This window comes from Vitiosangium sp. GDMCC 1.1324, from assembly GCF_003044305.1.
Classification (GTDB): domain Bacteria; phylum Myxococcota; class Myxococcia; order Myxococcales; family Myxococcaceae; genus Archangium.
Genome location: NZ_PZOX01000009.1, coordinates 115,344 through 172,454, shown reverse-complemented (window position 1 = coordinate 172,454; position 57,111 = coordinate 115,344). Strand labels below are relative to the sequence as shown.

General features: G+C 67.5%; 48 protein-coding genes and 3 tRNA genes (2 of these 51 running past the window's edge). 15 read left to right on the top strand and 36 right to left on the bottom strand.

Annotated elements, in window-relative coordinates:
* From DAT35_RS26165 to DAT35_RS26155, 3 genes are all read right to left on the bottom strand, one after another.
* Positions 1-1,129: the 5' portion of a chitosanase gene (locus DAT35_RS26165; RefSeq protein ID WP_108069875.1), read on the bottom strand. It extends 200 nt beyond the left edge of the window; 1,129 of the gene's 1,329 nt are visible here — the first part of the coding sequence; the start codon lies at positions 1,127-1,129; its stop codon lies beyond the left edge, outside the window.
* A 197-nt stretch (positions 1,130-1,326) separates the two neighbouring features.
* Positions 1,327-2,130 (bottom strand): hypothetical protein, encoded by an 804-nt coding sequence (locus DAT35_RS26160; RefSeq protein WP_108069874.1) that lies wholly within the window; start codon positions 2,128-2,130, stop codon positions 1,327-1,329.
* A gap of 131 nt (positions 2,131-2,261) precedes the next feature.
* Positions 2,262-2,879 carry a peptidylprolyl isomerase gene (locus DAT35_RS26155; RefSeq protein WP_108069873.1) on the bottom strand — a complete coding sequence of 206 codons (618 nt, stop codon included), beginning with the start codon at positions 2,877-2,879 and terminating at the stop codon, positions 2,262-2,264.
* Between the two features lie 80 nt (positions 2,880-2,959).
* Between DAT35_RS26155 and DAT35_RS60020 the strand changes: the two genes are divergently transcribed.
* Positions 2,960-3,610, top strand: coding sequence for a hypothetical protein (locus DAT35_RS60020; protein WP_199243002.1), 651 nt, complete (start codon positions 2,960-2,962; stop codon positions 3,608-3,610).
* Between the two features lie 6 nt (positions 3,611-3,616).
* On the opposite strand, the gene DAT35_RS26145 is transcribed toward DAT35_RS60020, so the two are convergent.
* Positions 3,617-4,786 carry a carboxypeptidase-like regulatory domain-containing protein gene (locus DAT35_RS26145; RefSeq protein WP_146209887.1) on the bottom strand — a complete coding sequence of 390 codons (1,170 nt, stop codon included), beginning with the start codon at positions 4,784-4,786 and terminating at the stop codon, positions 3,617-3,619.
* Between the two features lie 113 nt (positions 4,787-4,899).
* The gene (locus tag DAT35_RS26140) at positions 4,900-6,744 is read right to left on the bottom strand and encodes a collagen binding domain-containing protein (protein WP_158501879.1); all 1,845 of its coding nucleotides are present in this window, start codon (positions 6,742-6,744) and stop codon (positions 4,900-4,902) included.
* Positions 6,745-7,010: 266 nt separating this feature from the next.
* On the opposite strand from DAT35_RS26140, the gene DAT35_RS26135 reads away from it, so the two are divergent.
* From DAT35_RS26135 to DAT35_RS26125, 4 genes are all read left to right on the top strand, one after another.
* Complete coding sequence (locus DAT35_RS26135; protein ID WP_108069870.1) at positions 7,011-8,090, top strand: prenyltransferase/squalene oxidase repeat-containing protein; 1,080 nt, start codon at positions 7,011-7,013, stop codon at positions 8,088-8,090.
* Positions 8,091-8,358: 268 nt separating this feature from the next.
* Positions 8,359-8,481 carry a hypothetical protein gene (locus tag DAT35_RS61850; protein ID WP_255415207.1) on the top strand — a complete coding sequence of 41 codons (123 nt, stop codon included), beginning with the start codon at positions 8,359-8,361 and terminating at the stop codon, positions 8,479-8,481.
* A gap of 82 nt (positions 8,482-8,563) precedes the next feature.
* Positions 8,564-9,700, top strand: a complete 1,137-nt coding sequence (locus DAT35_RS26130) for a hypothetical protein (RefSeq protein WP_108069869.1) — start codon at positions 8,564-8,566, stop codon at positions 9,698-9,700.
* Positions 9,701-9,829: 129 nt separating this feature from the next.
* Positions 9,830-10,450 (top strand): TIGR02265 family protein, encoded by a 621-nt coding sequence (locus DAT35_RS26125; RefSeq protein ID WP_158501878.1) that lies wholly within the window; start codon positions 9,830-9,832, stop codon positions 10,448-10,450.
* Positions 10,451-10,462: 12 nt separating this feature from the next.
* On the opposite strand, the gene DAT35_RS26120 is transcribed toward DAT35_RS26125, so the two are convergent.
* From DAT35_RS26120 to DAT35_RS26105, 4 genes are all read right to left on the bottom strand, one after another.
* A complete protein-coding gene (locus tag DAT35_RS26120) occupies positions 10,463-12,664 on the bottom strand; it encodes a PhnD/SsuA/transferrin family substrate-binding protein (RefSeq protein WP_233261710.1) in 2,202 nt (733 codons plus the stop codon).
* A 347-nt stretch (positions 12,665-13,011) separates the two neighbouring features.
* Positions 13,012-13,350 (bottom strand): cupin domain-containing protein, encoded by a 339-nt coding sequence (locus tag DAT35_RS26115; protein WP_108069866.1) that lies wholly within the window; start codon positions 13,348-13,350, stop codon positions 13,012-13,014.
* 112 nt (positions 13,351-13,462) lie between these two features.
* On the bottom strand, positions 13,463-13,702 hold the full coding sequence (locus DAT35_RS26110; RefSeq protein ID WP_043407764.1) for an Lrp/AsnC ligand binding domain-containing protein: 240 nt from the start codon (positions 13,700-13,702) through the stop codon (positions 13,463-13,465).
* A gap of 14 nt (positions 13,703-13,716) precedes the next feature.
* On the bottom strand, positions 13,717-14,853 hold the full coding sequence (locus tag DAT35_RS26105) for a fatty acid desaturase (RefSeq protein WP_108069865.1): 1,137 nt from the start codon (positions 14,851-14,853) through the stop codon (positions 13,717-13,719).
* Between the two features lie 253 nt (positions 14,854-15,106).
* Here DAT35_RS26105 and DAT35_RS60015 point away from each other — a divergent pair, with 253 nt between their 5' ends.
* A complete protein-coding gene (locus DAT35_RS60015) occupies positions 15,107-16,003 on the top strand; it encodes a hypothetical protein (protein WP_199243001.1) in 897 nt (298 codons plus the stop codon).
* Between the two features lie 276 nt (positions 16,004-16,279).
* Here the strand turns inward: DAT35_RS60015 and DAT35_RS59130 are convergent, their stop codons facing one another.
* Together DAT35_RS59130 and DAT35_RS26090 are read right to left on the bottom strand one after the other, a co-directional pair.
* Positions 16,280-16,477: a hypothetical protein gene (locus tag DAT35_RS59130; protein ID WP_158501877.1), complete on the bottom strand. Its 198-nt coding sequence runs from the start codon at positions 16,475-16,477 to the stop codon at positions 16,280-16,282.
* 269 nt (positions 16,478-16,746) lie between these two features.
* Positions 16,747-19,416 carry an ATP-binding protein gene (locus tag DAT35_RS26090; protein WP_146209886.1) on the bottom strand — a complete coding sequence of 890 codons (2,670 nt, stop codon included), beginning with the start codon at positions 19,414-19,416 and terminating at the stop codon, positions 16,747-16,749.
* 199 nt (positions 19,417-19,615) lie between these two features.
* Between DAT35_RS26090 and DAT35_RS59125 the strand changes: the two genes are divergently transcribed.
* The 3 genes from DAT35_RS59125 to DAT35_RS26075 all read left to right on the top strand — a co-directional run bounded on the left by DAT35_RS59125 (position 19,616) and on the right by DAT35_RS26075 (position 21,557).
* On the top strand, positions 19,616-19,792 hold the full coding sequence (locus DAT35_RS59125) for a hypothetical protein (protein WP_158501876.1): 177 nt from the start codon (positions 19,616-19,618) through the stop codon (positions 19,790-19,792).
* Between the two features lie 117 nt (positions 19,793-19,909).
* A complete protein-coding gene (locus DAT35_RS26080; protein WP_108069861.1) occupies positions 19,910-20,437 on the top strand; it encodes a hypothetical protein in 528 nt (175 codons plus the stop codon).
* A gap of 211 nt (positions 20,438-20,648) precedes the next feature.
* A complete protein-coding gene (locus tag DAT35_RS26075) occupies positions 20,649-21,557 on the top strand; it encodes a hypothetical protein (protein WP_108069860.1) in 909 nt (302 codons plus the stop codon).
* A 78-nt stretch (positions 21,558-21,635) separates the two neighbouring features.
* Here DAT35_RS26075 and DAT35_RS26070 read toward each other — a convergent pair whose 3' ends face one another.
* The 3 genes from DAT35_RS26070 to DAT35_RS26060 all read right to left on the bottom strand — a co-directional run bounded on the left by DAT35_RS26070 (position 21,636) and on the right by DAT35_RS26060 (position 30,446).
* The gene (locus DAT35_RS26070; protein ID WP_108069859.1) at positions 21,636-27,173 is read right to left on the bottom strand and encodes a DNA repair ATPase; all 5,538 of its coding nucleotides are present in this window, start codon (positions 27,171-27,173) and stop codon (positions 21,636-21,638) included.
* Between the two features lie 125 nt (positions 27,174-27,298).
* Complete coding sequence (locus DAT35_RS26065; protein ID WP_108069858.1) at positions 27,299-29,521, bottom strand: hypothetical protein; 2,223 nt, start codon at positions 29,519-29,521, stop codon at positions 27,299-27,301.
* Positions 29,522-29,627: 106 nt separating this feature from the next.
* The gene (locus DAT35_RS26060) at positions 29,628-30,446 is read right to left on the bottom strand and encodes a hypothetical protein (protein ID WP_108069857.1); all 819 of its coding nucleotides are present in this window, start codon (positions 30,444-30,446) and stop codon (positions 29,628-29,630) included.
* Between the two features lie 330 nt (positions 30,447-30,776).
* Here DAT35_RS26060 and DAT35_RS26055 point away from each other — a divergent pair, with 330 nt between their 5' ends.
* Positions 30,777-31,478, top strand: a complete 702-nt coding sequence (locus tag DAT35_RS26055) for a 2OG-Fe(II) oxygenase (protein ID WP_108070291.1) — start codon at positions 30,777-30,779, stop codon at positions 31,476-31,478.
* Between the two features lie 63 nt (positions 31,479-31,541).
* On the opposite strand, the gene DAT35_RS26050 is transcribed toward DAT35_RS26055, so the two are convergent.
* The 5 genes from DAT35_RS26050 to murJ all read right to left on the bottom strand — a co-directional run bounded on the left by DAT35_RS26050 (position 31,542) and on the right by murJ (position 36,183).
* A tRNA-Met gene (locus tag DAT35_RS26050) sits at positions 31,542-31,615 on the bottom strand.
* Between the two features lie 85 nt (positions 31,616-31,700).
* Positions 31,701-31,774 (bottom strand) — tRNA-Met (locus tag DAT35_RS26045).
* A 74-nt stretch (positions 31,775-31,848) separates the two neighbouring features.
* Positions 31,849-31,922, bottom strand: a tRNA-Met gene (locus DAT35_RS26040).
* A gap of 113 nt (positions 31,923-32,035) precedes the next feature.
* Positions 32,036-34,096 (bottom strand): S1 RNA-binding domain-containing protein, encoded by a 2,061-nt coding sequence (locus tag DAT35_RS26035; protein WP_108069856.1) that lies wholly within the window; start codon positions 34,094-34,096, stop codon positions 32,036-32,038.
* Between the two features lie 350 nt (positions 34,097-34,446).
* Complete coding sequence (gene murJ, locus DAT35_RS26030; RefSeq protein ID WP_199243000.1) at positions 34,447-36,183, bottom strand: murein biosynthesis integral membrane protein MurJ; 1,737 nt, start codon at positions 36,181-36,183, stop codon at positions 34,447-34,449.
* A gap of 70 nt (positions 36,184-36,253) precedes the next feature.
* Here murJ and DAT35_RS26025 point away from each other — a divergent pair, with 70 nt between their 5' ends.
* The 5 genes from DAT35_RS26025 (at position 36,254) to DAT35_RS26005 (ending at position 41,648) form a co-directional block, all read left to right on the top strand.
* A complete protein-coding gene (locus DAT35_RS26025; RefSeq protein ID WP_108070287.1) occupies positions 36,254-36,721 on the top strand; it encodes a ferritin in 468 nt (155 codons plus the stop codon).
* A gap of 25 nt (positions 36,722-36,746) precedes the next feature.
* The gene (locus DAT35_RS26020; RefSeq protein ID WP_108069855.1) at positions 36,747-37,604 is read left to right on the top strand and encodes a family 1 encapsulin nanocompartment shell protein; all 858 of its coding nucleotides are present in this window, start codon (positions 36,747-36,749) and stop codon (positions 37,602-37,604) included.
* Between the two features lie 23 nt (positions 37,605-37,627).
* Positions 37,628-39,043 carry a sigma-54 dependent transcriptional regulator gene (locus tag DAT35_RS26015; RefSeq protein ID WP_108069854.1) on the top strand — a complete coding sequence of 472 codons (1,416 nt, stop codon included), beginning with the start codon at positions 37,628-37,630 and terminating at the stop codon, positions 39,041-39,043.
* A gap of 136 nt (positions 39,044-39,179) precedes the next feature.
* Positions 39,180-40,217, top strand: a complete 1,038-nt coding sequence (locus DAT35_RS26010; protein WP_233261709.1) for a M23 family metallopeptidase — start codon at positions 39,180-39,182, stop codon at positions 40,215-40,217.
* Between the two features lie 147 nt (positions 40,218-40,364).
* Positions 40,365-41,648 (top strand): hypothetical protein, encoded by a 1,284-nt coding sequence (locus DAT35_RS26005; RefSeq protein ID WP_108069852.1) that lies wholly within the window; start codon positions 40,365-40,367, stop codon positions 41,646-41,648.
* A 69-nt stretch (positions 41,649-41,717) separates the two neighbouring features.
* On the opposite strand, the gene rsmI is transcribed toward DAT35_RS26005, so the two are convergent.
* From rsmI to mdh, 17 genes are all read right to left on the bottom strand, one after another.
* Positions 41,718-42,548, bottom strand: coding sequence for a 16S rRNA (cytidine(1402)-2'-O)-methyltransferase (gene rsmI, locus DAT35_RS26000; RefSeq protein ID WP_108069851.1), 831 nt, complete (start codon positions 42,546-42,548; stop codon positions 41,718-41,720).
* A gap of 7 nt (positions 42,549-42,555) precedes the next feature.
* Entirely contained in the window at positions 42,556-42,939 is a 384-nt protein-coding gene (locus tag DAT35_RS25995) for a YraN family protein (RefSeq protein WP_108069850.1), read from the bottom strand.
* Between the two features lie 43 nt (positions 42,940-42,982).
* Positions 42,983-44,971, bottom strand: coding sequence for an ATP-binding protein (locus DAT35_RS25990; RefSeq protein WP_108069849.1), 1,989 nt, complete (start codon positions 44,969-44,971; stop codon positions 42,983-42,985).
* 98 nt (positions 44,972-45,069) lie between these two features.
* The gene (rplS, locus tag DAT35_RS25985) at positions 45,070-45,474 is read right to left on the bottom strand and encodes a 50S ribosomal protein L19 (protein ID WP_108069848.1); all 405 of its coding nucleotides are present in this window, start codon (positions 45,472-45,474) and stop codon (positions 45,070-45,072) included.
* A gap of 132 nt (positions 45,475-45,606) precedes the next feature.
* Positions 45,607-46,338: a tRNA (guanosine(37)-N1)-methyltransferase TrmD gene (gene trmD, locus DAT35_RS25980; RefSeq protein ID WP_108069847.1), complete on the bottom strand. Its 732-nt coding sequence runs from the start codon at positions 46,336-46,338 to the stop codon at positions 45,607-45,609.
* Positions 46,338-46,886: a ribosome maturation factor RimM gene (gene rimM, locus DAT35_RS25975; RefSeq protein ID WP_108069846.1), complete on the bottom strand. Its 549-nt coding sequence runs from the start codon at positions 46,884-46,886 to the stop codon at positions 46,338-46,340. Before rimM ends, trmD begins: the two co-directional genes overlap by 1 nt.
* Positions 46,883-47,173 (bottom strand): KH domain-containing protein, encoded by a 291-nt coding sequence (locus DAT35_RS25970; RefSeq protein ID WP_108069845.1) that lies wholly within the window; start codon positions 47,171-47,173, stop codon positions 46,883-46,885. The genes rimM and DAT35_RS25970 overlap by 4 nt, the downstream gene beginning before the upstream one ends.
* 27 nt (positions 47,174-47,200) lie before the next feature.
* On the bottom strand, positions 47,201-47,464 hold the full coding sequence (gene rpsP / locus DAT35_RS25965; RefSeq protein WP_108069844.1) for a 30S ribosomal protein S16: 264 nt from the start codon (positions 47,462-47,464) through the stop codon (positions 47,201-47,203).
* A gap of 87 nt (positions 47,465-47,551) precedes the next feature.
* On the bottom strand, positions 47,552-48,712 hold the full coding sequence (gene rlmN / locus DAT35_RS25960; RefSeq protein ID WP_108069843.1) for a 23S rRNA (adenine(2503)-C(2))-methyltransferase RlmN: 1,161 nt from the start codon (positions 48,710-48,712) through the stop codon (positions 47,552-47,554).
* A 437-nt stretch (positions 48,713-49,149) separates the two neighbouring features.
* Positions 49,150-49,728 (bottom strand): DUF6714 family protein, encoded by a 579-nt coding sequence (locus DAT35_RS25955; protein WP_108069842.1) that lies wholly within the window; start codon positions 49,726-49,728, stop codon positions 49,150-49,152.
* 30 nt (positions 49,729-49,758) lie between these two features.
* Positions 49,759-50,316, bottom strand: coding sequence for a hypothetical protein (locus DAT35_RS25950; RefSeq protein WP_158501875.1), 558 nt, complete (start codon positions 50,314-50,316; stop codon positions 49,759-49,761).
* A gap of 212 nt (positions 50,317-50,528) precedes the next feature.
* Complete coding sequence (ndk, locus tag DAT35_RS25945; protein ID WP_108069840.1) at positions 50,529-50,972, bottom strand: nucleoside-diphosphate kinase; 444 nt, start codon at positions 50,970-50,972, stop codon at positions 50,529-50,531.
* A gap of 36 nt (positions 50,973-51,008) precedes the next feature.
* Entirely contained in the window at positions 51,009-51,911 is a 903-nt protein-coding gene (gene sucD / locus DAT35_RS25940; RefSeq protein ID WP_108069839.1) for a succinate--CoA ligase subunit alpha, read from the bottom strand.
* A 24-nt stretch (positions 51,912-51,935) separates the two neighbouring features.
* Positions 51,936-53,096 (bottom strand): ADP-forming succinate--CoA ligase subunit beta, encoded by a 1,161-nt coding sequence (sucC, locus tag DAT35_RS25935; protein ID WP_108069838.1) that lies wholly within the window; start codon positions 53,094-53,096, stop codon positions 51,936-51,938.
* A 219-nt stretch (positions 53,097-53,315) separates the two neighbouring features.
* Entirely contained in the window at positions 53,316-54,146 is an 831-nt protein-coding gene (gene sdhB, locus DAT35_RS25930) for a succinate dehydrogenase iron-sulfur subunit (RefSeq protein WP_108069837.1), read from the bottom strand.
* A gap of 17 nt (positions 54,147-54,163) precedes the next feature.
* Positions 54,164-56,041 carry a succinate dehydrogenase flavoprotein subunit gene (sdhA, locus tag DAT35_RS25925; RefSeq protein ID WP_108069836.1) on the bottom strand — a complete coding sequence of 626 codons (1,878 nt, stop codon included), beginning with the start codon at positions 56,039-56,041 and terminating at the stop codon, positions 54,164-54,166.
* A gap of 254 nt (positions 56,042-56,295) precedes the next feature.
* Positions 56,296-57,111, bottom strand: partial view of a malate dehydrogenase gene (gene mdh / locus DAT35_RS25920; RefSeq protein ID WP_108069835.1) — the 3' portion only. It continues 126 nt past the right edge of the window; the window shows 816 of its 942 coding nt (coding positions 127-942); the start codon falls outside the window, past its right edge — the gene reads right to left on this strand; the stop codon is at positions 56,296-56,298.

The window sequence follows — 57,111 nt, the reverse complement described above, 5'->3', positions numbered from 1 at the left end:
CCCACGTCGAATCCGAGGCGAGCGTGTCGCGGCGCTTCTCGAGGAACTTCTGCAGGAAGGCACTCTCGGTGATGCCGTTGTAGCCAATCGCGGGAGCCACCTGCCCGCTGTTGCCGAGCGCGTTGTTGGCGGCCTTGATGAAGACCTTCGCGCCGTCCTCGCCGTGATTGATGTACGCGTCGTACAGCGCGGCCTTCGAGAGCGCCGTGACGAGGCCCCACTTGGCGGCCTCGTTCATCGCCGGCGTGTAGTAGAGGCGGTCGCTGACCTGGTCCTGGCAGCTCTTGAAGTCCGCCCGCGTGGTGGTGTTGTTGTAGCTGGCGGCCCAGTCGCTCACCCAGTTGCCGATGGAGTCGAGCTCGGACGTCGAGGCCTGGGACTCGCCCGTCTGGAGGAAGCGGTTGTTGATGGTGGTGAGCCCCGGCATGTACTTGGCCATCAGGTTGCCATTGGCCGCGCTCCGGAGATTCTTGTAGCACTCGATGACCTGGATGGCGTCACCCGTCCCGGTACAGAAGCCCGCGCGCCCATTCGTATATCCGCGGCCATCGTCGATGTCCTCCGCGTACGCGTAGTCGAGGACGGGCGTGTCGTTCTCCCAGATGCTGGTCACCGCCTCCGCCACCTTCTTCTGGTTGGCGGTCATCCCACTGCCACCGCCTCCGCCCCCTCCCCCGGTGCCGCCGCAGCTTGGATCGCTGATCTGCACATTGGTGGCGGTGAACGACGTGCTCGAGTTCGTGGAGTAGTTGAACGTGTACGAGGCGTTCGCGGCCACCGTCAGGCTCGAGGTCCTCGAGTACGTGCAGGTCACGCCGCTCTGGGTGTGCTTCCAGCCCGTCTCGTCATAGTCACACGTCACGCCGCTCGGGACGTTGAAGGCGATCGTCGGGCTCGTCATGGCGCTCGCGCCGGTGTTCTTGAACGTGATCGTGCCCCAGTAGTCCGAGCCCACGTAGGTATTCGTGGTGATGGTGTACGAGCAGGCCGCGAGCGCCTGCTCCACCGCGCCCGAGCGCTCCTCCGTTCCACTCACATCCGTCCCACAAGCCACGAACGTCGCGGCAACGCTCGCGATGGCCAGCCGCCGGCTCCCCACCCAACGCGCCTCAGATCGAAGTCTACCCATGGCTGTGATTCCTCACATGTGAAAGGTCAAGGTTGACCGGCCTGGCCTTCTAGCTACGTTTTCCTGTTTTGTCTCGTTACCGTTTTTGATTGAGTCGAGCACGGGACACCCCTTCCACTTGCCTGGAATGGTGCCGTGCACATGAAGGGAACCCCTCGTTTCCTCAGAGGGTGAGCGGTAGCCCGCTCGCGCCTTCCTCAATCCTCGAGGCTGTCTGGCGCGTTTCTTTCTTCGTCCAGCTCGAGTTCGCCGGTGAGGAGCAGCGTGGGCCGCACCTCGGCCACTCCCCCAGGACCCAGGCGCGCGGGCAGGCCCAGCCCCAGCTCGAACCAGGAGGCGGGGCGCCAGACCAGGCCCGGGCCCACCCACGCTCGCGCCTCGTCTTCCCAGGAGACCTGGAACTCCAGCAGCGGCACCAGCGTGCCGAGTGGCACGGTCGCCGCGACACCGACGGTGGGCTCCAACTCGAGCTCCCGCAGTGAGCCGCGCGGAGCCCGCACCTCGAGCGCAAGGTTCAGGTGGAGGCGCGCGGGTCCGAGGATCTGTGCCACGGCCACGAACGGAGTGGCCGCCAGGTCCGAAGCCTTGGGTTGAGAGAAGATCCGGGGCAGCTCGACCTCGAATCCCGGAGAGACGACCAACCCCAGGTCCGGCCGGGAGATGAGCGCGTAGAGCAACCCCGCCTCGATGCCCGAACCCGATGGGTCCTGGCCCGGCACTTCTCCTCCGCGCGAGGTCCATCGCAGTGGTGCGCGCAACTCCACCTGGAGCCGATCCGTCAGGCCCAGCTCCGTGAGCAACGAGAGCTCCAGCGCATCCCACGTGCTCCTGCGCTCGCCACGCACGCCCAGCGTGACTTGCAGCTCGAGCGCCTCCTGAGGGTACGCGGTGTCGGTGAGGGGGAACTCCTCGACTTCCCGCCGCGGAGGCGCTTCCGCCAGGGCCATGCCCCCCAGGAACACGGCCAGCACCGAAACGGACAAGGCGGGAGAGCGCATCATGAGACGCATTCTCCTTCGCCCGTCACCGCCGTTCACCCGGCGGACCGGGGAGACGTCTGCTCCCCGACAGGCACCGAGACAATCCCAACCCTGGCCATGTGCCCGAGCGTATCCCCGGCTCCCGCCAGGGGTCACGGCTTGCGAGTGGCGCGCAGGATCTTCACCGGTGGAGTGAGCTGCTGCCCGTTCGCGGGTGCTTGCTGGATGGCGCGCACCACGTCCATGCCCTTCACCACCCTGCCGAACGCGCCAAAGCCCTGCCCATCCGGGTTGCGCTTGCCTCCGAAGTCGAGCTCGGGCTGGTCACCGATGCAGATGAAGAAGTCCGAGACGGCCGTGTCCGGCGTGTCGCGCGCCATCGAGACCGTGCCGTCCTTGTGTTTGATGCCTGTCACGCTCGTGCGCTCGAGCGCAATCGGCGGGCGCTGCTCGGACTCGCGAGCGGGATTGATGCCTCCCTGGATGACCTCGATCTTCACCTTGTTGTTCGGCTGGTTGTCTGGCTTCACCGTGCGGTGGAACACTCCGCCCTCGAAGAAACCGCCGTCCACGTAGGCGAGGAAGTTGCGCACCGTCCCGGGAGCGTGCGACTCGTCGAGCGCCAGCTCGATCTCTCCCTTCTCCGTCTGGAGCACCACCCGCACCGTCTTGGCCGGCTCGGGTTTCGCCGGCTTCTTCGGCGCGGCGGCGAAGGTGGTGGGGGCCAGGGTGAGCAGCACGGCGAGGCAGGCGGATGGGAACAGGTTCATGGGCATCTCCAGGAGGTCCGTACATCTTTCGCAATACGCCATTCATCATTCCAACATGTGCGGGAGGCACTGTGGCACCCATGACTTGGAAGATGCTGCCCCTGTGGATGTGGCTGACCCTCTCCCTCGCGGCCTGTGCCCAGTCCTCCTCCTCCGAGCGTGCCACCGAAGACGCCCCCCGAGGGCCTCCCGTCATCAAGTCCTCGCTCGCGGTCATGCTCGAGCACCGAGAGGAGCTGAACCTCACCGCCGAACAGGTCGCCTGGATGGAGAAGCGGGAGCAGCAACTCCAGGAGGAGAACGCCCCCCTCCAGAAGAAGCTGGAGCAGCTCCGTCCCCAGCGCGGAGAGGGTGGACGGCCCTCAGGTGGCGGTCACAGGGGCGGTATGGGCGGTGGCATGGGGGGCATGGGTGGCGGCCGCATGGGCGGCGGTGGAATGGGCGGTTCAATGGGTGGAGGGATGATGGGTGGGGGCCGCATGGGCGGCGGCATGGGCGGTCCTGGCGGCGAGGGTGGGCCGAACAGGGAGGCCATGCACGAGCGGATGGCGCAGGCGCGCTCCACGATGCGCGAGATGCAGGACAACGACACCCGTGCCTACAACGAGGCGGAGACACAACTGACCGATGCGCAGAAGCCCCGAGCGCGTGAGCTCATCTCGCAGGAGCGCGAGAAGCTCTTCCGGCAGCACGAGGCCATGCGCCAACAGATGGGCGACGGGAGCCGCTGAGCGCGGTCAGTCAGCGTACTGCGTCCACTGCGGCAACAGAGAGAAGGAGAGCTCGCCCTCGGAGGGAATCTCCAACTCTTCCCGGTGGACCGAGGTGACATCCTCGTCCCTTCGCATGGCGAACAGTGTGTAGTGCCCCGCGGGTACCCGCGAGAACCGCACGACGCCCTCCCGCACCGGCTTGCCTATGTAGCTCCCCACGATCTTCGTATACAGACCTTGTTTTGGTCCCATGAGAGGCAGGCTCCCCGGGAAGAGATGGACCTCGAGGTTCCGCTCGGGCACGAAGACCTCCAGCGCTGCACCCGCAACCTGCGCTGTGAAGTCCAGCGTCACCTTGCCGCCCGGGGTGAGCTCCACCTGCCGCAGCGGGAACATCGGTGCCGGGCCCTCGTCGGACGGCGCCACCACCTGGACCACGAAGCGACCCGAGGCCAGGGCGCTCAGGGCGTAGTGCCCCTCCCAGAAGCCCGTGGTGGCCACGACCCCTCCCTGCTCCGAGCGAAGATAGACCGAGCCGGACTGCACTGGCACCCCCTCCAATGAGATCCGCCCCTCCAGTCTGGCTCCAGGCTCGAGCACCACCGACACCTCTCGCGAGTCCTCCCGGATCGGCACTTGAACCGACGCGTAGTCCGGGTGGGTCACGGTAAGCAGCGCCCTCTCTGGCACTCCCTCCACGGTGAAACTCCCGTCCCGCTGCGTGGGGGCGACCCGCCCGCCTACCTCCACCCGGGCCCCTGCGATCGGCGCCGACGTTCCAGCCTCGAGCACCCGCCCACTCACCCCTGGGAGATCCTTCAGCACCACATCGCCCAGCTCGAGATCCTTGCCCTCCCGCAGCTGCACCTGCAGAGAGCGCGTGGAGAACCCCGGAGCTCTGAAATACAGCGTCTGCTCTCCGGACCCCCACGCTTGCACGGAGAACCTCCCCTCGGGATGGCGCAGCTGTTGGTGGGAGATCTCGAACAGCGTGATCGGATGGCCATCCTCGCGCACCACGCGTCCCCGGATCTGCGGCCGGGCCCTCAACACGAGCCGGACGTCCGTGCACCCGCGAGAAACGCGCACATGGGTGGGATCAACGACCTCGTCCATCCCACTCGAGGCCTCGGCATCGAGCACACTCTCATAGTTGGAACCCAGTATCCAGGAGCCCTCCGGCAGGCGTGCCATCCTGAACCATCCATCCGCCCCTGACTTCGTCTCCGCGGAGGGCTTTCGCGGACCGGACTCCCCCTCTCGAGACGCGATGAGTCGCGCGCCCTCGATGGGCTTCCCCTCCTGATTCACGACCTGGCCTGAAAGGCTCCAGCCCTCCTCGAGTTGGAAGAGCACCTCGCTCGCCTCCAGGTCATGCACCTCCACCTCGAGCGTCGCGTCAATGCCCCCCCCAAGCCCTTGGTCAACAAGGTGTAGCGCCCGGCTTTCATCCCCTGGAACACGGCCTTGCCCTCCGCGCTGGTGGTGGCCCTGGACACCTCCCGCGGGTAGCCAGGCTGCGTGTCCGTCAGCCGGATGACCGCATCGCGCACCGGACGCCCCTTCTCATCCACCAGCTCGACCTCGAGGGATGCTGCGTTCCTCATCACCAGGCGCACATCCTCAGCAGGCGCGGCGAGCGGGAAGTCCTCCTCGCGAAAGTCCGGATGGCGCGAGCGCACCAGCCAGGGTCCAGTATCGGGAGCATTCAGCGTGAATGCACCCTCCGCACCAGTTCGGGCGCTGGAGAAGGACGGCCCATACGCCCCGGACCCGGCACGCACCAGGCTCAGCTCGACCCCCTCTACGGGTGAGCCCTCCGCATCCACGGTGTGCCCCTCCACGAGCAGTGCCTCCTTCAACGAGACCCGCAGCTCCTCTGACGCTTGAAGCAATCGCGGAGGAAGCTCCCTTCGGACATACCGCATCGCCTGGATGCTCACCCCGTACGTTCCAGACTCGAATGGCTCGCTCAGGAACCTGCCCCGCGAGTCCGTCTGGGTCGGCTGGATCTTCGCGCCCCACCACCCCCCCGCCCTGGAGACAGACACCTCCGCACCCTCGATGGGTCGGCCCGATGGATCCGTGACCTGCCCGCTCAGCCTGACGCTGGCACCAAGGAGGATCTCCACCGAGTCCAATCCCTGTTCGAGGCTCACCCACTTCCGGGCGTAACGCCCCTCGCTGCTGGCCACCAGGAAATATGGCATCCGACACAGCCCCTCGAAACCAAAGTGTCCTCTCGCGTCCGTGGTCGTCGGAGGAACCTGCGCAATGTCCTCGAGCTGGACGGTCACACCAGGAACCGGACCCCGCTCGTCCACCACGTGGCCCGAGAGCTGCCAGGGCGCGAACAGCACCACCTCGTGGTGGTCGGGCCCGGACTCGGCCGCTCGTCGGCTAGCTGGCAGCAAGCCCTGCTTCGAAAGAATGACCCCGTCGTTCACCCAGGGGAGCGGGCCGAGCTGGAACCGGCCTTCCTCATCCGTGGCCGTCTCGATGAAGCGTCCCACGTCTCGCTGGAGGGCCGTGACGAGCGCGCCTACGACCGCCCTGCCCCGCTCGTCGTGCACCACGCCCGAGAACACCCTCCCGGGGCCCATCTGCACCTCGATGCCTTCACTCCCCGCGACGACCTCCTTCAGCACACCCAGGCCCGCTCCGCTCTCCGCCCAGAGCGTGAAGACGCCCTCCTCCAGGTTCTCGAGGCGGAAGTTTCCCCGACCATCCGTGACGGCCTGAGCCAGCGGAGGGAGCTCATGGCCCCGGCGCTCTGCGGCCAGTCCCAAGAGAGTCAGTGTGTCCGGCGTCGGGTCACAGGACCAGCCCAAGCGAGGCCAGCGTCCACCCAGGGGAGGCAGCCGGGAGAGCCACTCTGGAGACGGTGGCGCGATGGCCGCGACGAGCACACCGGGCACTGGTCCATCCGGCCCCACGACCTGGCCCTGGATGGACAACGTGCCCCGCGCTCCGGACGGGAGGGTGGCGGAACCAGTGAGCCAGGAGGACCGAGCCACGGCACCACCGGGAGGATTCTCCGGATGGCGCGCGGCCCCGGAGCCAGACCCGGGCTCTCGCCAGAAGCCCCAGAACACCCAGAGCAGCAAGGTCAGCAGCGCCGCCCCAGCGACAAAGCCCCACCGCCGCCACATGCACAGCCCTCCGCGGAATGCGTCCCCGTGACGCCGGGCCATCATAGCGGAAGCGCCAAGTGGGCCCGGCTTCGGCGACGCTCCTCCGTCCCGGCGGGAATCGTCTCCGGTGACCACAATCCCAGACAGGAACGCCACCGCGGTAAGCAATTCCCACCACCCAGGGATGAAACAGGGGCGGTCTCGAAAACCGGCCGCTATCCAGCAAGAATGCTCGAGCGGATGTGAGTCATCTCGCGGCCGAACGGCCCACGGGGGGAGGACCGATGCAGGCAATCCTGGAACACGAGGAGGAGCTGGAGACCACTCTCACCGAGGCCCTCGCGCGGGCCCGGCGCTTCCTGGAGAGCGCGCGAACGGCGGACGGCCGCTGGCTGGATTTCCGCTTCCGGTTCGTGGTGGGCGACCGGGACGTCATCAGCTCCCAATGGGTGACAGCCTATGTCGGCCATGCATTGGCCCGGGTGAAGGGTGACCCGGCCACGCTGGAGCGCGCCCGGGATTGGTTGATGGGTCATCCTCACCCCGGCGGAGGATGGGGTTTCAGCCTGGCGACGCCCGCGGACGCGGACTCCATCGCCAACGTGGTGCATTTCCTGTCGCACTGGCGTGGCGAACCCGGCTGGGACGCTGCGCTCTCCGAGGCCTGCGAACAGTTGCTGCGCTACTGGGACGAGGCCGAGGGAGGGTTCCGCACCTATCGCCCCGCCGAGAAGCCCTCACTCAATGGCTGGGCCAGCTACCCGGGCAGCAGCTGGTGCGACATCCACCTCTGTGTCACCGCCCTGGCGGGACAGGCGCTGTACGCGGCGGGAGCTCCGGGCCACCGCCCCCTCCTCGAGGCTTGTGCCCGAAGGCTGCGCGCCTGCCAGGCCCCGGAGGGATTCTGGGAAGCCTATTGGTGGCACGGCCGCACCTACGCCACCTTCCACGCGGCGCGGTTGCTCTCCCTCCTGGGTGGAGCCTCCGAACCGGTGGCACTCGCCGCCCGCTGGGTGCTGGGTGCGCAGCGGCACGACGGGGGCTGGGGCAATGGAAACGGTGGCGAGGCCGCGCCCTTCCATACGGCGCTCGCCCTCGCGACGCTGCTGCTCGACGGAGGGCCCCCACGCCACGGTCCCGCCCTCCACGCCGGGCTCCGCTGGTTGCTGCGTGCCCAGCAACCCGATGGCGGCTGGGCCCAGGCCCCCATCATGAGGATGCCTCGCCCCGAGGTTCATGCTCCCTGGGAAGACCCCGAGGGGTGCCTCCTCCTACCCGTGCTCACGGATCGCAACCGGCTGTTCACCACCGCGACCGTGGTGCCCGTCCTCGCGGACGGCCTCGAGGCACTGCGCTCCGGCTGAAAGCCTCTCGGACGCGCGGGCTCCAGTTGGCGCGGCAATCCCCGGCGGCAAGCCTCCCCCGTCTTTCACGTTCCCATGTCCGTGAATCATTCAGAAGCAATCAAATACATCCAATCCCCTCGCGGCGGACAGGTCGATTGCTTTGACTTTCAACCCGCCATTCCTTTATCTTTTGAATCGCTTTCGGCGACAGGAATTACCAGCCGCCAGAGCCCCCGGGACGGACCTCTCTGGACCGGGGTTTCACATACAAAGGGAGGGCAACGCCATGAACAACGAGCACATCATCTCCGAGCAGCCTGCGAATCTCACGGAGCTCAGCGACGCGGAGCTCGATGACGTCATCTCCGGCAATGCGCAGGAGCTGAGCACCACGCAGGCCTGGGAGTAGCACTCCCCAGGAAAGCCAACCCTGTAGAACCCGCGATGGGTGCATCCGGAGCGCCCATCCGTCAACGACTGGGGGAGAGTCCATGGCCCACGCACTGAATGAGTACCTGAGACTCTCCGCGCCCCATCTCTCCCCTCGTCTCATCTCTCCCACGGCACTGGAGGACATCGAGCGGATTGCCCGCCTCCTGCCGCCTGTCTCCGCCTCTGGCTTCGAGTGCCGTCTGGGCAAGGAGGAGGCCCTGGCCGACTTCGGCGTCCGCTTCCTCGCCGCCGATGGCAGCCGCGGCGTGCTCGCCGGCCGCGGAGACACCGGGCTCACCCTGTCACCCTCGCTGTTCGTCCACCCCGTCTGGGAGCGCCTGCGCCGCTTCGGTGCGCACTGGGACGAGCCGGGGACGCTGCTCCAGGAGGAGATCCGCGACGTCTTCCTGGAGTTCGACGTCGAGGGGGCGCCGGCGCCCGTGCCCATCCCCTCCTTCTTCATCGAGTACGAGCGGAAGGCCTGGCGCCGCCTGGAGGCGCTGGAGGAATCCCTAGCACTGCTGTGGGGCGAGCCCCTGGCGCCCGCCGTCCGGGACCGGGTGGTGGACTGTCTGGCGGCCCTGCCACCGGAAGGACAGGTCTCCGCCGTAGGCGCCATGTTCTCCCGCCGCTTCGACGGAGTCCGGCTGTGCCTCCAGGGCCTGGGGCCCGGCACGATGCCCGGCTATCTGGCCCGCATCGGCTGGCCGGGGGACCTCGCCGAGTTGGAGGCACTGCTCGCCCCGGTCGCGGACCGGGTGGAGCGCATGGCGTTGAGCCTCGACGTGGGCGCGGCCGTGCTCCCCAAGGTGGGCGTGGAGTGCCACCTGGCGGAGAGCCTGCACGAGGCAGACACCGCGCGGTGGACAGCGCTGTTGGACGCGCTCGTCGCTCAGGGTCTGTGTCTTCCGGCCAAGCGGGAAGCCCTCGTGGGCTGGCTGGGACATACCCACCTGCGCTCCCATCCCGAGGTCCTTCCCGGCAACCTGCGGGCGCTCTCCACCTCGCTCGCGCCCAGGGCCCTCCCCGTCTTCCTGCGCCGCATCAACCACCTCAAGCTCGTCCTCCAGCCCGGCCAACCTCCCGAGGCCAAGGCCTACATCGCGCTACTCCAACGGTGGTTGGGCCATGACGTGCGGCGCCAGCGCTATGTGTTTGGAGACCTCGAGGAAGTCCGCGACGCCGTCCTCGCTTGAGTCCGGCCGGCGCCCGTCTCCCTGGCGTCCCACCTGATGGAACACCAGCCCCTCCTCCGGGGGCATGGTCTCGGGCGATCCATAAGGGCTACACTCTCCTGTTCTGGTGAAAGAGGGAGAGCACTGCGGATGATCGGCGGACACACCTCCACGGGAGGAGAATCCGGCCTCGGTACGGAGCTGGAGTTGCAGCGAAGGCTGTCCCTGGTCACTCCCGCCGACAGCGTGCGCGGGCTGTCCTTCCACACCGCGATGGAGGCGGTCCGCGCGGACCTGGGAGACGAGGCGCTGGCTCAGTGTCTCGCGCGCAACAGGGAGAAGGCCTACAAGAGCTTCTTCCACTATCCCGTCAGCGAGTACCTCGTCCTTCTGTACAACGCGGCATGGATGCTGAGCGAGAAGCACGGCGGCTTCGATAGCGCGGTCCGGCGCATCTCGGGAGGAATCGCCCCCAGCTTCCTGGGCTCCGTGGTGGGCAAGGCCTTCATGCTGCTGGCGAAGGAAGGCCCGAGGCAGCTCATCAACAACATGCCGGTGGCCTTCCGCGCGGCGGCGAGCTTCGGGGAGATCATCGTGCAGTGGTCGGGGCCGAGGAGCGGCATGCTCGTGACGAAGCGGGACTTCCTCCTCTACCTGAACCACGAGGGCGGGCTGATGGGCCTGTTCCGCGCGGTGGGCCTCCCGGGCGCACGGGTGAGTGGACGCCAGGTGGGGACGCTGGACAACGTGGTGGAGTTCTCCTGGGAGTGACGGGACGCGTCCCTAGCCGGTCAGCCGGGCCAACTGGGGCTGGGCCACCTCGCCGCATGCCGCGGGCAGCGTGATGATGAGCAGCGTGCCCCGTCCCTCGCGGCTCTCCGCGCGCAGGGTGCCGCCCAGGCTCGTCACGATGGCGTGACTCACCGACAGCCCCAGGCCCGTGCTGCCAGGCCGCGAGGCGACGAAGGGCTCGAAGATGCGCGAGAGCGCCTCAGGTGGCAGTCCCCTGCCCGTGTCCTGTACCTCCACCACCACCTGGCCGTCCTCGCCGGTATAGGCGGCGACCCGCAGCACGTTGTTCGCCACCTCCCCCGGGTCCATCGACTGCACCGCGTTGATCAGCAGGTTGAGGAAGAGCTGGCTCAACCGGGCCTCGTCCGCGTCCACCGCTGGAATCTCGTGGAAGTCCCGCTCCAGCCGCGCCCGGAGGTGCAGCTCGCCGCGGATGAGCTTCAGGGCGTTCTCCAGCACCGGCTGTACCTGCACCCGCGCGTGGTGCTCCGGGGGCTTGCGCGAGAGCGTCCGCAGATCCTGCACGATGTGCTTGAGCCGCAGCGCCCCTTCCGCCGTCTCGGACAAGGCCTCGAGCACGTCGTCCATCTCCCGCGTCACGGCGTCGCCCTTCTCACGCAGGGACTCACTCAGGCGCTCCAGCTCCTCGCGAGCGAAGGACAGGTTGGCCAGCATGAAGGCCAACGGGTTGTTCATCTCGTGCCCCACCGCCGCCGACAGCGAGCCCAGCGCCGACAGCCGATCCGCCTGGATGAGCCGCGCCTCCATCTGCTTGCGCAACGTCACGTCCCGGGCGAACACCCGCAGACCCGGCGGATCCCACAGCTGCGCCACCGTCAGCTCCCAATACCGGCCGTCCAGGTGCACCGTGGGCGCGGGCTCTCCCGCGGGAGCGCCCCGCCAGGCCCATTGCAGCGCCGCCCGGACCATCGGGTGCGCCGCGCCCTGGACCAGCAACTCCGGGAAGGCCTTGTGCGTGGCCGGGTTGCCAAAGCGCAGCTCCCCGTCCATGCCCAGCTCCAGCAGGGGCTCGGGGTGCAGCAACGGGAAGGAGGCCAGACGGTACAGCGGCTCCTCCAGCGAGCGCAGCCCTGTCACGTCGCGCACCATCAGGCCCAGGCGCGGCTGCGTCTCGCCGGCAACGGGCGCGCACGGGGTGATCTCCGCCGCGTACCAGCGCGTCTCTCCCTCCACCTCCAGGCGGTACTCCATCCGGCCCCCCGCGCCACCGTGGCGTACCGCGCGCACCAGCGCCCGCAGCGGCTCCCCCGCCTCAGGCCCCAGCACCTCCACCAGCGTCCGCCCCTCGGCGCCACTCACCTCCCGGCCGAAGACCCTGCCCGTGGGCGACCACAGCCGCTGGCAGCGCTCCTCCCCGTCCAACTCCGCCACGACGTACTCCGCGTCGCGCCCCCGCCGCGGCTCCGCGAGCCGCTCCCGAGCCTCCGGCGGCAGGACGAAGCCCTCCACCCGGAAGGGCCCCATCAACATCTCCAGGCCGGAGCCGTCCGTGTTCATCCGCGTGAGGACGGACACCAGTTGCGCGGCATCCGCCTCGGACAGGCGCCGGGTGAGGATGATGCCGTCGGCCAGGGTGGGCCCGGTGAAGAGGAACGTGGCGAGCTTGGGCTCATCCGCCCCCACATAGGAGGCCAGGGTGGCCCGCATGGCGCACTCGTCCGGGTGGTTGGAGAAGACGGAGGCGACATCCGCCTCGCCCGCGAGCACGGCCTGGAGGGCCCTGCGGTAGGTGCCGAGGAAGCGCTGCTCGGAGAAGACATCGTCCGGGCGCACGCCTTGGGACTCCAGGAAGCGCACCGGCAGCAGGTGCCCACCCGTGGAGCGCGGAGCCACCCAGGCGGCCCGCTTGCCCTGGAGCGTCTCCAGCGTGAGCGGCTCGTCCGAGCGGCACACCAGGGCCGCGTGGTAGTAGCAGCTCCCCGAGCGCACCGCGCGCAGCACCGCCCGAGCCTGCGGCTCGAAGGCATTGCACTGCTCGGCCGTGCCCCACGCCATGTCCACCCGGCCCGCGGCCAGCTCCGCCTCCAGGGCCTCGTACGTGGGCGCGAGCTCCATCACCACCGGCCGGCCCAACCGCTCCGACAGCGCCCGCCCGAAGAGCTCGACGCGCACGTGCTCCCGCACCTCCCCGAGTGACGGGTAGAGCAGGAAACGGATGGGGGTGGTCGACATGGTCACGCGCATTCCTCCTTCGATTCCCCCCAGGGCTCCGGGCCGGCCCCAAATCACTTGCGCCTCACATCATGCACAACCCTTTACCCCAATGCACACTTTTCCTGTTTCACTGGAATAAACAGATTGTCGGAATCCGCCGGATTCACCCGGAGTGGCTGGAACAGGGGCCGTTCCATAAGAAACCCGAACGTGCGGTGTGAGCGCAATTATGGCGGTGACACTTTGCGTTGGCACTCCGACCTCACCTGAGGGGGCAGTCCCTGTGTTCTCAGGGCAACAGCGTGCCGTCTTCCGGCGAGGCGGAGCACCGCCGGGCCAGGAGTGGGACGACGGAGCTCAGCCCCTCAGGGCGCGGAGACGCGATCCCCGTGGCTGGGAGGGCACGAGATGACGAGGATCTCCAGCGGCTCCGGGCCCTCATTGAACACCTGGTGGGCGACTCCCGGCTCCACCTCCAGCGCCTGGTGCGGAGCCAGTTGCTCGCGGCGGCCTCCCACCTCGAGCGTGGCGCGGCCGGACAACACGAAGAAGAGCTGCCGGGCGTTGCGGTGATAGTGGCGCACCTCCTGGGTGCCCGGAGGCATGCGCTCGTGGATGACGCTGACATCGGGCCGCTTGAGCAGATGCCACCCGTCGCAGCCCTGGCCCCAGACGTAGTGCTCGGCGTTGTCCTTGCTGATCATGACCCGACCCCCGGCGGGAGGAGACCCCTCCGGGCGCGTTTCGCGCCAACTGGTCCGATGGTCCTACCAGTTGCCCGAACCGAAGCCGGGAGGTGGCTCCGTCGCCGCGCGCTCAGAACGCCTTGAACGTGGTGATGGTGTAGGTGTCCTTGACGCCGGGAAGCGTCTGGATGCGCTCGGTGACGAAGCGGCCGATGTCCTGGTCCTTGTCGAGGTGGAACCGGGCCAGCAGATCGTACCCACCCGAGGTGGAGTAGACCTCGGAGGCCTCGTCGACCTGGTCGGCGATCATCGCCGCAGTCTTGTAGGTCTGCCCCAGCTCACACTTGATCATGACGAAGATGGTGTGCACGGGGGCGCACCCTATCACGCCACTTCGGGGAGCGGACCGGGAGCCGAGGCCGCCTCACGAGGCGCGAGCCGCCGCATGGAGCTCTTGCCCACGACGACGTCCACCATCTTCCGGGCGCGAGTCCAGACGCTCTCCTGCACGTAGGGGATGCCGTACTTCTCGCACAGCGCGAGCACCTTGGGCTGCACGCGCTGGTACTGGAGCATGGACAGGTCGGGGAAGACGTGGTGCTCGATCTGGTAGTTGAGCCACAGGTGGAGGTAGTCGTTCAGGTCGCCACCGGTGCGGTAGTTGGCGCTGCCGATCACCTGCTGGAGGTAGCGCTCGCCCTTGCCCTCGGGGGAGGAGTCGAAGCGGTAGAGGTCCTCGCCAGTGTGGTTGGGGCCCACGACGAGGAAGGTGTGCAGGTTGGTGAGCACCTCGGCCATGAGCGAGTTGCACAGGGCGCTGAACGAGGCCCACGCGCCCAGGGGCAGGAAGAGCGCGGGCAACAGGACGAAGTTCCAGGCGATGTAGGGGGCGTAGCCGCTGCGCAGCACCTCGCGCCACTCCTCGCGGGTGAGCGGGCTGTCGGGGCGGTGCTTGCGCCGGAGCGAGGCGAGCGTCTCCGGAGCGTAGTAGCTGGCACGCCAGGTGATGGCGAGCAACGAGAGTTGGAGGTAGCGCAGGGCGAGCGGGCGGTCGGGGCTGCGCAGGGTGCCCTCGGCGTTGCGCTCGAGGAGGTCCGGATCCGCGTCCTCACCGGTATGCGAGTGGTGAAGCACGTTGTGCTCGAAGACCCAGGCCTCGGGGAGCATCCAGTCGAACCAGTCGAGGAAGCGGCGCTTGCCCTTGGCGAAGCCCTTGCTGGTGCGCTCGACGGGGGCGCCGGGGACGCGGTCGTAGCCGCGGTGCCCCACGTGGTGCATGAGCAACCAGCGCGTGGAGCGGCCGAGGCTCAGCGCGACGGCGCTCAGCGGGTTGGGCGCGATCCAGCATGTGGCCAGGCCGAGCACGGTGGCCGTGCGACCCCAACCCTCGATGCGCCGCAGGTGCCTGAGGTCCTCTTCGCTGACGGAGGCATCGATCTCGGCGCGAAGAGCGCGGATGTCGCGAAGGAAGCCCTCCACGTCCACGGACGCGGGATCGAAATCGGGGGTGGCGCGGGACATTGCGGGGGACCTCTGAAGCTCGGGCGGGCGGGACGAGTGGGGGGACAGGGGGAACGGGGGTGAGCGGGCCCACCGGTGCGCGCTCGGGGGCGCAGGGTAACCGGAGGCCCGGGGCCTCGGAAAGCACTTCTCCCAACGGGTAGACCATCCCACAAAGTAGTCCGTGTCTCGTACCGAGCTACCTCTGGAAGCAGTGCGTGCAACGAAACCAAGAAAGTAGTGTAAGCACGGCGGACCATTATCAGAGGCTCCCGTGGCGCAGAGCACGAGTGAGAAAAGGAAGTCGCTCGCCAACCGGGTCCGCAGCCTGGCCGAGATGGCCAGAGCGCTGCGCAAGGGGCAGGACTTCCCGGTGACCCGGCTGACGCTACTCAAGGCTCTCTGTCAGGACGAACGCGATGGCGCCCACTTCCTCGTGCACCTCGCAGGCTCCGCACGTGATCAGTTGGTGAGACGCAAGCGCCCCCACCATGTGCCCCCAAAGGAGTGGGCGCGCCAGCAGCAGCTCGCCAAGGACGCCGTCACAACCTTGTGGCGGTACATCAAGTCATCCTCGGCGCGAGATGCCACACGCCTACGAAAACTCTTGTTCGAGATCCGTCACGTCCAGGACACCTACGAGCCGGGGTCATGGGGATACGTACGCATCATCACGAACCCCTCTCTGCTCATCGTGGAGGACGCACTGGAAGGAGTGCTGTCCCCAGCGGAGATGCAGTCCTGGGCCTATCGCGCGGCACGACACTTCGCTGAGCGATACGACTCCCGCGCCCCTTGGGGGCTCGTCCCCCGGTCGGCGCCCCTGGTGGAGGAGATCGCTGATTTCTGGTGCCGCCGACTCTACGGGCGCTCGTCGAGCGAGTGGCTGGCGTCGGTGCGCGATGAGCGCAAGCAGTCCAAGCCCCGGCGTTCGACCCAGACACGGAAGGCACCGCCAAGCGCTGGGGTGATGGCGCACTACCCCTCGATCGCCTACTGGGTATGGGAGCGAGGCTGGATAACATTGGGGCACACGGAGGGAAGTGGCGCGTTCGTCCAGGCACTCGATGAGGGAGGCATGGCGTGGGAGGGGAAAGCCACCTACCTGACCCTCGATGCGGCACTGGCTGATCTCGAAAAGGGACTGGCGCACTGGCTGGCCAGTAATTGAGACCATATTGCCGGAAACCAATCACAGACACATCTCTCGGAAGCTCATCTCATGCACCTCGACATCGACGTAGCCTGTGTTGTCCTCCAGAGACTCCAGGAGGAGATGGGCTTCTCGCCAGGTCAGGAGCCACTCAGGACGGCTTCACTCGCGCTCCATTTCATCTGGGGCAGTGGTCACCTGCACAACCTTGAGGACTACCTGGCTTGTTTCAACCCAGACGCGTCTCCTGCCTCGTTCCCTTCTTTTGGCACACGAGAGCAGGCCGAGGCATGGTTACAGCAGCCGATGGATCCTCGCCATGAGCACGGAGCGGCTATTGCCGGCACCCGGTACTCTGTCGGCTACTCGCCGGAACGTGGAGTCCGATTCCTGCTGCGTGTTCCCGAGAACATCGAAGCAATCGCGACCCGTCAGACTACAATCCCCCTCGTGGATGAGGCCCTTGCTGCTCTCGACCAAGCGCGTGCTCATGTTCGCTCTCGCGAGGACATGGAGTCGATTCACTTCGCTTTGCTTGCACTCCATTTCATCTTGGACGTGTTCGCCTGCGTGAGATGTGGAGGCAGGCGCCAAGTGCTGGCGTACCTGACGGCCCCCATTCCCGGACAAGCAGCGCGCCGTGGCGCCCCGCTCCAGCTCGAAGTCGATGAACTCGTTCGGCGTCGCCATGCCCTCGCAGCACGCTACCAGAGCGCGCGTACCGCGCCACCACCCGGTCGGCCCCCGGATGCCCAACAGGTCTACTCAGGGAACTTCCGATCATCCAGAGCCGACAACAGCTTCGCATGCCGCTCTACGAACCTGGCATGATGCTTGTTGTCGACAGGAAGGCATGCCACTGCTTGTTCCGCCACCTTGCATGCCTCACCGAGCTCTCCCGCTTTCTCGTGCGCCTGCGAGAGCCGGAAGAGAGTCCAAGCCTTCTCATTCGTCTTCAGCGGCTGACCCAGCAACTTCGTCAGGAGGGCGACTGCTTCGGGAGCTCTCTCCAACTTGATCAGCACGTCCGCTGCGTGCGTCTGGGCGTAGTGGCTCGTCGATTTGGAGAAGAAGGTCAGCGCCTCCTCCAACAGCCCTTTGCTGCCCTCCTGATCATGCTCCGCGGCAGCGACAAGGATCTCACCCCATGCGACCAGCTCACTGTCTCTCGTGATGCTCTCCAGTGACGGGATGGGCATAGCCTTGAAGATGCGCCAGAACGCCTCTTCATCCGCCGCTTGCCAAGCGGTTGCCAACGCGGCGAATGTCAGCGGCCCCTGCTCCAAACCTCGCCTAGTGGCCGCGACAATGAGAGACTCCAGCAGCTCCGAGAACTCCGGGATGACGCTCACGACTTCGACGCCAACGACGCTGCGCCGGAGCAACTCTGCCGCGGCGAGGGTCACCGATGCGCTCGCTCCCGCAGGGTGCTCCTTCGCGTCCTCAAGCAGGCTCAGCAGCAACGCCTTCGCTCGTCCCCCCGGGTTCTTGACGGGCGAGCCCTTCGGCAGTTCCGTGAGCGTTCGCGCCAGAAGGAGTCGGGTCGCAGGGGGAGTCCCTGCTTCCCCGAGTTCGGAGAGCAGCGCCTCCAGCTCAGTCACTGCTTCCTCGTATTGTCCCATCCGCTTGAGCGCTTTGGCCCTGTGATGCCGCACATGGTTCTTCGCGGAGGAGGCGATGTCAGGGCTCGCGATCAATGCGTCGAACGGCTGCAGGAGCACCTGCTGCTGCTCGGGCGTAACCGCCTTGTCCTTCGAGAGGAACACGACAGCCTCCGCCAGCTCGGCCGCGACCTGGGCGGCGAAATCGTCAGCGGGATTCCGCAAGGCCCGCTCTACGTACTCTTGCGGCTCCGGGATCATGTCTGGCGTGTCAGCCTCCAAGCCACGACGGTGCAACCAGGCATAGAGATGTCCATCGCGACGACGAGGGGAGAACGTAAGCCTGTAGAGCAGCGACTGATGCACCCTCGCCAGATGATTCAGGGCCAAGGTCTGAGCGTCATCAGCGGCAAGAGTTCTCACGTACGTATCCAGGGCCTGCTCGAAGCGCTCCTCTGGAACCGAGAGTGGGGGAGCAAGGTCTGGCAGGCTCGACCAGACGATGTCGTGCAGTCGGATCGTGTCGGGCTGATCGGTGGCGATCATCCCCAGCCTTCGTAGCGTCAGAATGGCGTTCGGGCCGACCGCCTTCCTGGCGAACTCCGCGTGAACCCTGGCGCTGCCGCACCATTTGAACAACGCGAGCACATCCTCCACGACCGAGTGCCAGCGAGCAAAGACGAGATCCACCAAGCGGACGGCCTTCTCGAGAACGGCCAGCTTGCCCACCTGTTGAGCATCGGCCAACGTGTCTGACCAGGTCCCTCCTTCGCGCGCGGAGCCATTGAGCAGGCGCAGTGCCATCGGATGGCCTCCGACGGCCGCCCAGATCGCGCGAAACACGGAGTCCGGACACTTTGGCGCATCATACTCCAGAAGAGTCCTGGCCTCCGACTCTTCAAGGAGGGGCATCTCGATGGTGAAAGGCCTGCTCGCGGTGAGCTGCGAAGTGACGATCACTCGCGCAGAAGGGCCACAACTCGCCTTGAGCTCACCAAGGACCTGCTCTATCGGAGCCTCAGTTTGAAGGTCATCGAGAATGAGCAGACACGAGCGGTTGGACAGCATGCCCAGCAGGTTGTGTTGCAAGCCGCGGCGCGTCACATCCACCGAGCGCAAGTCTGCAGCGCTCCGGATCTTCAGACCGCTCGTCCAGATACTCCAGTCAAAATCCTGACGGAGCGCATTGGCAACGGCGATGGCCGACTCTGATTTGCCGATGCCGCTGATTCCTGACAACAGGACGACCTGATGAGCCTCCAGGAGTTCCTGGATTCTCTCCTCCACATTCTTCCGCGCCACGACGCCGCTCGAAGCGCCCGGCACCAGGTTCGATGCCGCATGAAGCTCACGGAGCCGCCGCAGGGGTTCAAAGTGATCGCCAATCTCCTCGGCGAAGGCGTCGCTCTCAAGGACGTTGTCGACGATGAACTCCGCAATGTCGCGAGCGGTCAGCACATACAGCAAGATTCCCTCCGTGGAGGCAACCTCCACGTGCCAGTTGAGGAGTTCCATCTCTCTGCTGGCAGTCGCGGTCTGATTGCTGAGGAGGTAGATGATCTCAGCAGAAGGCAAAAGTTTGCGAACGTGCTCGAAGTCGCGCTTCGGCTTCTGGAGATCCTTGAAGTAGCCCGCCTCAGTCCCATACTCTGCGGCGATGGTGCCGTTATCCGAGTAGCTATCGAGCGTATAACCCAGCGGATTTCCGGCGACGCCCTGTCCCCGGTGGCGCAGCTTCACCCCCGCCATGCGCTCAGTCAGTCGGTGTGCAAGTGGCTCCCACTCCACGCCAGAGAGTGTTGAAAGCGCCTGTAAGAGTTCATGGATCAACAGCTTTCGCGCTCCAGCGGATACAGTCATGAGAGAGCTCGTCTAATGATGGTCGCCTGCAGTGTGTGAGATGTCCCTGTCGGTCATGATGAACCCCATGTCTCTTGAGGGCGGTCAATCCTACAGGCTCCATGCGATGCTGAGTAGGCCCTCACTCGTTTCCGCAGAATGGAGGCTTGCAGCACGAGCCTCTGTCATCATGGACGCGATGGGGGCCATCGTCGTCGCCATGCTCGCGCTCATCTGGGCCATGGTGCTGCTCATCGGCTCGCTCGTCTCGATCGTGAAGGTGCTGCGCCTGAAGCTTGCCTGGACCCATTCTTGGGGTAGGGTGCCACCCATTCGCATAGGAGAGATAGGGGCACTGCCGTGCTAGGCAGTCTTACGGAAACGGCGCTCGACCGAGTTGGAGCGCTCTAGCCAGAAGTTGCGAGTGGCGGGTTCGATTCCCGCCGCCGCCATCCCGAGAAGCCCAGCAACCTGGGGGATACTCATGCTGAAGACTATCGACCGACTGGCCCAATATCGAGACTTCGATTGGTCAGGCTGGACAGAATGGACGCCGCTGGCGAGCGTGAGCCCTGAAGACGTTCCTGCTCAGCCCGGCGCCTACGTCATCTCCGCAGGAACACGCATCGCCAGAGCTGCCGGTGCGGATGACCTTGGCATCTTGGACATCGGTGAGGCAGGAGAAGGTGTAGCGACGCTGCGCAGCCGACTCGAGAGCTTCCGCAAATGCGCCATGAACCGGGGCAAGACTGGGCACATGGCCGGGTGGAGGTATGCGTTCTTCCACTTCAACCGGTATTTTCCGTTGTCGAATCTGCGGGTCCGCTGGTCTCCGACGTCGTCGAAGGACACCGCTTACGCTCTCGAGGGCCGCCTCCTCCTCACGTACGTTCTGCGTTATGGAGAGCTGCCCCCGTTGAACTACAAGTTCAATTGGAGCGCGTTCGAGTCAATTGGCTGGGACGTGTTCGACGATCCAGCCGTCTTTGATCCAGCTGTCCTTGTACGATAGCGACAGCGCAGCGCCCTCGCCTGACTCTGCGAGTCAGGGGTGCTCCTTCTTCGTGAGCTCAATGACCGTCTTCGCGACATCGGGATCCAAGTAGAAGCGCCGGTTGCTGCGAGCGTAGCCGGTCTGCCTGATCGGGTAGTCCACCCCGAACCTTGAGCAGATCCGGCTGAGCCCGACGTTTCGACCGCGCAGATCCTCCGCCTCGATATCATTGAGCGCGAGGAGAAGGTCGTCCTGCGGCCACCTGGAGGAGCTCGCGCGGCAGCTCGCGGAGCTGAAGCAGCGTCTGGCTGCTCCGAAGGACTCTCCCGCCCGGCCCGCACGCGCGACGAAAGGGGACGTGCTCGCCCTTCCCGTCGGCCAGGGGCGCTTCGCCTTCGCGCAGGTGACCGGGCCCGGGGAGCTCGCGCTCTTCGCCGGTGCCGGCGCCGAGGGGGAGGCGGCGCGCATCGTCGGGGGTGAAGGGCCCGCGCTGCGCATCCCGTGCAGCCTCTCGCACGTGACGCGGCAGTGGCCGGTCACCACGGAAGCTTCCACTGCGGGAGGACCTGTCCCAGCCCATCCGCTACGCCTTCGAGTCGGCCCCCTTCTCGCTCTACTCGCTGACGAGCGCGTCGGCCGGGAGCTTCGAGCACGTGGACTACGCGGAGGCGCGCTGCCACCCCCAGCATACCCCCGCTCGCCCGAGCAACTGCTCACGCTGGCGCGGGAGGCCGCGGAGGGGCGCCTGCCGGCCCCCGGCACGGTGCGACTGCCGGACCCACCCGCCCAACAGACAGCGGCCAGGAAGGAGCCGAAGAAGGAGAGGACGCCGCGAGTGGACTGGGCGGAACTCCTGAGGAAGACGTTCGACTTTGAGAGCGGCCAGTTGCACAGCTTCGAGCGGTTCCTCGGGAATGTTGATTCAGAAGAGCCCACTCTCCCGCTCTGCTCCTTTGGAACCCGGCAGGAAGCAGATACTTGGCTGAGCGCCCACCCGAGGCCTCCCCACGGTGCTCGGGTGGAGATCGCCGGCCAGAGCTACTCCGTCGGGTACTCGCGCGACAGCGGGCTCCGGGTGCTGGTTCGCAGGCCCCCGCTGGAGGAGTTGAAGCGCACCGAGCAGCCAGACGACGACTGAGCTGTCCCGGGCGCATGGCTCCCCTCACCCGCTCCCTTTCCGAAGAGGAAGCGGGGTTGTTGGCTCGGGTCGGGTGCCTCAACCCACCGGGCGCTGCATGGCCTGGAGCAGTTCCAGCGCCTCGGTGACGGCCTGCCAGACCTGCATCGCCTTGAGGCTCTCCTCGCCACTCTGCAGTGTCCGCTTCGCCAGCCGCTCCAGCGGCGCCAGCGCGCTCTCCACCAGCACCAACTGCCGGCCCACGTCCGCAGGCAGTGGCGCCGCAGCCGCCCGTTGCAGTGACTGCGCGGGCGTCCGCTCCGCCATCACCTTCACCGCCTGGGACATCTGCTCCATGTATCGCCCCAGGTCCGCGGGCGGTGCCGAAACAGGCGCGGCGGCCACCGGCTGGCGCTCCGCCATGGTCCTCACCGCCTGTGTGAGTTGCTCCATCACCGGGCCCAGGTCCGCCGTCTGCGCCGGCGCCGCTACCGAGCGCTCGGCCAGCGCCTTCAGCATCTTCGCCAGGTGTTGCAGGTACGGCGTCAGGTCCGTCCCCGGAGACACCTGCACCACCGGCGCAGGTGTCTCCCTCCGCGCCAGCTCCAGCAACGCCTCGCGCAGGGCCTCCAGCCGCGGCGTCACCTCGGCCACCGGGCTCGGACCCGACGGCTGGCTTGCCACCTCCGCCGCCCGCACCACCGCCCCCGCCACCGAGCCGAGCTGCTCCTCGATGGCACTGAGCTGTCCCGTCACCCGGGCCACCGGATCGTCCTCCTTCCCGCCCATCCGCTTCACCCGCGCGAAGCCCTGCTTGATCTCCTCCCAGCGCTTCGCCTTCTCCGGTGTCAGCCGCCCGCGCAGCTCCTGCAGCTTGAGCAGGTTCTGCTCAGCCGCCGTGGTGAGTGTCTGCGATTCGCCCTGATAGTGATCGTCGATGAGCCGCTCCAGCTCGTCGTCCGTCATCGCCGCGACCACCTTCTCGGTGACCTTGTTCATGTTGCGGTAGCTGCCCTGCAACTTGAACGCGGGCTCCGTCCGGAAGCGCTCGTCCTGCGCCGCCGAGGCGATGTATTGCAGGTTCACCTTCAGCAGCACCTGCTGCACTCGGAACAGCCGCTGGAACACCGCCACAATCTCTTGCAGCTCCGCCGCCGCGTAGCCGTAGGACAGCTCGCCGGTGGGCACCTCCTCGCCCTTCGCCATGCGGATGAGCTTGTAGATGTCACCCGGCTCGCGAGTGGCGAGCGGCGCCAGCGCTCCGTTCGACGTGAGCGCGTTCTCGACGTAGCTCAGCGCGAACAGGTCCTCCTTGCCGTCGAGGATGTCACCCAGGTTGTAGGTGTCCGCGCGGTTGGCGAGCATGTCCGGAATGCGGAAGCGCTCGCCCGTCTCGGTGTACGGGTTGCCGGCCATCACCACGCAGAACTTCTTGCCGCGCAGGTCATAGGTGCGCGTCTTGCCGTTCCACACGCCCTCGACCCGGCGCTGGCCGTCGCACAGCGAGATGAACTTCTGGAGCAGCTCGGGGTCCGTGTGCTGGATGTCGTCGAGGTAGAGCATCACGTTGTTGCCCATCTCGAAGGACAGGTTGATGCGCTCCACCTCCTGGCGAGCCGTGGCATTCGGGGCCTCGGCCGGATCCAACGACTTCACCGAGTGGCCCAGCGCGGGGCCGTTCACCTTCACGAAGGTGAGCCCTAGCCGGCTGGCCACGTACTCCATCAGCGTCGTCTTGCCGTAGCCCGGAGGCGACATGAGCAGCAGCATGCCCATGCGGTCCGTGCGCTTGTTCTCGCCCGCCGAGCCGAGCTGCTTGGCCAGGTTGGCGCCAATGAGCGGCAGGTACACCTCGTCGATGAGCTTGTTTCGCACGAAGGACGACAGCACCTTCGGCGTGAACTCCTCCAGGCGCAGCCGGCGGCGCTCGCGCTCCAGGATGTCCCTCAGCATCGCCCGGTAGACGTGATAGGCCGGCACGCGCACCTGCCGGTAGTCGCTCAGCCGGGCGAGGAACTCGTCGAGCCGCAGCGGCAGCTTCCGGTCTTGGATGCGCGGGTGCTGGCCCAGCATCCCCGTCACCTCGGTGGACGTGAGGGCACCCGCCACCTCGCGATCCAGCTTACGCTCGGTGAGCAGCACCACCGCGGCCTCCACTGCCACGTGGGCCGCCGCGCCCGGGCCGCCCTCGCGCCGGGCCAGGTATGCCTCCACCCACGCGCGCACCACTCGCAGGCGCTCGGGGAGGTTCTTCTCCAGTCCGCGCAGGTCGTCCTCGAACGCCGAGCGCGTCCCCGCCCTGTCCAGTTGCGACAGCAGCGCGTCCTTGAGCGCCACCGCCTCGCCGCTGGTGGTGAAGCGGGGCCTGTCCACGCCCAGCTCCTCGACCAGGTAGCGCCCGGCGAGCCGGGCCTCCGCGGGGCCACATTGCACGCCCGAGGCCTTCAGGAAGGCGCCAATGCGCTCACCGGCCTCGTTGCCGAGAACCACCAACTCCGCCGACTCGCCGAAGGCCACGCGGAGCCGGTGCAGGCTGCGCGCGCGGCGGTGGAGTAGCGTCTTCTCCTCGCCCTCGCCGCCGAAGGCCCAGAAGAGGGCCGCCCAGGCTCGCGGCGTGGGCGCGAAGCGAAGCAGCCCCGCCCCGGTGTGCATCGCGAGCAGCTTCTCCAGGATGGCCGCCGCGTCCACGTCGTGGATGCCGCGCTCGTATCCCTCGTCGTACCGGTCCGCCGAGTACGCGCGCACCTTCTCCAGCAGCCCGTTCTGCTCCAGCACCGCCTGGTGCAGCGCCGCCAGCGTCACGCTCCCCTTCCCCTCCTCCGCGTCCAGCAGCACCTGCGCGGCGAGGTACTCGGAGCGGTACACCTGGGGCGTCTCGGAGACGACGTGCTGCTCCCAGAGCTCGCGGTACTTCTCCAGCTCCGGGTCCTCCAGCTTCTGGGCGTAGTCCGTGCCGGTGAGCTGCAGGTAGAGCGCGCCATCGCGCGGCACCAGCGTCAGATCCAACGGCTGGGTGTTGACGTTGAAGCGGTGCTTGCCGAACTTGATGACCGGGGCGCCCGAGCCCTCCTCGTAGAGGTCGTTCCGGTCTCGCAGCGCGCGCAGGGCGTCCTGGCGCGCCGTCTTCACCCGGCTGAGCACCTCGTCCGAGCGCACGCTGTCCTGGAGCTCGAGCAGTTGCTGCGCGAGCTGCCGCAGCTTCTGCACCATCGAGTCGGACGCGAAGTAGGCGTTGAGCTCGTCCTCGTCCTTGAAGGACTTCGCGCGGCGGTTGACGCCGGTGAGGATGCGCTCGGCAGCGCCAAAGAGGTTCTGCGCGCGGCGCTGGCGCTCGTCCACCAGCGCCTGCTTCTTCTGTCCGAAGGCCTCGAGAAGCTCCTCGCGCTTCTGGGTGAGCTGGCCGAGGAACTCGTCGAACTCGCCGAAGCGCCCCTCCATCTCCTCCAGTTGCACGGTGAGGCGTGACAGGCCCTCGTCGCACTTCTCCGGCGAGTCCGCCACGGACAGCGCGCTCTCCACCGCCTGGCCGAGCAGCTTGAACTGGGCACCGAACTCGGCCCGCTTCTCGCGGCCCACCAATTCCTTGCGCTTGACGTTGAGGCCCGCGCGCACGCGGTTGAGGCGGGAGAACAGCTCGGAGATGCCCTCGAGGATGCGAGCGCGCGCCAGCGGATCGCCCACCTGCAGGCCGCCCACCGTCTCGCTCAGCACCTCCAGGCCCTTGCCCACCTGCTCGATGTCCTCGCCGAGCGGGGCCAACTCCGTCGTCGTCTGGATGGGCTCCAGCTTCTGCAACAGCACGTCCAGTCGCTCGGCCAGGGGCTGGAGCGCCTCGCCGCGCTGGAGGAACTGCACGGCATCCGCGCTGACACGGTCGGTCTCCTCGATGACCTGTTTCTCGAGAGCCTCGAGCCGCGCCACGTCGATGTAGCGGATCTCCTTGAGGGTGATGAGCTGGCCGCGCTGCTTGCGCAGATCCGAGAGGGCATTCATGAAACCCTCGGCGCTCTGGAGTTCCTCGGGCCGCACGCGCAGCAGCACCTGCTCCTGGGCCGCCTGGGCGGTCGTGATGGCGTCGGTCGCGCGCTTGCGCAAGGCGAGCACCTTCTCGAACTCATCGATGATGAGCTCGGAGGTGCGGCGCAGGGTCTCAATCCCCTCCTGGAGCGACGTCTCCTCGTGCCCGAGCCAGTAGAAGGCATCGAGCATGCGCGTGGCCGCGGCGGCGAGGTCCTCGTAGGTGCGGCGCGAGGGCTTGTCCGAACGGGCCATGCGCACGAGCGTCAGCGCATCGGAGATGCCGCGCACGAGCTCGGCGTTGCCCACCTTGCCGAGGTAGCCGGGGGCGGGCGGCATCTTCGCGGCGTGCTCGGCGGAGACGAAAGGCGTCTGCCACACCTGCATGGGGTGCACGCGAGTGGGCTCGTTGGAGGTGGATCGGAACACCACCATGCGCCCGTCGGCGAAGAGGCTGAAGCCGTTGCCGAGCAGCGGGTTCTGCACCTCCTTGCGCACGAGGTTGTATGGGAAGAGGACGTAGGCGCCCTCGTCGTTGCGGAAGAAGACGTAGAGGACGTCCTCGCCGTTGGGCGAGCGGATGGCGCGCATGAAGCGCAGGCCCTCGCCAATGCCCTCGAAGACCTTGAAGTCGCCCGTCTGCAGGTAGTAGCCGCCCGGGAAGACGATGCCCTGGTCCTCGGGGAGGCGGATGCAGGCCTGGCCGATGGCGTCGATGCGCACCACGTGCTGGGTGCGGGTATTGAAGACGAGGTAGCGGTACTTCTGCTCGCGGAAGGGCAGGACGCGCAGGAGGATGAGCGCGCCCACCTGGGCGTAGGCGAACTCGGCGTCATCGAGTGACTGATCCGGGTCCTCCACCGGCTCGCGGTAGATGCCCAGACCGTCCGCGGTGTTGTTCTCCACCTTGACGGTGAGGTCGCCCTTCACCGTCTCAACGAAGACCTGGTCCAGCACGTTGACGTGCGGGTGCTGCCCGAGCACGTAGTCCTCGCGCGTGGCCACCTTCCACTCGAAGTCGTGGGACGGAGGGAAGACGTGATCGCGCTCGCCCTGGTTGTCGATGTAGGTGGCGTTGCCCTCCACATCGAGCGCGAAGCGGAAGACCTTGATGTCGCGCTCGGACTGGCCCGTCTGGAAGATGGCCAGGAGCTTGGTCTCATTGCGGCGGAGCTGAAGGAGCTTCGCGTCCTTGTAGTACTTGTAGAGCTCGCCGAAGTCCTTGACGAAGCGCGGGTCCTGCAGGAACCCGCCGGCCTCGGAGGACGGCACCTGGGAGAAGTCGAAGCCCTCGGCGGTCTTCTCGAACTTGTGCAGCGAGAAGACGTCCGCGACGGCCGTCTCCTTCTTCAGGCCGATGAAGACGTTGTAGCCGAAGAGCAGGTACTTCCCGATGCCGACGATGTCGCGCGGGACGCAGTTGTTCTCGGTGCGGACGCGCTCGTTGCCGATGACGGTGAGCTCGGTACCGCCGAAGAGCTTCTTGCGCCGCTCGTTGAGGTCCGTGGCCTTGGAGCCGAGCGCCTCGGCCTGGGACAGCAGGCGCGCACGGATGACCTCGTAGCTACCGCCCTCCAGCGTGGCCTCGCCCGACGCGGGAGTGGGGCTTTCAGTTGCCATCGTCAGTTCACCGGGAAATGGAGCCCCCGCCCTCCAGCGGAGGACAGGGGTGAGGGTCTTCAAACCGTGTCACCGCGCCCCGGATTCATGAGGCGCGGCGAGTGACCGGGGGACGACTGCCCTGCTCAGCCCTGGGTCTTCTCGGGGGCCGGCTCGGCCTCCACGAGCGACTTGAGGTTGGAGGCAGCGGCGGCGGCGGGGCTGGGCGCCATGCGGTGCAGCAGGGCGGCCATGGCCAGGTTCTGCGCGTCGCTGGTGAGGCCCGGCTTGGAGAGGATCTCCTTCAGGTCCGCGGGCAGATCCTTCTCGCCGTTGAGGTAGCCCGCGAAGGCCTTGCGCAGCGTCTCGCTCTGGTCGAGCGCGCCGTCCAGGGACTGGCCCACGGTGATGGCCTTGATGAAGCGCTCGAAGAACTGGCCGTCGCCGCCGACGATGTTGACCTTGGCCTTGCCGAGCGCCTCGGAGAGCACCAGCGCCTGGGACGCGGCGATGTCCTTGCGGACCTGGATGGAGGCCAGCTCCACGTCGCGCTCCTTCTGCAGGCGCAGGCGGAACTCCTCGTGCTCGCGGGTGGCGCCCTGGAGCAGCTTCATGGACTCGGCCTTCTCGGCCAGACCACGAGCCTCGGCGAGCAGCTTCTCCTCGATGGCCTTGGCCTCGGCGAGCAGCTTCTCGCGGATGGCGACGGCCTCGGCCTCGCCGCGCTTCTGGATGGCCTGGGCCTCGGCCTCGCCAATGCTCGCGCGAGCCAGACCCCGCTCCTTCTCACCCACGGCCTCGGCGAGCAGCTTCTCGCGGGCGGCGGCGGCCTCGGCCAGGCCCCGCTCCTTGGCGGCGAGCGCCTCGGCCAGGCCCCGCTCCTTGAGGACGGCGGCCTGCGCCACGCCCTGCTTCTCGATGACGGCGGCCTCGGCCTCCTTCACGCGCACCGTGGCCATGCCCTGCTTCTCGACGGCCAGCGCGTCCGCCTCCTTCACGCGCACCTCGGCGAGCCCATGAGCGGCCTCCTCGGCCTGGATGCCCTCGGACAGACGCATCTTCGCCTTGGCCGTCATGTCGGCGGCCTGCAGCTCGGCCTCGGCCAGGGTGAGCTTCTCCTTGGCGGTGTACTTGGACACCTCGTTGCTGGCCTCGGCGGCCTTGATGTCCTTGACGAGCTTCTCCTGCGCCTGGGCCTCGGCGGTGATGAGCAGCGCGTCCTTGCGGCGCGTGGCCTCGGCCTTCACGCGCAGATCCTTGATGCGCTCCTCCTCCTCGGCCACCGTCTTCTCCACGGCGATGCGGGCGCGCACCACGTCGGCGATGGCCTTCTTCTCTGCCTCGAGCTGCTTCTCCTTGCCGATGCGCGACAGCTCCACCTCGCGCTCGCGATTGATGGCCTCGAGCGAGCGGTCCTTCTCCACGCGCTCGGACTCCACGCCCACCACGCGCTCACGGTTCTTCTGGGCCACCTCCACCTGGCGGTTCTTGTTCTGCTCGTTGATCTGGATCTCCTCCTCGGCCTTGATGCGCGCCAGCTGCTGCTTGGCGTACTCCTCGGCCTTCACGCGCTCGGCCTCGGCGGTCTCACGGGCCTGGATGGAGTCGATCTCGCGCTTCTGCTTGGCGGCCGCCTCGGCGCGCTGGCGCTCGAGGGCGAAGATGGCCTCGTCCGACTCGACGTTGCGCTTGGTGATGTTCATGCGCTCGTTCTGCCGGAACTCGTTGGTCGAGATGTTCTGCAACGAGGTGAGCTCGGTGATCTTCCGGATGCCCTCCGCGTCGAGGATGTTGTCCTTGTCCAGCATCTCCACCGGGGTCTGCTCCAGGAAGTCGATGGCGCAGTCCTCGAGCATGTAGCCGTTGAGATCCTTGCCGATCACCCGAAGGACCTCGTCCTTGATGGCCTCGCGCTCGGTGTAGAGGTCCTTGAAGTCGAACTTCTTGCCGGCCGTCTTGAGGGCCTCGGAGAACTTGGCCTCGAAGAGGTGCTCGAGGGTCTCCTGATCACTGGCGCGGGCGCAGCCGATGGACTGGGCGACCTTGAGCACGTCCTCGCGCGTCTTGTTCACCCGGACGAAGAAGGTGACCTTGATGTCCGCACGGATGTTGTCCTGGCAGATCAGCCCTTCCTTGCCGCGGCGATCGATGTCCACCGTCTTGATGGCGATGTCCATCACCTCGGCCCGGTTGATGATGGGCCATACGACGGCACCGGTGAAGGTGACGATCGGCTCACCCTTGAAGGGATTGATGATCAGCGCACGTCCCTGATCCACCTGCCGGTAGAACCTGGAGACGATGAACGCGGCACAGAAGGTGAAGAAGAGTCCTCCGACGATTCCGGATGCGACGATTGGCAGTTCCATGTCGGTGCGTTTTCCCGAACGAGTAGACCGGGGGACCTTCTATCACGCGACCGGAGCCCCCCGCGAACAGCCTCCGGCGCGGCACTGCGAGTGTCTGTGAAAGCTGCTACCGGGTGCGAGCCCTGTCTCGGGCAAGCGCTGCGGCAGTGAGCGGATCCTTCAAGTGCTCCACTTCCTCGGGGAGCAGCCAGTCCACGGGCTCCACCTCGTAGGCATCTCGAGTGGCGTCATAACCGAGGATGAGTGCCTTCTGGCCACGCTTGAGCTCATTGGCCTTGTCACACACCACGTGGAGGATGAGACCAGCGCCGCCATCCTCGAAGGTGGCATGACCAAACTTGGCGTCCACGTTCCCGCTGGCGATGACACAGACGCGGCCCATCAATTCGGCACGGCGAGGCGCCTGGTGGATGGCGAACATGGGCCGCAGAGGCCGCACCGCCAGGCCCGCGAGCACCAGGCCCACCGCGAGGCACAGCGTCGCGAGACCTCCGCTGACGAGCGCGCCAGGCAGGAAGCCGAGCGCCTCCTTGGCCGGGTGGGCGAAGGCCAGCGACAGCAGCCAGGAGAGGAACACCACGAAGCTGACGGACACCGTCACCGGGACGCCGCCGAAGCCGAGCACTTCGAGGAAGGACACCCCATCCTTGGCGCCGCCCTCGAGCGCCGCCTTGGCGCCCCCTTCCATGGCGGCCTTGGCACCGCCCTCGAGCGCCGCCTTGGCGCCCCCCTCCACCGCGCCCTTCACGCCCCCTTCGAGCGCGCCCGCCTTGGCCCCCAGCGCGAAGTCCCCGATGTCTCCGTCGAGCAGATCGACGCCCACGGCGCCCACCATGACGGTGAGCCAGTAGCCAACGACCACCCCCAAGGGGATGGTGAAGAGCACGGTCGGGAAGGCGAGGATGGCAGCGAGGAACTCGGTCATCGGGCCTGCAAGTAGGAAGGTGACTGGGAGTCTATTCCAGGGTTGCCGGATTGTGACAATCCTCCCAGCCGATTTCCTTCCTGGAGGGTCTCCTTGTGAGCGAGGTGGGGCCTGGTTGACGGAGCGCGTCTGGCTAATAGCCGGGCATCTTGCATGCCTTCTTGGGCACGCCCCGCTTCAGGGCCGTCACCAACCGCTGCAGGGCCTTACGGACTCGTGCGGCCTCTGCGTCCTTCTCGAACGGATGGAGCACCCGAGCATGGAGGTCCGGTGCTGGGAGATGGCGACACGGGCCCGAAGCCCTGGCCGGAACCCGCTAGACTCCCGCGCGTGAGCGAGTACGTCACCCATCGCGAAGCCATGAGCGGGGCGAGGCTGGAGGTCCTGCGGGATGCCCTGCTCTCGTCGCGCTTCGTTTCGCGGAGCACGCTGATGGGGACATTCCAGGGCAGCAAGGGCTTCGCGTTCATCTTCACGGAGGCGGGGCGGACGAAGCTGGAGGAGCGCTTTCCCTTCATCCAGGACTACCTGGAGCTGGTGATGAACCCGGAGAGCTGGCGCGGGCTGCGGCCCTGGCACGAGCGGCTCTTCGGTTCGAGGAAGGCACTGCGGAGACCGAACGCCTTCTATCTCAACCTGCTGCTGCTGGAGCCCGGACGGAGCGTGGGCCGGCACGTCGACGCGACGTTGCAGGTGCCGAGCGGAGTCCCGGGCGCGAGACCCAAGCACGTGAGCGTGCTCTACCTGAGCGTGCCCGAGGGCGCGAAGGGAGGCGCTCTGGTGCTCTCACGTGGAAGCCACTCCTCGGGCGAGGTGCACCCAAAGCCGGGGATGCTGGTGCACTTCCGGGGAGACCTGACGCACGAGGTGCTGCCCTTCACGGGAGGTCCGGAGAACGCGCTGCGGGCGAGCCTCGTGTGCGAGCAATACGCGTTCGAGCCCGAGGCGCTCGCGCGCCTGCCCGAGTTCCGCATCCAGTCCAAGGCGGGCTTCGCGGCGTACCTGGAAGAGCACCACGAGCGCACAGGCTGAAGCCCGATGCCGGAAACGACAAAGCCCCGCTGACTCATCGCCAGCGGGGCTTCATCTGCAGAGTTGCGGGGGCAGGATTTGAACCTGCGACCTTCGGGTTATGAGCCCGACGAGCTACCAGGCTGCTCCACCCCGCGATACCGCTCGATGTCGGCAGCGAACACCGAGACTTTCAATGACAAAGCCCCGCTGGCTGATCTCCAGCGGGGCCTCGTCGACGAGTTGCGGGGGCAGGATTTGAACCTGCGACCTTCGGGTTATGAGCCCGACGAGCTACCAGGCTGCTCCACCCCGCGATATCGTTTGCGGCTCTATGTCAAACACCAGAGACTCTGTCTATTATTTCCAACAGGGTCTCTGGCCTGTTGAGTTGCGGGGGCAGGATTTGAACCTGCGACCTTCGGGTTATGAGCCCGACGAGCTACCAGGCTGCTCCACCCCGCGGCGAAGTGGGAGGGTTAGTACCGCCCTCCCCCGGGAGCGTCAACTGTTTTTATCGGACGCCCGGGAGCGCGGATTTCCTTCCCCGCGCTCCCCGTGCGAGCGATTCCGGCGCGCTACTTGCCCGGCTTCTGCTTGAACAGATCGGCGAAGGTGCCCAGTCCCTTCTTGCCACCACCGACGGGCTGCTGGCTCTTCGTCCACGCCTCGACTTCCGCGCGCTCCTCGGCCCGCTCGGCGGCGGTGATGGAGAGGCGGATCTTCCCGGAGGCGTCGATGTCCACGAGGGCCACCTTCAGTTCCTGGCCGAGCGAGAACTTCTTGCGCAGATCCGTGCCGCGCTCGGTGCCCGTCTCGGAAGCGGGAATGAGACCCTTGCCGCCCGGGAACACGAGGAACACGCCGTAGGGCTCGATGCGGTCCACCTTGCCCACCACCACCTGGCCCACCTTCGGGCGAGGCGCGGGAGGCTCGGCGGGCTTCTTCTCCTCGACGGCCGCCGGAGCCGGACGCTCCTCGGCGGGGCGCTGGGCCTCCTCCTCGGTGATGCGGCGCAGGCCGATGCGCTTGTCGTTCGCGTCGATCTTCTCCACCTGCACCCAGATGGTCTCGCCCACCTGCACCACGTCGCGCGGGTGCGCGATGCGGCGCTCGGAGAGCGCGGAGATGTGCACCAGGCCGTCCACGCCCGGACGCAGTTCCACGAACGCGCCGAAGGGCTGCAGCCGCACCACCTTGCCCTGGAGCCGGTCACCCTCCTTGATCTCCGCGAGCGCCGTCTTGAAGGGATCCTCCTGACGGGCTCGCATGGAGAGGGTGATCCGCTCCTTCTGCTTGGCCTTGTCCGGCGAGTTGGGCTGAGCGGCCTCCATGCGAAGGATCTCCACCTCCACCTCGTCGCCGACCTTCACCACGTCGCTCGGGTGAGCCACGCGCATGTAGGACATCTCGGAGACGGGGATCATGCCCTCCACGCCGCCCAGGTCCACGAAGGCGCCGAAGTCACGCACGCCGGTGACCTTGCCCTTGACCACCTTGCCCTCGGAGAGCGTCTCGCGAGTCTTGGCGGCCAGCTGCTTCTGCTCCTCCTCGAGCAGCGAGCGGCGCGAGAGCACCACGTTGCGATCCCGCACCTCGGTGACGCGGAACTTGAGCTTCTCGCCGATGAACTGATCCGGCTTCTCCACGAAGCGGATGTCGAGCTGGCTGATGGGGCAGAAGGCGCGCACGTCGCCGATCGCCACCTCCACACCGCCCTTGTTCACGGAGAGGACCATGCCCTCCACCGGCATGCCGGAGGCGCGGGCCTCGGCCAGCATCGCCATGTTGGCGCTGCCCTTGGCCAGCGCGCGGCTGAGCAGGATGCCTCGGGCGCCCGCCTCGATGACGTGCGCCTCGATGGTGTCACCCACGCCGTAGCGCAGCACACCCTCGTCGTCCTTGAGCTCGCGCAGCTCGATCATCGCCTCGCTCTTGGCGTTGGACAGCGTCACGAAGGCCGTGTCCGCGCCGAGCTGGAAGATGGTGCCCGACACCTTCTCGCCGATGCGCACCGAGCGCCGGGCCGGCACGCCGCCGTCCTTCTGCTGCGCCTCGAACATCTCCGCGAAGGACTCCGACTCGGGGACCTCCTCGAAGAGCGCGGTCCGGGGTGCGGGCGCGGGCGGAGCCTTGGGGGCCGGAGCCTCTGGCGCCGCCGGAGCGGCCGCCTCGGCGGGCTGGGACTCCGTCGCGGCGGGCTCGGAGGGAGCGGTCGACGCCGGGGCCGGAGTCACCGGGCCACGCGTCTCCACCGCGCCCGAGGCGCGCTTCACGACGACCATGGGGCCCTGGGGACGGCGCTCGCCGCCCTTGCCGCCGCGCTCACCGCCACGGCCACCCCGATCGCCTCCACGCTCGCCACGCGGCCGGCGCTCCTCACGCGGAGCGCCCTGCTGAGGGGCACCCGCCTCGCCCTCCGGCTTCGCCGGGCGGGCCTCACGCTCGCCGCCCCGCTCGCCGCGCGGTCGATCCGACCCCCCGCGGTCCCGGTCGCGGCCGCCGCGCTCCTCGCGCTCGCCGCCACGGCCCGCAGGGATGCCGAGCATCACATCGCCAAAGGTGGCCTTGGGCTTCTTGGGACCGAAGCCCCCCGCACCGCCACCAGAACCCACGGAACCGTTCTTCTCGTCGCTCACTGCCAGGACCTTCCTGAACGAAATCAACGAAATCCAGCGCCGAGGGACTGAGCCCCCTGCTGGGGAAAAAGGCGGCGCACTCTATACACGCACAGTGCTCGGACGGAAGACGCATGTGGTCATCTCCCGCCAAGCGCGCCCAGAACCCCTCCATAACGCGACACGTCGGATGTCCCATCCCCCTCGGATGGAGACGCGCACGCCCGCCTGCTCCCGGAGGGGCGCCATGGGTCAAACTGGCAACGGTTGGATGTAGGGGGAAACCCTCACCCCCGCTCTCTCCCAGAAGTTGAGAGTCCCTGCCCCGGGGCAATCCGGGGGGACGAGTGCCCCCGAGAGGGAACGTCTGGCTAGCGGGCGGGCCTGCGCCGGAGGAGCCGCTGGAGGACGGACTTCGCCTCGGGGACGCCCAGCGCGCCGGTGATTCCGAAGTAGACCGCCCCGAAGGGCAGGACGACGGCCAGGCACAGCAGGATGGGGTGCAGGTGCGGCGGGGGAAGGAAGCTCCCACCCCACTCCGCCGACACGCCGGGCATGGGCCCCAGCACCTTCGTCAGCGCCAGCTTGATGCCCAGCCCCGTCAGCCCCGCAGCGACCGCCGCGCCCCACAGCTTCGCCATCCCCTCGGGCAGCCGCACATGGCCGATCTTCTCGGAGAGCATCCGCCGCAGCATCGTGGACTCGAACCAGGCCATGAGCCCGCCGGAGATGGGGAAGAAGGCCGTGCCCAGGTGGGGCGGCAACCCCAGCAGGCTTGGCAGCCGCAGCGCCAGGAACCACGCCAGTGTCGCATCCAGGACAACTCGCAGTGCCGCGAAGCGCAGCGGGGTGCGAGTGTCCTTCAGTGCATAGAAGGTCGAGGAGTACAGGCGTCCCAGCGCGGTGGCCACCAGGCCCACCGACGCGCCCATCAGCACGTACCAGAGGTAGCGCGTGTCCGCGGAGGTGAACCTGCCCGTCTGGAACAGGCCGCCCGCCACCGCGTCTCCGATGAAGAGCAGCGCCATCGCCGAGGGCACCACGAAGAAGGCGATGCGGCGCGAGCTCGCCTCGAGCCGGGCGCGCAGCCTGGCGGCCACCGCCTCCCCCGCCCCGGCCGCACGAGACATCTCCGGCAGCTCGGCTGCGGAGACCGCCGCGCCGAAGAGGCTCACCGGGATGAGGTAGAGGGTCTGTGCATACGTCAACGTGGACAGCGCGCGGTCCGCGATGAGCGACGCGTACGACGTGTCGATATAGGCACTGACCTGCACCACCCCGCGCCCGAGCACCACCGTGCCGAAGCTGCGCAGCACCTGGCGCACGGACTCGTTCGCCGTGGTCAGCATGGGCCGGAAGTGCCCGAGCACCTTCAGCACCGAGGGCACCTGCACCAGGAACTGCAGGAAGCAGCCCGCCACCACACCATAGGCGAGCACCACCGCGAGCGGCTCCTCGGCCATCCCGCGCATGCCCGCCACCACCAACGTGGTGATGATGGCCAGGTTCCACACCACGGGCGCCAGGTACGACAGGAGGAACTTCCGGTGGCTGTTGAGCACGCCCAGGCACCACGCGGACATCACCAGCATGCCCGTGCCCGGGAAGAGGATGCGCACCAGCCGGATGGCCATGGCCCGCGCCTCGCCCTCGAAGCCCGGAGCGATGGTGTCCACGAAGAGCGGAGTAGCCAACATGCCCAGCGCCACCATCACCCCGGTGGCCAACGCGAGCAGCCCGAACACCGCGCCCGCGACCCGATCCGCCTCCTCCTGGTCTCCCTTCCCCAGCAGCCCCGCGTAGACGGGGATGAACGAGCCGGAGAGCACACCCTCGCCGAAGAGGTTCTGCAGGAAGTTGGGGATGCGCAGTGCCGCCTTGAACACGGCGGCGGCGATGCCGTTGCCCAGGTAGTGCGCGAAGACGCGCTCGCGCACCAGGCCCACCAGCTTCGAGGCGAGGATGCCCGCCGCGACGAACAGCGCGCCGCCACTCTTCGCGGGGGTGCTCGGAGACACGGGGCGGGTTTCGGGAGCGGGAGGAACGTCGGGACGTGGGGCGGGGACGGTCAAGCGGCCCGGGACTCTACGCGGAGCGTTCACCTGCATGAAGCAGGAACTCCGGAGCCATGGTTTCCCTTGACGGTCCCCCCTGCGGGCCGCAATGGTCAGCGCTCCCATGGCTGGTCTCCCAGACAACGACCTCTCGACCGATGTCGCGCTCGTCCGCCGCGTCCTGGCGCGCGAGCTGGAGACCATCAATGAGTACGAGGCCCACGCCCGTGCGTCCTCCAGTCCAGAAGTGCGGGACTTCTTCCTGCACCTGGCCGCCGAGGAGAAGGAGCACGTCGCCGAGGCCGTCCACATGCTGCGACTCCTGGACGCGGGCCAGGAGGCACACTTCGCCAAGCCCGTCGCCGCGGGTCACTTCCAGGGAGCCGTCGAGGGCAAGCCCTCCCCTGCCCCCGCCGCGCCCTCCCCGGCGCCCGAGCCCGCCGCACCACCGCCGGCCCGGGCCGGACGCAATGCCCAGGCCGAGACGCCGTCCCTGCTTCCTCCGCAGCGCGTCGTGTATGGGGTGCCTGCCCCGCCGCCCAGCCCGGGCGCCCAACCCTTGACCGTCGGCTCGCTGCGGCGCAGCCGTTGAACGCGTACCTCCTTGGAGCTTCCCCATGCCTGACTTCCTTGGACATGCCGAGAACCCGCTGCGCCAGGACGAGTGGGCCCGCCTCAACGAGACGGTGATCCAGGTCGCCCGCCGCTCGCTCGTGGGCCGTCGCATCCTCGACATCTACGGGCCACTGGGCGCCGGGGTGCAGACCGTGCCCCATGACGAGTACACCGGCGTCACTCCGGGCGCGGTGGACATCGTCGGCGAGCAGGAGACGGCCTCGGTCTTCACCGACGCGCGCAAGTTCAAGACGATCCCCATCATCTACAAGGACTTCCTGCTGCACTGGCGCGACATCGAGGCCGCCCGCCTGCACAACATGCCCCTGGATGTGTCCGCCGCCGCCGGCGCCGCCGCCCTCTGCTCCCAGCAGGAGGACGAGCTCATCTTCTACGGCGACCCGAAGCTCGGCCACGAGGGCCTGATGAACGCCACCGGTCGGCTCACCGTGCCGCTCGGGGACTGGGCCTCGCCTGGCGCTGGCTACCTGGCCATCGTCGAGGCCACCCGCAAGCTCAACGAGTCCGGCCATTATGGCCCCTACGCGGTCGTCCTCTCACCCCGCCTCTACTCGACGCTGCACCGCATCTTCGAGAAGACGGGCGTGCTGGAGATCGAGACCATCCGCCAGCTCGCCTCGGACGGCATCTTCCAGTCCAACCGGCTGCGCGGTGACTCGGGCGTGGTCGTCTCCACCGGCCGCGAGAACATGGACCTCGCGGTCGCCATGGACATGGTCACCGCCTATCTGGGCGCCTCCCGGATGAACCACCCCTTCCGCGTGCTCGAGTCGCTCATCCTGCGCATCAAGCACCCCGACTCCATCTGCACCCTGGAATCCCAGCAGGGCCGGGTCTAGTCCGGAGCACCCGCCTGCCCCCCATGGCGAAAATCCTGGTCATCGACGACGAGGCGAACCTCCGCAAGGTACTCGCCGCCATCCTGCGCCGTGACGGCTACGACGTCACCGTCGCGGTGGATGGCGAGCAGGGACTCGCCGAGTTCAACAAGAATGGCGCGGACATCGTGGTCACGGACCTTGTCATGCCCAAGGCCGGTGGCATGGACGTGCTGCGCGCCGTCAACGCCGCCAACCCCGACGTGCCCGTCATCATCATCACCGCGCACGGCACCGTGGACTCCGCTGTCGAGGCCATCAAGGCCGGCGCCTTCGACTACGTCACCAAGCCCTTCGATCAGGCGGAGCTCTCGGCCGTCATCGCCAAGGCCGCCAAGGCGCACGACGTCGCCCAGCGCTCGGTGCGCGCTGACGCCAAGGCCCGCGCCGCCATCATCGGTGCGTCGCCCCAGCTCCACGAGGTCTTCAAGATCATCGACAAGGTGGCGGACACCCCGTCCACCGTCCTCATCACTGGCGAGAGCGGCACCGGCAAGGAGCTCATCGCCTCGGCCCTGCACGGCGCCTCCAGCCGCCGCGACAAGCCGTTCATCAAGATCAACTGCGCCGCCATTCCGCACAATCTCCTCGAGTCCGAGCTCTTCGGCTACGAGCGCGGAGCCTTCACCGGCGCCGTCACCTCCAAGCCCGGCCGCTTCGAGCTGGCCGACGGGGGCACGCTCTTCCTCGACGAGCTCGGGGAGATCCCCGTCGAGATGCAGGTGAAGCTGCTGCGCGCGCTCCAGGAGGGCGAGTTCGAGCGCGTGGGCGGCATCAAGACGACCCGCGTGGACGTGCGTCTCATCGCCGCCACCAACCGGGATCTGCAGGCGGAGATCGAAGCCGGACGCTTCCGCAAGGATCTGTATTACCGGCTGGCGGTGGTGCCCATCGTGCTGCCGCCGCTGCGCGAGCGCCGCGGGGACATCCCCATGCTCGCGGGGCACTTCGTGGAGAAGTACAACCGCAAGCTCAACAAGAAGATCGAGGGCATCACCGACGACGCGATGGCGCTGCTGCAGGGCTACAACTGGCCCGGCAACATCCGCGAGTTGGAGAACCTCATCGAGCGCGTGCTGCTCTTCGCGGATGGCCCCTTCATCACCCCGAAGGATCTGCCGGAGCCCATGCGCCAGGGCTCCACTCCAGCGCCTGCCCTCTCGGCCGCTCCGCTCGAAGCCTCGACGGGCGAGGGAGGCCTCAAGGACATCGTCCGCATGAAGGCGGCCGAGCTGGAGAAGGATCTCATCACCAAGGCCCTGGAGGAGACGGGCGGCAACGTCACGCGAGCAGCCAGGCTGCTGCAGATCAGCCGCAAGTCCCTCCAGACGAAGATGAAGGAATTCGGCCTGCGTGACACGACCGCCCAGGACGGGCGGGACGAAGGCCTCGAGGACTGAATCCGACGGCGAAATATCGCCGCGAAACCATCGGTTCGGTCCCGGCGCACAACCCCTTTCGACTCTGGGAGCCTGAATGCGGCCGCCTCTTCCCACCCTCGGACCACAGCCGAAAAAGAGCCCTGTGGGGCCGGTGATGGCCATCTCCTTGCTCCTCGGCCTTGGTGCCGGAGGCGTATGGTGGTGGAAGCAGCGACTTGCCTCGGAGACGCACGCCCCCGCCACGGCGGACGCGCAGGCCACCGCACCCGTGGCCCAGGGTCCCGGAGATGCGGGCTCCACCGCCGCGGTCCCCACCACGGCTGCCGCCACGCCCACGGCTCCCGCTCCGGCGGCAGCGGCCGCCCCCACCTCCTCGGATCCGCTCAAGGCCGCCGGGCTGTCCAAAGCCTCCATCCGCATCGACGGCCCCCTGGAGACGGCTGTCATCGCGGCCGCTGGCCCCGAGGTGGGCCCCGCGCTCGCCCAGGTGGTGACGCGCACGCTCGTGTGGTGGGTGGACGTTCCGGGCGACATCCGCCGCGGTGACACCCTGGACGTGCTCTACGAGGTGCGCCCCAACGAGGAGCCGCTCGTGTACGCGGTGCGCTTCACCAGCAACAAGACGGGCCAGACGCACCGCACCTACCGCTTCCAGCCCGAGGGGGACAAGAACCCCCGCTACTACCTGCCCAGCGGCGAGGAGCTGGAGCTGCGCCTGGAGGGCTCGCCCCTGGACGACTACGAGCAGGTGACGTCGCTGCTGCGCGATGGCCGCCGGCATAAGGGTGTGGACTTCAAGACGGCCGTGGGCACCCCGGTGAAGGCGCCCTTCACGGGCATCGTCCGCCGCAAGAACTGGAGCTTCCGCTTCAACGGCAACTGCATCGACCTGGAGGAGGTGGGCGGCAAGCACCGCCATGCCCTCTTCCTGCACATGGACGAGCTGCCGCGCTCCCTGAAGGTGGGCGACCGCATCGCCGCGGGCACGGTGCTGGGCCGCAGCGGCAACAGCGGCCGCTCCTTCGCGCCCCACCTGCACTACCAGCTCGAGGCCGCGGACGAGCGCATCCTGGATCCCTACGAGAGCCACCGCACCTACCGCCGTTCGCTGGCGGCCTCGCAGCGCACGGCCTTCGAGGCCGAGGTGCGCCGTCAGGACGGGTTGCTCGGCACCACGCTGGCGGGCGGCTGAGCCCATCCGTTTCTTGACACCCCCGCCTGCGACGGCTAGCGTCCCCGGACAATTTCTCAACGTTTCCCGGGGGTTAGGTGGCGCAGGCGGTCCAAGCGGGCCCCCGCACCAGCCCTGGACACCCGAGGGATCGGTTTCGGAGGTCGGATGTCCAGGCTTCGCGCCGTAGTCACCGCGCTGACACTGGGTGCGCCGTTCGTCGCCACCGCGGCGGATATCACCCGCGTTGCTTCGTCCTTCGAGGACGATCACCCCTTCGGGATGTTCATCGACGTGGGCCTCGAGCACTCGCAGCGGCGCACGAAGATCCTGCGCGAGATCCTTCCCTCGACGCCTGGAGGAACGCGCCAGCTCACGCCCGAGCTCTGGTACAAGAGCTACGACACCCGGCTGAACGTGGACCTGGCCGTCGGGATCTCCCCGGACGTGGAACTGTCGGTCGGGCTTCCCATCATCCTCGCGCAGGACGAGACCTGGGACTACGTCTCGGGCAGGAACGAGGGGAACTCCTCCATCATCAACAACTGCCTGAATGCCGACGGCACGTTGACGGATCCGACCTGCGCGACCACGGGCACGGGGAAGCGAGCGCTCTTCGAGGTGCCGCTGAAGAGGTACCACGGCGGCGTGGGCAACATGCGCTTCGGGCTGAAGTGGGCCGTCTTCAACCAGCGCAAGGACGACACCAAGCCCACGTGGGTGGTGGGGCTGGACTACGAGGCTCCCACGGCGAAGCAGCTCGACCCGAGCCTGGTGACCGCCTCGAACGACCGGGGCGCCGTCGGGGACCGGGTGCACAAGTACACGCTGCACACGGAGCTCTCGCGGAAGATCGGCCTGGCCGAGCCCTACTTCAAGCTGCAGTACACCATCCCGGTGCGGGGCCCGGGCTTCTACTCCAACTGCGACAACCAGAACGTGGATCCGCAGAACCTCGGCTACCCGCAGAACTGTGGCCAGGGCGTGTGGGATCGCAAGACGACGGGCATCCAGCCGGCGCACGTGGCGGGAGTGACCTTCGGCTCCGAGTTCCAGGTCCTCAACCAGCCCCGGCGCAAGCTGAAGCTGGACCTGCGGGCCATCAGCAACTACGTCTCCGAGGGCCGCTACTACAACGAGATGAGCGGTGCGCTGCGCAAGCTGCTCTACACCGGGGACTACCTGCAGGTGGGTGGCCGGCTCGCCCTGACAGTGCAACTGTCCGACGTGATCTCCATCCGGGGCTCGGGAATGATGCTGTACAACACCGACCACGTCCTCACCGACGAGAAGATCGGCAAGGACACCGACAACAACGGGACCGTGGACCTGAACAATCCGGCGGAGCGCAACCCCAACTTCGACTACCGCACGGACTTCGTCTCGCGGCGCTTCTACGCCGCCGAGAGCAAGGACTTCCGCGTGGATGCCACCGCCACCTTCAGCTTCTAGGGTGGCGCGGAGCAGGCTCGGGGGCCGGAGATAGAGCCGCCCCCGTCCCACTCCCAGCAGTAAGGGGCTTCACCTCTTCTTGAGTCCGAGCCCCAACCGGTACACGTCCTGACCGGACCAACCGGCGCGGCGAGCCAGCTCGGTGCTGAGCGCCTTGAGCTTCTCCCCTCGCCCGAGCCCCTCCTCCAAAGCGCGCTGCAACTCCTCCTCGGACCAGCGGCGCTCTCCGGTACGGCCCTCCACCAACACCACCACCTCGCCCCGGGGCTCCTCGGCGGCATAGCGCTGGGCCAGCTCGGCGAGCGTGCCGCGCACGAACTCCTCGTGCACCTTGGTCAGTTCCCGGGCCACCACCGCGCGCCGGTCGCCCAGGGCGTCCTTCAAGTCCGTCAGCGTCTCGGCGAGCCGGCGCGGCGACTCGTAGAGGGCGATCGTGGCCGACAGCGGGGCCACCTCCTCCAGCATCGCCTGACGCTCGGGGCCCTTGCGCGGCAGGAATCCGAGGAAGTGGAAGCGCCCGGTGGGCAACCCCGAGGCGCTCAGCGCCGCCACCAGCGCCGTGGGCCCCGGAACCGGAACCACCTTCACCCCGCGCTCGATGGCCTCGGCCACCAGCTTCTCGCCAGGGTCGCTGATGCCGGGGCTGCCCGCGTCCGTCACGAGCGCGCAGTCCTCCCCGGCCTCGAGCCGGTCCAGGATGCGGCCGGCGCGCTGGCCCTCGGCGAAGGCCGGCAGGCTCACCGTGTCCGCGGAGATGCCGAAGTGGTCCAACAGCACGCGCGAGTGCCGCGTGTCTTCACAGGCCACGAAGGACACCTGCCGCAGCGTCTCCAGGGCGCGCGTGGAGATGTCTCCCAGGTTCCCGATGGGCGTGGCCACCAGATAGAGCGTTCCAGGCATTCGAGCCTCACATACCAGCGTCGAAGGCGCCCGGCAGGTGCTCCACCGTCGCGCGCTCGCCGCGGCCCACCACCGAGATGACGTCGAAGCGCAGCATCCTGTCCCTCAGCCGATGGGCCATGAGGTAGTGCAGCGCGGCCTTCACCACCCTGCGCTGCTTGGCGAAGGACACCGTGTGGGACGGGTCTCCCCACACCGCAGTGGAGCGCATCCGCACCTCCACGAAACAGAGGGTGTCTCCGTGCTCGGCCACCACGTCCAGCTCCCCGTGGCGGCAAGCGTAGTTGCGCGCACGCACCCGGTAACCCTGCGCCTCCAGGAAGCGCACCGCCGCCTCCTCGCCCTCGTCCCCATACTCCTTCCGATCCACCGCCACCCCTCCCCGTACCATCCCCACTCCTCCCAGGCCTCCCTCTCGGAGGAAGGCCCTCGCGCTACAGATTGACAGTCCCGTCCGACACCTGCGCGAAGCCGGCGCTCGGAGTGACGTGCAGCACCTGCGTCAGCGAGCCCAGGTGCTTGAGCATCCGCCCCAGCAGGGGCAGCCGGGCCTCGTCCACGCCCACCAGTGCGTCCTCCACGATCAGCGGCAGCTTCACCCGGATGCTCACCTTCTCCACCACCGTCAGCCGGAGGCTCAGGAAGAAGAGATCCACCTCGCGAGGAGGCAGCTCCCCCACGGGCATGCGCCGCCCCGAGGCCCCCACCACCATCGCCCGCCCTTCCTTGTCCCACTCCACGCCCACGTAGCGGCGCTCGGTGAGCGCGCTGAAGTACTGCACGCACCGCTCTCGCAGCGACCCCATGACAGTGTGCATGTCCGTGGCGAGCAGGTCGCTCGCCAGGCCGATCAGCATGGGCGATGGATCCTCCAGAGGCTCCATGCCAGTGCCCTCGGTGCCGGCGGGCATGCCCATGGCCGCCAGCTGCGGATTGCGCGCGAGCGCGATGGACTCCTTGAGCCGGGAGAGCTCCCGCTCCACCTCGCGCACGTCGCGCACGAAGGAGCCCTTCTCCGCGATCTTCGCGTTGAGCAGTTCGATCTGCTGGCGGAGCACGGGAAGCTGCTCGGCGGCCTCGACGAACTCCGGATGCTTCTCCAGGGTGACGAGCTGGGCGCGCAGCTGGGCCACCTCGGAGCCGAGCTGCTCGCGGCGCTGGAGGCGCGGAGCGATCTCCTTGGGCGTGTCCACGTCGAACACTTCCAACGCCCTGCGCACCGGCGCCGCCTCGGCCTCGAACTCCTCGAGGATCTTCTTCTCGCGCACGGCGAACATCTCGCCCCGGCGGCCCAGCTTGTCCTTGTACTGCAGCTCATCCACGTAGCGCAGGGCGACCATGGCGGCGAAGCCGAAGGCGGGGATGTCCAGCAGCGCCACATACCGGCCCCAGGTGGTGAAGAAGAAGCTGGCGATGAAGCACGCCACGCCCCCGCCCACGCCGAGCCAGAAGTTGCGGCTGCGCACCAGCGGCTCCACGTCCGGCAGCCGCTTCGCCTCCTCCTCGGCCACCTCGCGCTCGGAGTTGAGCCGGGCGAGCGCGTCATCACGCCGGGCGAGTGTCCTCGAGTAACGCTCCGCGCGGGCCACGATGTCCTGGGGCAGGCCCAGCGACTCGGGCGTGGGCTCGGCGGTCCAGGCCGCCTCCGCCTCACGCACCTTCGCCTTCAGCCCGTCGGTGCCGCGCAGCTTCGACTCCAGATCGAACACCTGCGAGTTGAGCCCATCCACCTCGAACTGGAGGTTGTCCACCTCCTTGCAGAAGAGGAGCTCCTTCTCGAGCTCGCGCACCTTGGCCTCGGCGGCGGGGATGTCCGATGCGGGCATCACCGTCATCGGACCGCCTCCGAGCCCCGAAGCGGAGATGGCCATCCCCGGAGACGACTGCGTGCGCAGGGCCGGCATCCCCGCCGACGACGGCGAGTGCAGGCCGTGCATCCCCGGAGAGGATCCCTGGCGCAAGCCCGAGGTCGTGGCCTGGCGGCCAGCGCCTCGAGGGCGGCGCGAGGGCAGCTGCGCCGCCTGGAGACAGAAGAGCTGCTCGAAGGTGGTGCGCGGCGGCAGCCCCGCCTGGCCGCGGAGGAACTGATTCGCCTCGGCGGTGTCCTGCGTCACCAACTCCGGCTGCTTCGTGGTGGGGTTGAGCCGGTGCAGGGAGCCGCCACCGCCCAGCTCGCGCAGCACGCGGTAGGTGACGGAGTCCTGCCCCGTGAGGGTAAGGGCGGCCTTGCCCGGCTTCTGCGAGGAGGCGGCGAAGGAGGAATCCCCCCCACGCCCATCCGCGTAGAGCAGCGCGAGCGCCAACCCGGCCAGCGGAGTCATCTCCGCGGGGGGCTTGAGCACCAGATACCCTGTCTTCAGGGCAAAACGGCCCGCCGGGGAGAAACCGCGGACGTTCTGGACGGCAACCTCGACGAAGTGCATGCGCCCCCCATTCTAGCCGCGCGTGGGCATGAAAAAAGGGAGCGCCCTTGAAAGGAACGCTCCCTTTGGAAAACCGGCCAGCGAGGGCCAGCACCGGATCAGGCGGTCGGCTGAGCGCCCGCCTTGTGGGTGGCGGCGGCGCGGCGCATCTCCGCGTCCTCCTGGGTCTCCACGCGGGAGGCCTTGCCCTTGAGGTCGCGGAGGTAGAAGAGGCGGTTGCGGTTCACGTTGCCGCGGGAGAGGACCTCGATCTTCTCGTAGCGCGGGCTGTGCACCGGGAAGATGCGCTCCACGCCCACGCCGAAGGAGACCTTGCGGACGGTGAAGGTGGCGCGGTTGTGGCCCTTCGTCTTGCGGATGACGATCCCCTCGAACGCCTGCACGCGCTCCTTGTCGCCCTCCTTGATCTTCCAGTGGATGCGAACGGAGTCACCAGTGCGGAACTGGGTAACGTCCTTGCGGAGGTGCTTGGCCTCCACGTACTCGATGGCGCTGCGACGCATGACTTGACTCCAGTAATCCCGTGAAGCTCGGAGTTGGGATACGAAACTTGAGAGCGGGCCGTACTACCAGAGAGACGGGGGTCGGACAAGCCCGCAAAAGACCGACCATCCGCCCAGGAACCATTGGAGGGGCTACAGCTCCTCCTCTTTCTTCTGCAGCAGCTTCAAGTCCGCCTTCCCGAACTCCAGGCGAGCGAACAGGTCCGGACGCCGCTCCCGGGTGATCTGGAGGGCCTTCCAGCGGCGCCAGCGGGCGATGCGTGCGTGGTCCCCGGACTGGAGGACCGCGGGCACCTCCGCGCCGCGGAAGACGGGCGGCCGGGTGTAGTGGGGGTGCTCCAGGAGACCCTCCTCGAAGCTCTCGGTGACGCTGGAGGCCTCGTTGCCCAGCACCCCGGGCAGCAGTCGGGCCACGGCGTCCACCACGGCCAGGGCAGCCACCTCGCCCCCGGTGAGGATGAAGTCCCCCAGGGACACCTCCCCGTCCAGGAAGGGCATGACCCGCTCATCCACGCCCTCGTAGCGGCCGCAGACGAGGATGAGACCGGGCTCCTTCGCCAGCTCGCGCGCCTTCGCCTGAGTGAAGGCGGGGCCGCGAGGGCTCATCAGCATCACCTTGGCCCCGGGAGCGCGGGCCCGGGCGGCCTCGATGGCGGCCACCAGGGGCTCGGGCTTCATCACCATGCCGGCGCCGCCTCCGTAGGGCGTGTCGTCGGTGACGCGGTGCTTTCCCTCGGCGAAGTCACGAATGTAGGTGACGGTGACGCCGAGCAGCCCCTTCTCCTGGGCCTTCCCGAGGATGCTCGCACCCAGGTAGCCCGAGACGCTGTCCGGGAAGAGGGTCAGTACCTCCACGGCGTACATCAGTCCTCGCTCCCTTCCCGCTCGTCCCCTTCGGCCTCCAGGTACTCCGGGGGCTTCACCACGAGACGTCCGCCCGGGATGTCCACGGTGGAGACGAAGTCGTCGGCGAAGGGCACCACCAGCTCTTCCTTGCCCTCGGCGCGGATGACGAGGTTGGGCACCTCGCCGGTACTCCAGAGCTCCTCCACGCGGCCGAGCACGTTGCCGGACTCGTCCACGGCGGTGAGCCCCACCAGGTCTCCCTGGAAGTACTCGTCCTCGCTGGGAGGCTCGAGGTCCTCACGGAAGGCGAGCACGGTGGCACCCACGAGCGCCTCGGCGTCCTGGCGGCCCTGCACCGCCTCGAAGACCACGAGGGTCTCCTTGGGGGTGGGACGCACGGACTCGATGCGCAGGACGCGCTCCACGCCCGCACGCGTGCGCACGAGCACTCGCGGGACGTAGTCGAGCGTCTCGGACTCGGGATCGAAGGCGCGAACAGCCACCTCCCCCCGGAGACCATGGGCGCGGGCCACATAGCCCAACTCGAGATGGGACTTGAGGGTCACTGGCCTTGGGGGGCGTTGGCGGGCGTGGGGGCGGCGGCCTGGGGATGCTGGCGCCGGTCGTCCTGGATCTCCAGGCGGACCTTCTGGCCCTGCTTCTGGGCCGCGGCGCCGAGCAACGTCCGGAGGGCACCCACGGTGCGCCCGTCACGGCCGATGACCTTGCCCACGTCCTCGGGGGCGACCTTCAGCTCGTAGAGCCGGGCCCCCTCCACGTCGGACGCGCGCAGGCTCACCTGGTCTGGTTGATCGACCAGGGCCCGCGCGAGATAGATGATGAGCTGCTCCACGCTGTCCGATTCAGCCCTGAGAGGGCACTAGGCCGTGGGCTTGGCGGCGGCGGCGCGCTTGTGACGCTTGATGAGCTCGCCCACCGTCTCGGAGGGGGTCGCGCCGGTCTTCAGCCAGTACTCGAGGCGATCCGCGTTGAACTCCACCTTGGCCGGGTTGTGGTTCGGGTCGTAGGCGCCAACGGCCTCGATGAACTTGCCGTCCCGGGGGTTGCGGGAATCGGTGGCCACCACGTGGTAGTACGGCTTCTTCTTGGCGCCCGCGCGGGCGAGACGGAGAACAACGGCCATTTCTGATGCTCCAGGTGAAAACTGAAGGTGAAACAGAAGGTGATCAGCTTGGAGGGGGGCGCTCTTAACGCCGCCCCAAGCGGATTGTCAAGGAAGCTCGGGGTTTTGCGGCGTTTCTGACGCCTTTTCCCCACCCCGGTTGGCCAGCTGGCCACAGGCCCCGGCGATGTCCCGGCCCCGATTCTGCCGGATGAAGGCGGCGACGTGGCCCTCGCAGAGCAGTTCCCGGAAGCGCTCGGCGCGCTCGTCCATGGTCGTCTTGAAGCCCAGCCCCGGGTTCTCGTTGTAGGGGATGAGGTTGACCTTGGCGGGGATGTCCTTGAGCAGCTCGATGAGCCGGTAGGCGTCCTCGTCGCTGTCGTTGAAGTCTTGCAGGAGGACGTACTCGAAGGTGATGCGGCGGCCCTGGCGCAGGGGGAACTTGCGGCAGGCGTCGAGCAGCGCCGCGATGTTCCACTTGCGGTTGACGGGCATCGTCTTGGAGCGCTGCTCGTCGGTGCTCGCGTTGAGCGAGATGGCGAGCTTCACGTCCGTCTCCTGGCCGAAGCGCTCGATCATCGGCACCAGGCCCACCGTGGAGACGGTGATGTGGCGGTGGCTGAAGTTGGGCCCGTCCTCGGACTGGAGGATGGAGAGCGCCGTCTTCAGGTTCTCGAAGTTGTGCAGGGGCTCGCCCATGCCCATGAAGACCAGGTTGGAGAGGGGGCGCAGGGTCTCCAGGTTCTCCAGCTTGCGCACCTCGCGGTTGACCGCGTGCACCTGGGCGACGATCTCCCCCGGGGTGAGGTTGCGCTTGAGCCCCAGGGTGCCCGTCATGCAGAAGGTGCACGCCATGGCGCAGCCCACCTGGGTGGACACACAGAGCGTCTTGCGGTCCTCGGAGGGCATGTAGACGGACTCGATGAAGCGGCCGTCCCGGGTCTTCCACCGGTACTTGATGGTGCCATCCACCGAGCGCTGCTCGGCATCCTTCACCAGGGGGACGATCTCCGCGCGCTGCTTGAGCTTCTCGCGCAGGGCCTTGGAGAGGTCCGTCATCTCGTCGAAGGAGGTGGCGCCGCGCTGGTGGATCCACCGGTACAGCTGACCGGCGCGAAACGCGCGCTCGCCGAGATCCTCGGTGAGGAAGCGGGTGAGACCCTCCAGCGTGAGGCTGGAGACCTCCGTGAGCTTCGCGGGCGCGGGGGCTGGCGCGGACACGGGGGCCGCCGAGATGTCGGCGGGGATGCTGGGGGACTCGGGCTGCATCGTCATGGTTCCAACGGGGGAGGAGTAGGCGTCACTTCCCACAAGAGAGGACTTGGAGTCAAAGGAGCGCCCGTCCCCTCCCCTACATGGAACGTTTAGCGCCCCAACATCAGGAAGGCTGCGCGGCGGTACACGGGTAGGAGGTCGCTCCCGCCGCCACCATCAGCAGCAGCGAAGCGCTCGCCTTCAGCGCCGAGCTGCCGACCACAAAAGAGCCTCTATCCGCCCGAAGCTCTGTGACCAAGTTGGACCTCTGGACACCTCGCCGAGCCGCTACGCAAGAGGAGGCAGGTGTCAATGCGACTGCGCATGCCGCGCTCGTCCGATGCGACGGAGGGCCCAGACGCCCCCACTCCCAACGCACGCCGTCGTCACCACCAGGCCGACGATGCCCACATCCCTGCCAAGATACATGAATGAGGAGTGCCGAGGCGTCCTCAGGGGGGAGGGGCGTAGGATTCCCAGAAGCGCTCCAACGCAAGCTGGGCAGGGTTAGGTGGGGGCAGACTCTTGAACCGCGGCGCCGCTACGAGCTTCAGGAAGAGCGCCACCGTCGAGCGCTGAGGCCCGTCCAGCGCATCGACGAAGGCCTCGAAGGAGCGCACCCACTCCTGGACGAGGGCCTGCCATTGTGCCTCACTCCTTCCGCCAGGGACCGTTCGAGACTCTCCCGCGTCTGGTCGCGTCAGGACGCGCACGGTTGCCTCCAGCACGGCGACGGTATCCACGTCGAGCGGCTCGGTGAGCAGCGCCGTTAGATAGGCCGGCAGGTAATACGCGAGCGCCCGGGGCGTCAGGAAGAAGAGCCCGTTATGGGTCAGCTCCCACCGGAGCAGCGCAGGAGGGGCGAAGTCCGTCCACGGCCTGCCCGCGAAGAAGCGGGCCGTGTCCTCAGCCTCTGGGTTCTCATAGGTGTGAGGGGCGCCGTTCTCGTCGAACCAGAGGCCCTCCTGTGCCACGGTCTCGGGCGGCGGGAGGGCAGGCCCCGGGAACGCTTGGCGCAAGGCCGCCAGCACTGCGGCCGCAGCGGGGGGGGGGCGGCGTGCTCATGGCGGGCACCCGTTGGAGACGAGCTTGCACTCGCACGTCGCCGCCGAGGCCGCGGCGCCCGCCGCCAGCCCGGTGTGGACCTTGTCGCCTCCCCGGATGCAGGTGGTGTTAATGGTGGTGCGGGCCGCCGCGCAGGCCAGGGCTTGGTTCCGCCGGGCGGTCAGCTCGGCACAATTCGAGCCCTTGTCAGGGAAGTTGACGCAGGAGAAGGGCTTGCTCTTGCATGCGACTCCGACTGCGGTTTGCAGAGTCCGCCACTGGATCTTGTCGCAGTCACCGGGAGGCAGCAGTCCATCCCCGGGAAGGGACGACGCCGCGAGCGCGGGGGCGGCCCCGAAGCCGAAGATGGCAATCACGGCGGCCATCACCGGCTCCAGTGCGGCGCCGGCCGCGATGATGATCTCCCACAACGCGAACAGCAGCAGGATGAGCGCGATGACCGCGATAGTCACGATGATGATCTCCACCACGGGGACACGCACCGGCTCCTTTTCGCGCTCCTTATTGCAGGGACTGTCCATACCGCCGTTCAGACCGCCCTTAATGACTCGCATCTGGCTCTTCTGCACAGTCTGATGGGGAAACGCGGTGGGCTTGCGCGCTCCTGGCCCTATCAGCATGACTCATCAGTCATGAAAAAGACGGTCAGGTACGTATGCCTCACGGAGGGCACCGCGCGAAACCTGCCTTGAAAAGACGACCGGCCCGGCCACCGCGGAGGAGCGCGGGAGCCGGGCCAGGGTCCTGGGGCACGAGGCCCTGCTGCCTACTTCTTGCCGGTCCAGTCGTAGCCGTGGATCTCGGTCTCGCGGAAGAAGTACGCGATCTCGATCTTGGCGTTGTCCAGGCTGTCCGAGCCGTGCACCGTGTTCTGGTCGATGCTGGTGGCGAAGTCGCGGCGGATGGTGCCAGGGGCGGCGTTGGCCGGGTTGGTGGCGCCCATGATGTCGCGGTTGGCCAGGACGGCGTTCTCACCCTCCAGCACCATGAGCACCACGGGGCCGGAGATCATGAAGTTCACCAGGTCCTTGAAGAAGGGGCGCGCCTTGTGGACGGCGTAGAAACCCTCGGCCTGGGCCTGGGATAGCTGCTGCAGACGGATGGCGACCGGCTTGAGACCCTTCTCCTCGAAGCGGGAGATGATCTTGCCGATGACGCCCTTCTGGAGCCCGTCGGGCTTGATGATGGACAGCGTACGCTCGATGGCCATTGTGGTGGTCCTCGGTATGTCGTGTGAGAGGTGGGACTAACGGTTCTTCTTGGGAGCGCCGCGCTTGACGGCCTCCTGAAGCGTGGTGCCGAGCTCGGCGGGGCTGGCGGCCATGAGGATGCCAGCGGACTCCATGGCCTTGATCTTCTCCGAGGCCGTGCCCTTGCCACCGGAGATGATGGCGCCGGCGTGGCCCATGCGCTTGCCCGGGGGCGCCGACTGGCCGGCGATGAAACCGGCGATGGGCTTGGTGAACTCGCGCGCCACGTACTCGGCGCCGCGCTCCTCGGCGTCGCCGCCGATCTCGCCGATCATGATGACGGCGTCCGTCTCCGGGTCGGCGTTGAAGAGCTTCAGCACGTCCACGAAGTCCGTGCCGTTGACCGGGTCACCGCCGATGCCCACCGCGGTGGACTGGCCCAGGCCCAGCTGGGTGAGCTGGTACACGGCCTCGTAGGTGAGCGTGCCAGAGCGCGACACCACGCCGATGCGGCCCGGCTTGTGAATGTGGCCCGGCATGATGCCGATCTTGCACTTGGCGCCCGGGGTGATGACGCCGGGGCAGTTGGGACCGATCAGGCGCACGCCCGGCTTACCCTGCAGGTAGCGCTTGGCCTTGATCATGTCGTTGACGGGGATGCCCTCGGTGATGGTGATGATGAGGGAGATGCCCGCGTCGGCGGCCTCCATGATGGAGTCGGCGGCGAAGGGAGGCGGAACGAAGATGACCGAGGTGTTGGCGCCGGTCTGCTTCACCGCGTCGCCCACCGTGTTGAACACGGGGACCTTGCCCTCGAAGTCGGTGCCGCCCTTGCCCGGCGTAACGCCAGCGACCAGCTTCGTGCCGTACTCCAGCATCTGCTTGGAGTGGAACGAGCCCGCCGAGCCGGTGATGCCCTGGCAGAGGACCTTCGTGTTCTCGTTGACGAGGATGCTCATGGCTTGAACCTTTCTCTGCCTGGACTACTTCAGCGCGGCAACGGCCTTCTCGGCGGCCTGGCGGAGGTTGTCGGCGGGGGTGATGGCGAGGCCGGAGTTGCGCAGCAGCTCCTTGCCCTTCTCCACGTTGGTGCCCTCGAGCCGCACCACGAGCGGAACCTTCAGCTGCACTTCCTTGGCCGCGGCGATGATGCCCTCGGCGATGACGTCGCACTTCATGATGCCGCCGAAGATGTTGACGAGCACCGCCTTCACGGCCGGGTCGGCGAGGATCAGCTTGAAGGCCGCCGTCACCTTCTCCTTGCTGGCCCCACCGCCCACGTCGAGGAAGTTGGCCGGCGTGCCGCCCACCAGCTTGATGGTGTCCATGGTGGCCATGGCCAGACCGGCGCCGTTCACCATGCAACCGATGTTGCCCTCGAGCGCGATGTACGCCAGGTCCCACTCCTTGGCCTGGGTCTCGCGCGGCTCCTCCTCGGCGACGTCGCGGTACTCGAGCAGATCCTTGTGCCGGTAGAGCGCGTTCTCGTCGAAGTTCACCTTCGCGTCGAGCGCCACCACGCCGCCATCCTTGAGGATGACCAGCGGGTTGATCTCCACCAGGGAGGAGTCCGTCTCCACGTACATCTTGTAGAGCGCCGAACAGAATTGGACGAACTTGTTCACCGTGGGGCCGGTAAGTCCCAGGCCGAAGGCCAGCTTGCGGCCCTGGAAGTCCTGGAAGCCCACCGCCGGGTCCACCGACTCGCGGAGGATCTTCTCCGGGCTGTGGGCGGCCACTTCCTCGATCTCCACGCCACCCTCACGGGAGGCCATGAAGGTGACGCGCGAGGTGGCGCGATCCAGCGTCACACCGAGGTACAGCTCCTGACCGATGGCCAGACCCTCCTCGATGTAGACCTTGTGGACCGTCTGGCCCTCGGGCCCGGTCTGGATCGTCTTGAGCTTCATGCCGAGCATCTGCTTGGCGAGCTCCTTGGCCTCGGCGGGGCTCTTGGCGAGCTTCACGCCGCCGCCCTTGCCGCGGCCGCCCGCGTGGATCTGGGCCTTCACGACGACAACGGGGGTGGCCAGCTCCTTGGCGGCTGCCTCGGCCTCGTTGGGCGAGAGCGCGAGGATGCCCCTCGGCGTGGGGACCCCATACTTCCGGAAGAGTTCCTTGCCCTGGTACTCGTGGATCTTCATCGAAGCTCCGGGTGACGCGAGTGACGCGAGACTGGCACCCGGAGCAAGCCCCGGGGCGGGACGGCGCGCGGGTGCCTCTCTCGCGCAGAATGGCCCGCTTGGCAAGGCCCTATTGTCAAGGGCAATTCCATGCGAACCGGAAAGAACAGAGGCCCCGGTCGGCGAGGAACAGCCGGACGCGGGGCCTCGTGAAACGACCGTGTGGCGGACACTCCCCTGCTAGGCCGGCCCGCCGGCGGCCTTCTTCTCTTCGCTCTGGTCGAAGAAGATGTCCTTGATGATCTGCTTGGTCACCTCGCGGTTCATCACCGCGATGGAGGTGGTGAGCGGGATCTCCTTCGGGCACACCTTCACGCAGTTCTGCGCCTTGCCGCAGTCCTGGATACCACCCGGCCCCATGAGCCCCCGGACGCGCTCCTCGGAGTTCATCTTGCCGGTGGGGTTCATGTTGAACAGGCGGGCCTGGCTGATGGAGGCGGCGCCGATGAAGTCGTTGTCGATCGTCACCTGCGGGCACGCCTCGAGGCAGCTGCCGCACGTGATGCACTCGGACAGCTTGTACATCACCGTCTGGTCGCCCTGGGACTGACGGGGACCGGGGCCCAGGTTGTGCGTGCCGTCGACGTTGATCCACGCCTTCACGCGCTTGAGCGCCTCGAACATGCGGCTGCGATCCACCGCCAGGTCGCGCGAGACCGGGAACTTCTTCATCGGCTCCAGGGTGATGATGGGCTCCCCATCACCGATGACGCGGTCGATCAGCGCCGAGCAGGCCATGCGGACCCGCCCGTTGATGTTCATGGCGCAGCTGCCGCATACCTCCTCGAGGCAGGCGGCATCCCAGATGACCGGGGCGACCTTGCGGCCGTCCACGGTGACGGGGTTGCGCTGGATCTCCATCAGACAGGAGACGACGTTGGCGCCCTTGCCATAGGGGACGCGGAACTCGTCGAAATGCCCTGCCCCGTCCGGGCCGTTCTGCCGCCAGATACGGAAGGTGACGTGCTTGGTGGTGGCGCTGACAGGCGCCTGCGCGGTCGCGGTGTCCATGTCGTTCCCTCCTTAACTCAGGCGTACCAGCGCGGCTCGGGATCGAGCACGGGCGTGGCGATGTCCTCGTAGCTGATCTGCGGGCCCTCGGCCGAGTAACTGGCCATGGTCGTCTTGGCCCACTTCTCGTGACGCTTCTTCCACAGCGCCATCCACTCGGGATCCTTCGTCGGATCCTTGCTCTTGGGCTCGGGCAGCGAGAACTCCGGCTTGTAGTGGGCGCCACGGCTCTCGTCGCGCAGCAGCGCGCTCTTGGCGATCACCTCGGCCAGCTCGAACATGTTCCAGAGCTGGTTGACGTAGGAGATGCTCCGGTTGGCCACGTTGCCGGTGTCCAGCGCGTTGATGTTCTTCCAGCGCTCCTTGAAGTCGCGGATCTTCTCCAGCGTCTTCTTGAGGCGATCGTTGTAGCGGACGACGGTGCAGTTCTCCGTCATCAGATCGCCCAGCTCGCGGTTGAGCCCGTACGCGTTCTCCTTGCCATCCATCTTCTTGATGGTGGCGAAGCGATCCGCCCAGTACTTCTGCGCGTCGGCGAAGTACTTCTGGTGGTCCGCGTCGTCGGCGCTCTTGGACTGGCTCTTGGCGAAGGCCGCCATGGCTGGGCCACCGATCATGCCGCCGTAGATGCAGGAGAGCAGCGAGTTGGCGCCCAGGCGGTTCGCGCCGTGGTAGGCGTATTCCGCCTCGCCCGTGGCGTACAGGCCCGGGATGTTGGTGGACTGGTTGATGGGGCTGCCAGCCAGCGGCTCCTGGTTGGGACCCGCCTCGAAGCGCACGTACAGGCCGCCCATCGAGTAGTGCATGCCCGGGAAGATCTTCATGGGCACGTGGCGCGGATCATCACCCACGAACTTCTCGTAGATCTCCATCACGCCGCCCAGCTTCGCGGTGAGCACGTGGGCCGGGATGTGCGTGACGTCCAGGTACACGGCGTCGCCGCCGTCCAGCCCCATGCCCAGCTCGCGGCACACGCTGAAGATCTCGCGGGTGGCCACGTCGCGCGGCACCAGGTTCTTGTACTTGGGGTACTTCTCCTCGAGGAAGTACCAGCGCTCGCTCTCGGGGATGCTCTTCGGGTCGCGGGTGTCGCCCTTCTTCTTGGGCACCCAGACGCGGCCACCCTCGCCACGCACCGACTCGCTCATCAGGCGCAGCTTGTCCTCACCCGGGATGGAGGTGGGGTGCACCTGGATGAACTCGCCGTTGGAGTAGATGGCGCCCTCCATGAAGGCGCGGCCGGCGGCGGTTCCGGTGTTGATGATGGAGTTGGTGGAGCGCCCGAAGACGATGCCCGGGCCACCGGTGGCCAGACACACGGCCTCGGCCGGGAAGGTGCGGATCTCATTGGTCCGCAGATCCATGGCCACGCTGCCGATGACACGGCCCTCGCCGTTCTTCACCGTGCCGAGCCACTCCCAGTACTCGTACTTGGTGACGCGGCCCTCGGACTCCCAGCGGCGCACCTGCTCGTCCAGCGCGTAGAGCAGCTGCTGGCCGGTGGTGGCGCCCGCGAAGGCCGTCCGGTGGTGCAGCGTGCCGCCGAAGCGCCGGAAGTCCAGCAGGCCCTCGGGCGTGCGGTTGAAGGTCACGCCCATGCGGTCGAGCAGGTAGATGATGCCCGGAGCCGCGTAGCACATGCCCTTCACGGAGATCTGCTCGGCCAGGAAGTCGCCGCCGCGCAGCGTGTCCTTCACGTGGATGTCCGGGTGGTCACCCTCACCCTTCGTGTTCACCGCGCCGTTGATGCCGCCCTGGGCGCAGACCGAGTGGGAACGCTTCACCGGCACGAGCGACAGGATGTCGACCTGATAGCCGGCCTCGGCAAGCTTGATGGTGGTCATCAGCCCGGCGAGGCCGCCGCCCACCACCGTGAACCGCGCTGCTGCTGCCATGCTGCGTCTCCTTGGTGACCGGAGGGCCAGACGCCTCTGCGGGGGCAGGGCCAGCGCCGCAACTCCTCGAGCGCGACGCTCGGGCCTCCGGTGCGAATGCTCTTCTGGGCTAGTTAACTGGTGAATTCAGCGAGCTGCAAAGATTACCGGACAGAAGAGATAAGGCGGCTCCATCTCCGGCATCAGCCCCGCTCAGTCCGGCCCGCGCGGCGGCATGCACCGCGCGGGACCGGGCCGGCTCGCGGCGGGAGGGACTACAGCTTCACGCTCTCGACGGTCGCCTTCACCGACTTGAAGGACTTGTCGAGCTCGGCCTTCTCGGCGTCGTTGAGCTGCACCTCGATGATCTTCTCCACGCCGCCCGCGCCGATCTGCGTGGGGACGCCGAAGAAGTAACCGCTGATGCCGTACTGCCCCTCGAGCAGGGCGGCGGACGGCAGCACGCGCTTGCGGTCGAGCAGGTAGCTCTCGGCCATGGCGATGGAGCTGGAGGCGGGAGCGAAGTAGGCGCTGCCCGTCTTGTAGAGGCCCACCAGTTCGGCGCCGCCCTTGCGGGTGCGGTCGATGATGGCGTCCAGCTTGTCCTTGGCGATCAGCTGGGTGAGGGGCACGCCGCCCACGGTGCTGTGGCGCACCAGCGGCACCATGTCGTCACCGTGACCGCCGAGCACCAGGGCCTCGACGTCGCGGATGGAGCAGTTGAGCGCCTCGGCCACGAAGCACTTGAAGCGGCTGGTGTCGAGCACGCCCGCCATGCCGACGACCATGTTCTTGGGCAGGCCGGAGATCTTCTGGAGCGCGAACACCATGGCGTCCAGCGGGTTGGCCACGTTGATGACGAAGGCGTTGGGGCAGTACGTCTTGATGTTGCCCGCCACGTCCTTCATGATCTTCAGGTTGACGTCGAGCAGGTCCTCGCGGCTCATGCCCGGCTTGCGGGGCACGCCAGCGGTGATGATCACGACGTCCGAGCCCGCTACGTCCTTCCAGTCCGTGGAGCCGGTGACGCGACAGTCGTAGCCGTCCACCGCGGAGAGCTGGTTGATGTCCAGCGCCTTGCCCTTGACCAG

Excerpts from the sequence above, each read along its gene's own strand:
- DAT35_RS26160 (WP_108069874.1), bottom strand. The coding sequence starts at position 2,130 with ATGATGCGCTCTCCCGCCTTGTCCGTTTCGGTGCTGGCCGTGTTCCTG.
- DAT35_RS26155 (WP_108069873.1), bottom strand. The coding sequence starts at position 2,879 with ATGAACCTGTTCCCATCCGCCTGCCTCGCCGTGCTGCTCACCCTGGCC.
- DAT35_RS60020 (WP_199243002.1), top strand. The coding sequence starts at position 2,960 with ATGACTTGGAAGATGCTGCCCCTGTGGATGTGGCTGACCCTCTCCCTC.
- DAT35_RS26145 (WP_146209887.1), bottom strand. The coding sequence starts at position 4,786 with ATGGCACGCCTGCCGGAGGGCTCCTGGATACTGGGTTCCAACTATGAG.
- DAT35_RS26140 (WP_158501879.1), bottom strand. The coding sequence starts at position 6,744 with ATGTGGCGGCGGTGGGGCTTTGTCGCTGGGGCGGCGCTGCTGACCTTG.
- DAT35_RS26135 (WP_108069870.1), top strand. The coding sequence starts at position 7,011 with ATGCAGGCAATCCTGGAACACGAGGAGGAGCTGGAGACCACTCTCACC.
- DAT35_RS61850 (WP_255415207.1), top strand. The coding sequence starts at position 8,359 with ATGAACAACGAGCACATCATCTCCGAGCAGCCTGCGAATCTCACGGAG.
- DAT35_RS26130 (WP_108069869.1), top strand. The coding sequence starts at position 8,564 with ATGGCCCACGCACTGAATGAGTACCTGAGACTCTCCGCGCCCCATCTC.
- DAT35_RS26125 (WP_158501878.1), top strand. The coding sequence starts at position 9,830 with ATGATCGGCGGACACACCTCCACGGGAGGAGAATCCGGCCTCGGTACG.
- DAT35_RS26120 (WP_233261710.1), bottom strand. The coding sequence starts at position 12,664 with ATGTCGACCACCCCCATCCGTTTCCTGCTCTACCCGTCACTCGGGGAG.
- DAT35_RS26115 (WP_108069866.1), bottom strand. The coding sequence starts at position 13,350 with ATGATCAGCAAGGACAACGCCGAGCACTACGTCTGGGGCCAGGGCTGC.
- DAT35_RS26105 (WP_108069865.1), bottom strand. The coding sequence starts at position 14,853 with ATGTCCCGCGCCACCCCCGATTTCGATCCCGCGTCCGTGGACGTGGAG.
- DAT35_RS59130 (WP_158501877.1), bottom strand. The coding sequence starts at position 16,477 with ATGAGCACGCGCTTGGTCGAGAGCAGCAAGGGCCTCATCCACGAGGGG.
- DAT35_RS59125 (WP_158501876.1), top strand. The coding sequence starts at position 19,616 with ATGGACGCGATGGGGGCCATCGTCGTCGCCATGCTCGCGCTCATCTGG.
- DAT35_RS26080 (WP_108069861.1), top strand. The coding sequence starts at position 19,910 with ATGCTGAAGACTATCGACCGACTGGCCCAATATCGAGACTTCGATTGG.
- DAT35_RS26070 (WP_108069859.1), bottom strand. The coding sequence starts at position 27,173 with ATGGCAACTGAAAGCCCCACTCCCGCGTCGGGCGAGGCCACGCTGGAG.
- DAT35_RS26065 (WP_108069858.1), bottom strand. The coding sequence starts at position 29,521 with ATGGAACTGCCAATCGTCGCATCCGGAATCGTCGGAGGACTCTTCTTC.
- DAT35_RS26060 (WP_108069857.1), bottom strand. The coding sequence starts at position 30,446 with ATGACCGAGTTCCTCGCTGCCATCCTCGCCTTCCCGACCGTGCTCTTC.
- murJ (WP_199243000.1), bottom strand. The coding sequence starts at position 36,183 with ATGCAGGTGAACGCTCCGCGTAGAGTCCCGGGCCGCTTGACCGTCCCC.
- DAT35_RS26025 (WP_108070287.1), top strand. The coding sequence starts at position 36,254 with ATGGCTGGTCTCCCAGACAACGACCTCTCGACCGATGTCGCGCTCGTC.
- DAT35_RS26020 (WP_108069855.1), top strand. The coding sequence starts at position 36,747 with ATGCCTGACTTCCTTGGACATGCCGAGAACCCGCTGCGCCAGGACGAG.
- DAT35_RS26015 (WP_108069854.1), top strand. The coding sequence starts at position 37,628 with ATGGCGAAAATCCTGGTCATCGACGACGAGGCGAACCTCCGCAAGGTA.
- DAT35_RS26010 (WP_233261709.1), top strand. The coding sequence starts at position 39,180 with ATGGCCATCTCCTTGCTCCTCGGCCTTGGTGCCGGAGGCGTATGGTGG.
- DAT35_RS26005 (WP_108069852.1), top strand. The coding sequence starts at position 40,365 with ATGTCCAGGCTTCGCGCCGTAGTCACCGCGCTGACACTGGGTGCGCCG.
- rsmI (WP_108069851.1), bottom strand. The coding sequence starts at position 42,548 with ATGCCTGGAACGCTCTATCTGGTGGCCACGCCCATCGGGAACCTGGGA.
- DAT35_RS25995 (WP_108069850.1), bottom strand. The coding sequence starts at position 42,939 with ATGGTACGGGGAGGGGTGGCGGTGGATCGGAAGGAGTATGGGGACGAG.
- DAT35_RS25990 (WP_108069849.1), bottom strand. The coding sequence starts at position 44,971 with ATGCACTTCGTCGAGGTTGCCGTCCAGAACGTCCGCGGTTTCTCCCCG.
- rplS (WP_108069848.1), bottom strand. The coding sequence starts at position 45,474 with ATGCGTCGCAGCGCCATCGAGTACGTGGAGGCCAAGCACCTCCGCAAG.
- trmD (WP_108069847.1), bottom strand. The coding sequence starts at position 46,338 with ATGTACGCCGTGGAGGTACTGACCCTCTTCCCGGACAGCGTCTCGGGC.
- rpsP (WP_108069844.1), bottom strand. The coding sequence starts at position 47,464 with ATGGCCGTTGTTCTCCGTCTCGCCCGCGCGGGCGCCAAGAAGAAGCCG.
- rlmN (WP_108069843.1), bottom strand. The coding sequence starts at position 48,712 with ATGCAGCCCGAGTCCCCCAGCATCCCCGCCGACATCTCGGCGGCCCCC.
- DAT35_RS25950 (WP_158501875.1), bottom strand. The coding sequence starts at position 50,316 with ATGCGAGTCATTAAGGGCGGTCTGAACGGCGGTATGGACAGTCCCTGC.
- ndk (WP_108069840.1), bottom strand. The coding sequence starts at position 50,972 with ATGGCCATCGAGCGTACGCTGTCCATCATCAAGCCCGACGGGCTCCAG.
- sucD (WP_108069839.1), bottom strand. The coding sequence starts at position 51,911 with ATGAGCATCCTCGTCAACGAGAACACGAAGGTCCTCTGCCAGGGCATC.
- sucC (WP_108069838.1), bottom strand. The coding sequence starts at position 53,096 with ATGAAGATCCACGAGTACCAGGGCAAGGAACTCTTCCGGAAGTATGGG.
- sdhB (WP_108069837.1), bottom strand. The coding sequence starts at position 54,146 with ATGGACACCGCGACCGCGCAGGCGCCTGTCAGCGCCACCACCAAGCAC.
- sdhA (WP_108069836.1), bottom strand. The coding sequence starts at position 56,041 with ATGGCAGCAGCAGCGCGGTTCACGGTGGTGGGCGGCGGCCTCGCCGGG.